The organism is Haemophilus sp. HMSC068C11 (assembly GCF_001815355.1).
Taxonomy (GTDB): Bacteria; Pseudomonadota; Gammaproteobacteria; order Enterobacterales; family Pasteurellaceae; genus Haemophilus_D.
In genome coordinates this window covers 1-57671 of sequence record NZ_KV820366.1, presented here as the reverse complement: position 1 = coordinate 57671, position 57671 = coordinate 1, and the positions used below count along the sequence as shown (strand labels likewise).

The following is a 57671-nucleotide window of genomic DNA, read 5'->3' as shown; positions in this document are numbered from 1 at the left end:
TAAAGACATCAAAGCAAATTCTTATACCATCAATAATTCCAATATCAAAATTGATCAAAATGGAATTAATGCAGGTAACAAAAAAGTTATCAACGTTGCAAATGGTGAAAATGATAACGATGCGGTTAATGTTTCACAATTAAATAAAGTGAAAAATGATGTGGCTAACAATACTAAAAATATTGCTACAAACACTCAAAACATCGCTAACAATACTAAAGCAATTAATACTTTAAATAAGAAAGTTAATGATGTTGACCGTAAATCTCGCGCAGGTATTGCTGGCGTTGCAGCAATTGCCTCAGCTCCATCTGCTCGTAAAGATGGTAAGAGCATGGTATCAACTGGGGTTGCTCACCACCGTGGTGAAAGTGCGATTGCAATCAAAGCGTCTCGCAACTCTGACAATGGTCATTGGTCATCGAACGTAAATGGTGCAGCAGATACTCGTGGTCAATGGACTGTAGGTGCTGGCGTAGGTTACGAATGGTAATCCGATTTAAATCTAAAAACAAAGAGCCACAAATTTGTGGCTCTTTTTATCTTCTCAAAACAATCAAAAATTTGACCGCACTTATTACAATAGATATCGCCAAACGAATGCGCTAACTAAAATAATCAGCATGATAATAATTTGTATTAAACGTTTTTTGGTTAATTTTTCTGCAGCCATATTGATTTGCTCTTTGATAACTTCTGAAATTGACTATTTAGTGGTAGAATAATTGCGTTAGATCAATTTTACACTATATTTATCGATTTGAGGAATAAATGAAGAATTTCGTTTCAGAAACCAAATCAGGACGCAGAGTTCAATCAGGTGGTTGTGCAATTCATTGTCAGGATTGCAGTATTAGTCAACTTTGTATCCCTTTCACATTGAACGAACATGAGCTCGATCAGCTTGATAATATCATCGAGCGTAAAAAACCCATCCAAAAATCTCAAGTCCTTTTTAAAGCTGGTGATACACTGAATTCCATTTATGCGATTCGCTCCGGTACCATTAAAACTTATACCATTAGCGAAGCCGGCGAAGAACAAATTACCTCTTTCCACTTGCCTGGTGATTTAGTGGGCTTTGATGCGATCACAAATATGCAACATCCAAGTTTTGCACAGGCTTTGGAAACCGCCATGGTATGTGAAATTCCATTTGATATCTTAGATGACTTATCTGGAAAAATGCCTAAACTTCGTCAACAAATTATGCGTTTAATGAGTAGTGAAATCAAAAGCGATCAAGAAATGATTTTATTACTGTCTAAAATGAATGCTGAAGAACGTTTAGCGGCATTTATCCATAATCTATCAAAACGTTATTCTGCTCGTGGTTTCTCAGCGAAAGAATTCCGCTTAACCATGACCCGTAGTGATATCGGTAACTATCTTGGTTTAACTGTTGAAACCATCAGTCGTTTACTTGGTCGTTTCCAAAAATTGGGTGTACTCTCTGTTCAAGGTAAATACATTACTATTAATGATATTAATGCATTGATTGATTTAACCGGTGTACATAAAACCAAAATCCAATTAGCAGAATAAATTAAAAGCGTGAGTTTTCACGCTTTTTTAACATTTGAAACAAAAAAACTTGCACGAGATCACTTTTTTGATAATCGGTTCTTGTCATCGTTTAAAATCTTTTCTATCCTATTGATATCTCATATCTTGGAGGTTTTATGAAATTTAATAATATTCTTGTTGTACTCAATCCTGATAACGAAAAACAATATGCTCTAGCTCGTGCCGTTCGTCTTGTTAAAGAACAGCAAAATGAAACAAAGGTAAAAATCACCACCCTTTTGAGTGTTTATGACTTATCGTATGAGATGTCAGCCCTTCTTTCTTCTGAAGAACGCAGCGAAATGCATAAAACAGCCGTTGAACAACAACGTCAAGCTGTGCAATTTTATTTAGATAAATATGCTGATCCGGAAATTGAATTTGAATCTCACATTGTATGGAGCAGCAATGAAGCGGATGCAATTCGTGAAGAAGTTGAAAAAAATCAATACGACCTCGTTGTGAAATACACTAAAGATGAAGAAAGTTTCACTTCATTAATTTTCACACCAGTAGATTGGCAATTGTTACGTAAATGTCCAATCCCAGTATTGATGGTACGTGATGGTGACTGGAAACATCAACGCCGTATTTTAGTTGCTGTTAATGTTTCAGGTGAACAAGAATATCAAGATGAATTCAATCAAGAATTAGTTTCAACAGGTATGAATTTAGCGGAAAACTTAAACCGTGGTAACGTACATTTAGTCGCAGCCTACCCTGTTGCACCAATTAATATGGCGATTGATTTACCTGAATTTAATACTTCAGGTTATGAAAATGGCATTCGTGGCCAACACCTCATCAATATGAAAGCCTTACGTCAAAAATTTGGTATTGATGAAGATCATACCCATGTACGCGAAGGTTTCCCTGAAGAGGTGATTCCTGAAGTGGCGAAAGAAATTGAAGCTGAATTAGTGATTTTAGGTACAGTGGGAAGAACGGGTTTATCTGCAGCGTTACTAGGTAATACAGCTGAACATGTGATTAGTAAATTAAGCTGCAATTTATTAGCCATTAAACCATCTAAAAAATAAGCCTATTTAGCTTTTTATTTAAAACAAGTGCGGTCAGAAAAACAATCGTTTTATTGACCGCACTTTTTTGTTAAAAAAATGTGAAGTTCCTCACAAAATCAACTTTTTTCATTCGTCTCATCATTTCTTTTTCGTTATACTCGTCCGCCCTATCGAAGACTTTCTATAAATTGATTTATTGATTAAAAAGGAAAGACAATGAAAAAAACATTAATTGCTGCACTACTTGGCTTCTCTGCGCTTGCGCAAGCACATGAAGTTTGGGTTGCAACACCAGCACAACTGGCTTCTAATAGCGTTTTAAAAGCTGATTTAGCTTATGGTGACTACCCCTACGTTGAAAAAATTCCTGAAAAACGTCTCGCAATTTTTCCACCGATGGAACTCATCAATCAAGATGGTGAAATGCAAACATTAGTACAAAAAGGTGAAAACTACCAATATCAATCAGAAAAACCGTTAAAAGACGGTTCATATTGGGTAACAGCTACTTATAAACCAACTTTCTGGTCACAAAATAATGAAGGTTGGAAAATGGATAACTTACAAGGCACACCAAATGCATTCTATTGCGAACAAACTCAAATGTTTGGTAAAGCCTTTACCGTAGTGGGCAAAAAACCATTAAATGCAGATATGGCAATGACACGCCTCGGCTTACCACTTGAAATCGTGCCACTTAAAGATCCGAAAACAATTAAAGCAGGTGAAGCTTTCCCTGTTCAGATTTTCTATAAAGACCAACCACTTGCAGGCGAAACGATTATCGCAACCTCTGATACATTTGTTGTGAAAGATATGGAAGCAGCGACATCTCACCGTGAGCCGCAAGCCTTTTCTGGTAAAACAGACAAAGAAGGTAAAGTTAACTTTATTCCATTAATTGAAGGTGTTTGGAAACTTAAAGTGATTCATAAAGAACCATTTGAAGATCAAAAAGTTTGTCAACATTCAGCGAATTATGCGACGTTAATTCTCCCTGTTGGTAAAGCTAGAGCTAAACTCCCACCAAAACCAGAACATCATCATTAATCATAAAAAAGTGCGGTCAAATTTAACCGCACTTTTTTAATATGTTCTTAACGCTGGAGGTTGGTAATGTTCAATAAAGGTTTCGATTTCTTGAAGATTATTCGAGAATAAAATCTTCTCAAAATCACCTTGAGTAAAGAAGCCTTCTTTCACCATATGGCTAAAAAAGGACTTTAGTGAATCAAAATACCCCTTTTCATTAAACAGAATACAAGGATTATTATTTTTTCCAATTCGCGCCCAAGAAATCACCTCTGCAATCTCTTCTAAAGTGCCAGGTCCGCCAGGCAAAGCAATATAAGCATCACCGAGCTCAATCATTTTATTTTTTCGCTCAGACATGCTTTCAACAATCACGGTCTTGGTCAAATTAGGATGTGCAACTTCTCTGTCTTGTAAAAATTGAGGAATAATGCCAATTACCTTGCCTTGATGAGCAAGTACAGTATCTGCAACCACGCCCATTAATCCCAATTTTCCGCCACCATAGACTAAAGTATGTTGACCATCAGCAATCCATTTTCCCAATTTTTTTGCGGCAGCCTGATAGATTGAATCATTGCCTAAACTTGCACCGCAATAAACCGTGATGTTCATCCTACTTTTTCCGTTCTACCCATTTTCCATCAATATAATCAACAATCCATTTTGTGGCTTTACCATTTTTTTCAGATGTCACATATTGATGTTTTTCTTTGCGGCTGAAACGGATAATGGCGTCATTGCCCTCAGGGTCTTTTTGTGGCGCATCGGCTAAATAACGTAATTTTTCCGGTAAACGATCACGATAAAGCGCTAATTCAGCCACTTTTGCTGGTCGTGTTTCACGTGATTTCGGGAAGTTATGTGCAGACATAAACACGCCACTGGCACCATCACGCAATACAAAATACGCATCAGATTTTTCACATTTCAGTTCAGGGAAATGAACCGGCTCTTCTTTTGGTGGTGCAACCTCGCCGTTTTTCAAAATCTTACGAGTATTATCACAGCTGGTACAGCCCATATATTTACCAAAACGACCGAGTTTTAAGTGCATATCTGAACCGCACTTATCACATTCTACAATCGGGCCGTCATAGCCTTTAATTTTGAATTGGCCTTGTTCAACCAAATAACCATCACAATTTGGATTATTACCACAAATATGTAATTTACGATGTGGGTCAATGATATAGCTATCCATCGCGGTACCGCATTTCGGACAACGTTTACGATCCATTAAGGCTTTGGTCTCAGAAGCCTCATCTAGCACATTTAATAATTCAGCTTCTGGAATAAGATTAATCGTTGTTTTACAACGCTCTTTTGGTGGTAATGCATAACCAGAACAACCAAGGAAGACACCTGTACTTGCTGTGCGAATCGCCATTTTTCGGCCACAAGTTGGACAATCAATATCGGTGAGCACAAGGCTATTAGGTTTCATTCCACCTTCTAACTCATCTAATTCAGCCGTAGAAAGTTGGGTAGAAAAATCTTTGAAGAATTGATTTAACTCAGCCTTCCAATTTTTCTCACCAGATGCAATTTGGTCTAGTACGTTTTCCATGTTGGCAGTGAAATCGTAGCTCATCAAATCAGTAAAAGATTGATTTAAGCGATCAGTAACGATTTCACCCATTTTCTCGGCATAGAAACGGCGATTTTCAATGCGTACATAACCACGTTCTTGAATAGTTGAAATAATCGCCGCATAAGTAGAAGGTCGACCAATACCACGTTTCTCCAATTCTTTAACCAATGCTGCTTCAGTAAAACGAGCGGGCGGTTTAGTGAAGTGTTGGCTTGGCGAAACTGTTTTTAGTGCTAATGTTTCGTTTAAACTCACAGCCGGTAAAATTTGGTCTTCTGGATTTTTACCTAATTGTGGCAAGACTTTTGTCCAACCATCAAAGCGTAAAATACGGCCTTTGGCTTTCAATTCATAATCACCAGCCATTACAGTGACGGTTGTGCTGTCATATTGTGCAGCCGGCATTTGGCAGGCTACAAATTGACGCCAGATTAAATCATACAAGCGCACAGCATCTTTATCCATACCACTTAAATGATCCGCGAGCATTTTCACATCAGAAGGACGAATCGCTTCGTGTGCTTCTTGTGCATTTTCTTTGCTCGAATAGAAATTCGGTTTAGCTGGCAAATAATCTTTGCCGAAATGGCTTTCGATATAAGAGCGTGCCATATTTAATGCATCTTGACTCAAGTTGGTAGAGTCAGTACGCATATAAGTGATGTAACCAGCTTCGTATAAACGTTGAGCCAACATCATAGTTTTCTTCACCCCAAAACCTAAACGCGTGCTTGCAGTTTGTTGTAAGGTTGAAGTGATAAATGGGGCTCTTGGTTTAGAACCTGTTGGTTTTGTTTCTAAATCTGTGACAACGTAATGTGATTTATTTAAGAAATCGACCGCACTTTGAGCTTCTTTTTCATTTTTCGGCTCAAATTTCTTGCCTTTATATTGCACCACATCCAAACGCAAGTCTTCTTTCTTGCTCGTTTGGGTTAGCGCTTCAATTTCCCAAAACTCTTCTGGTTGGAATGCTTTGATTTCACGTTCACGCTCTACCACCAATTTCACGGCAACAGATTGTACTCGCCCAGCAGATAAACCACGCGCCACTTTCTTCCATAATAATGGCGACACCATAAAGCCTACCACGCGGTCTAAGAAACGACGAGTCTGTTGGGCATTAACTTGGTCCATATTAATGTGAGCTGGATGCTGGAACGCTTTTTCGATTGCTTTCTTCGTAATTTCATTAAATACAACGCGGCTAAAACGACTATCATCGCCACCGATGACCTCACGTAAATGCCATGCGATAGCCTCCCCTTCTCTATCCAAGTCGGTTGCGAGATAAATATGATCGGATTTTTTAGCGAGGGATTTTAATTCGGCTACCACTTTTTCTTTGCCAGGTAGAATTTGGTAATTGGCTTTCCAATCATTATAAGGGTCAATTCCCATACGTTTCACTAAGGCTGCACGGTCTTTTTCTGCTTTAATTTTGTTTTTTTCTTCCGCACTTAATCCTTTAGTGGAAACGGGTTTAGCCTTCTCGCCTGTGCTACTCCCTGCAGTAGGCAAATCACAAATATGCCCTACGCTGGATTTCACCACATACTGGCTACCTAAATATTTATTGATGGTTTTCGCTTTGGCTGGCGACTCCACAATCACTAAAGATTTGCTCATTTGCTTACCTAAAATATAACTAGAATTCTGTAAAATTGGCGATATACTGCAAACTTACGCTGATAAAATCAAGCTTTTTTTCAAAAAGGATTTATAAATGGATAAACTCAATGCAATTTCGGTTTTCTGCAAAGTGATCGAAACGCAAAGTTTTACACAAGCCGCAAACCAACAGAATATTTCTGTGGCGATGGCGAGTAAACTAGTTTCACAATTAGAAGAACATTTAAAAACACGATTATTACAACGTACAACGCGAAAAATTGTACCAACTGAAGCCGGTATGCTTTATTACCAACGTTGCCAAGCCATTTTATTAGATTTAAGCGAGGCTGATTCTAGCATTAGTAATATGGCAACAAGCTTACAAGGTAATTTATTAATCTCTGTGCCGCGTGATTTTGGCTTGCTTTATATCTCACCTAACTTACCTAAATTTATTGAGCTTCATCCCAATTTACACGTAGAAATTGAATTTGAAGATAAACGTGTCGATCTTGTTGCTGAGGGCTATGACTTAGCATTACGGATTGGCTATATGCAAGATAGCTCACTTGTTGCACGTAAAATTAGTAGCTCCCTTATGCATTTTGTTGCCTCTCCAAGTTATTTAGAAGCACGAGGCACACCACTTACACCTGACGATTTAGAATATCACCAAGGTTTACTTTATAAATCATCGTTAAATCAAGTGCATTGGCAATCAACAAAAGCCAATCAAATTCAACGTTATAAAATTCAATCAAAAGTAGTTTCTAATAATGGTATGGCGTTATTAGAAATGACAAAAGCAGGATTGGGCATCAGTAATGCACCGGATTTCTTTGTAAAAGATGCGCTTGCTTCAGGTGAATTAGTTGAAATTTTGTCTGAATATAAACAAAAACCTTTAGATATTTATGTGGTTTATCCAAATCGTCGTCATTTACCGGCAAAAGTTCGCGCATTTATTGAATTTCTCGCGAGCCTCGGTTTATGTGAGAACAGTCAAATATAAAAAACAAGGGCGGATTTAACCGCCCTTTATTATTCAAATAATGTCCAAATCGGTTTTACCTCTTCAGGTAAAAATAAATTTTTTCCTAATTCAATCCACCCGCAAGGAAAATGAAAGTCTGACCCTAATGAGGCAGCTAAGTCATATTCATTGGCTAGGCGCGCAAGATATTGACGTTGATCTTTGGTCTGTCCACTATCTGCGACTTCCATGCCATCACCGCCCCATTGTTTAAAATCAACAATTAATCGACGAATCCATTTTCCTGTCATGTTATAACGCATAGGATGAGCAATGATAGCAACACCACCTGCCGCATGAATCGTATCAATCGCCGTTGGAATATCCACCCATTCAGCTTTGACAAAACACGATTTGCCACCGCCTAGATAACGCTTAAAGGCTTGCCCATCATTTGAAACCTTTCCGATTTGTACCAAATAGCGCGCATAATGCGCACGAGTTACTTCCCCATTGGCTAACGCTTTTGCGCCTTCATAGGCATTTGGAATGCCTGCTTTTTCTAATTTATGGCCAATTTCGACCGCTCTTTTTTCTCTCAGTGATTTTTGTTCAGCTAAAAGTGCGGTCATTTTTGGATGCGTTTTATCAAAATTTAATCCAACAATATGGATGCCACGACCTTCCCAATTCGTTGAAATTTCCACGCCATTAATCAGCTCAATATCTAGTTTATCTGCTTCAAGTTTGGCTTCATCAATGCCCATCACGGTGTCGTGATCACATAAAGCAAGCACATTGACACCTTGTTCATGAGCTCGTTGTACGAGTTCTGTAGGCGTTAAAACACCATCTGACGCTGTACTATGGCAATGTAAATCATATTTTTTTGTCATTTATTTAATCGCTTTTACTAATTCTTTAACTAATCTTGGACCGTGATAAATCAAACCAGAATAAACTTGTAACAATTCAGCACCTGCTTCAATCTTCTCTTGTGCATTTTGTACACCATCAATGCCACCACTCCCAATAATCGGAATTTGCCCTTTCAGCTCTTGATGCAATCTTCGAATAATTTCTGTACTTTTGTGCTGTAATGGTTTTCCACTTAAGCCGCCTTGTTGTTCCGCATTTTTTAAACTTGTGACGTTGTCACGTGAAATCGTCGTATTAGTCGCAATTACCCCGTCCATTTGATGACGAAGTAAGGTATCTGCAATTTGAACGAGCTCGCTCTCGGATAAATCAGGTGCGATTTTTACTGCAATCGGCACGTATTTGTTATATTGCTCAGCTAATACTTTTTGACGCTGTTTTATACTTTGCAATAAATCGTCAAAGTAATCACCATACTGTAATTGGCGTAAATCCGGAGTGTTCGGTGACGAAATATTTACCGTAATATAATCCGCATAGTTATAGGCTTTATTTAAGCAAAATAAGTAATCATCTTTACCCTTTTCAAGCGGTGTGACTTTATTTTTGCCAATATTAATCCCCATTACGCCATCAAATTTTGCCTTTTTAACATTCTCAATCGCATAATCAACGCCATAATTATTGAATCCATTACGGTTAATAATCCCTTCCGCTTCCACTAAACGGAATTGACGAGGCTTAGCATTTCCCTCTTGCGCCAAAGGCGTAACCGTCCCGACTTCAATAAAACCAAATCCCATCGCACCAAATCCATCAATAGCTTCGGCATTTTTATCAGCCCCCGCTGCTAACCCAATAGGATTTTTAAAGGTAATGCCCATCACTTGCTTAGGCGTACCTTGTGGACAAGCCAAAAGCTGCTTTAATAAAAATTGGCAAGGTGATTTACCTGCTAAATGCAATGATTTAATCACTAAATCATGAGCGGTTTCAGGATCAAGGGAAAAAATGGCTTTACGGATTAAAGAATACATACTCGTTTATCTCTCAGGATAGTTCACTGTAAATGGAAAGTGCGGTTGATTTTACCGCACTTTTGTTGAAAAGTTGTGTTGCATTTTAAAATGAAAGCAAAGTATATGCAACGAAAGGTACTTAGATAACTCTACTTGCGAATGTAAAGCTCCTTGGTATAAACATAATCCTGTGGATTATGCATTGGGAATCCACCTACTGCTGGATTAATTACTTTGATCAACGGTGAATAGAATATTGGGATTAGAGGCGCCTCTTCCGCAATAATCAGCTCTGCTTGACGATATAATTCAGCACGCATCTTATCATTTAAAGTACTTTGTGCTTCTTTCATGATTTGATCAAATTTCTCATTCTCCCACAGCCCCACATTTTCGGGAGATGTTGAAACTAATGAATTAAGAAATGCTGATGGCTCATTATATTCCGCATCAATTGACATACGAGACAATTGGAAATTTCCCATATTGCGTTCGCCTAAATAGGTTTTCCATTCCATCGTACGTAATTTAACATCTGCACCTAATTGTTTTTTCCATTCTGAAGCTAACGCTAACGCAACTTTTTCATGTGTCGCATACTTGTTATAAAAAATCTCAAACTGGATCGGATGTTTTTCATTATATCCTGCATCATTTAATAATTTTTTAGCTTGTTTAACCCTTTCCGTTAACGGTTGACTCAATTCAACAATATTCGGCGCATTAAAACCATCGACTTCAGGTGGGGTTAATGTCGCAGCAGGTTTACGCAAGCCAATAATATGTTCTGCTATTAATGGTCGGTCTAACGTAAGATATAGCGCTTTGCGTACCTTTTCGTTATCAAATGGTGGTTTCGCCACATTGAACGTGTAGAATTCAGTCGTTAGTCTCGGGACCACAAGTAACGCGCTTGGCGTATTTTTCTGAATGTGTGGTATTTGCTCCACTGGTATCCAGGTTAAATCCAATTCTTTAGCTTGGTAACGTTGATATGCCGAAGACAAACTTTCTTGAAATAGATATTCTGAAGTATTAATAAGCGTCTTTTTATCATTCCAATAGAATGGGTTACGTTTTGCCGTAATTTTCTCGTTAATTATCCATTGTTTTAATTTATAAGCACCATTACTCACGATATTTTGAGGGGTAGCCCATTTATCGCCAAATTGCGCTAATTTATGATGGGGAACAGGAAATGTTGTAGGATATGCGAGTAGCTGTAAGAAGTAAGGTGTAGCTTGGGTTAGTTTGATTTCAAGTTGTTTATCATTAATCGCCTTAATACCCAACGCACTTATAGGCTGTTTACCTTGCATCACATCTTCTGCATTTAAAATATGTGCTTTAGATAAATAACTGGCATTTGGACTACCAAACTTAGGATCAACTGCTCGTTGCCAACCTAGCACGAAATCTTGAGCTGTTACCGGTGTACCATCTGACCATTTTGTATCACGTAATGAAAAAGTATAAATTTTACCATCTTCAGAGACTGTCCATTTCTCTGCCTGCGCTGGCTGTACTTGTCCATTTTCATCTAACCAAATTAATCCTTCAAATAAATCAATCGCAATTTGTGCAGCTGTATTTTCTTGCACCAATTGAGGATCAAGTGACCCGGGATCACTATGTGTATTTTGACGAAAAACCTGAGTTTCAGAAAGTGTTGTACCAGCAGGCACAGTAGCTGAAAATGCTGTTGTTGAAAAAATGCCAAGCATCATACTGACCAGCACTGATGTTTTGTATGTTTTCATATAAAATCCTTATTAACTAATATGGCGAAATGCCATTAATCATTCTATCAAAGGCAATAAAAGAAAAGATTGATATAGTTAACAAATTTGAAAAAAATACGGAATGTCTTAGACATCCCGTATTGAATTTATGAGGTATCTGTTCAGAGATTATTGCAAGGCTTTTTCAATCTTCTCGAATAAATCTTTTGAGAGATCTTCAACAGCACTTAATCGTTCTAAGGCGCGTTTCATTAACGTTTGACGTTGTGCATCAAAACGTGAGAAACGAATTAATGGCTCAATTAAACGTGCAGCCACTTGTGGGTTCGTTTCATTTAAACGAATTAAGACATCCGTTAAGAAGCGATAGCCTGAACCACTGATATGATGAAACGCTTTTAAGTTGTGATTTGCAAAGCTTCCCACTAATGAACGTAAACGGTTTGGATTGTTGAAGTTAAAACTTGGGTGATCCATTAATACTTGTACAATTTCCAATACATTTTCATCAGGGCGGGTTGCTTGTAAAGCAAACCATTTATCCATGACTAAGCCATCATGTTGCCATTTTTGTTCGAAATCCGCTAACAAGGTATCACGGCAAGGTAATGCCGCTTTGGTTGCCATATTTAATGCAGCCAGCGTATCTGTCATATTATTGGCATTATTGTAATGTTTTTGAACGACATTATTACCAAGATTGGTGTAAGCCAAATAACTTAAACAAAGATTACGCATTGCTCGTAAGGCAATATCTTCTTGTGTTACTCGATAATCTTCAAGACGAATATGGGTGTAAATACGCAATAAATCTTCTTTCAAGTATTCTGCAATTTGCACCAACATAAATTCTCTTGCAGCTGCAATGCCATCTGGATCAATCGTTTTAAAGCTTTCTGCAAACTCAATGTCTTTTGGCAAGGTCAGAATTAATGTGGCTAATTCAATATCTTGTTCATAATTTTCCAATACATGCGCAAGTGCGGTCAAAACATCAGGTGAAATTTCAAAGGCTTCACCTTGTTGGAAATGAGCCACATTACGACGCAATTCTTGAGTAAACAGCATTTGTGCTGCATCCCAACGAGCAAATTGGTTATCTGCAAATTTAAGCAAACCTAATAACTGCTCTGTGGTGTAATCATAATCCAGTTTTACCGGTGCAGAAAAATCACATAATAACGCAGGAATTGGACGACCATAAATACCATGGAATTCAAATACTTGGTCTTTTTCCGTTACATTTAACACATCGCTTAACAACTCACCGTTATGCTGTAACATTTGTTTGGTGCCTTTGGCATCATAAAGCGCAATTTTCAATGGAATATGTAAATTTACTTTTTCCATTTGGTCTGCTGTTGGCGGTGTAGATTGTGAAACCGTTAAACGATAAGTATGGGTTTGTTCATCATAGGCATCACTAATCAATAATTCTGGCGTACCTGATTGACTATACCAACGACGGAATTGTGCTAAATCAACGTCATTTGCACGTTCCATTGCAGAAACAAAATCTTCACAGGTTGCCGCTTTACCATCGTTTTCAGCAATATAAAGTTGCATCCCTTTTTGGAAACCTTGTTCGCCTAATAAGGTATGCAACATACGAATCACTTCTGCCCCTTTTTCATATACAGTCACGGTATAGAAGTTATTCATTTCAATGACTTTTTCAGGGCGAATAGGGTGTGACATTGGGCTCGCATCTTCAGCAAATTGTACCGTACGTAAGAATTTCACGTTATTAATGCGATTAACAGCACGAGAACCCGTATCAGATGAAAACTCTTGATCACGGAAAACCGTTAAACCTTCTTTCAAACTTAATTGGAACCAATCACGGCAAGTCACACGGTTTCCTGTCCAGTTATGGAAGTATTCGTGCGCAATCACGCTTTCAATGGCGAGGTAATCATCATCGGTTGCCGTTTGTGGATTGGCCAACACAAATTTAGAGTTAAAGATATTCAACCCTTTATTTTCCATGGCGCCCATATTGAAGAAGTCCACAGCAACAATCATGTAAATATCTAAGTCGTACTCTAAATTGAAACGCTCTTCATCCCATTTCATCGCTTTTTTCAGACTTTCCATTGCCCACGAAGCGCGATCAAGATTGCCTCGGTCAACATAAAGCTCTAAAGCTACTTCACGACCACTTTTTGTGGTAAAGGTATCTTGTAATAAATCAAAATCACCTGCTACTAAAGCGAATAAATAGCTTGGTTTCGGGAATGGGTCATTCCATTCAACCCAATGACGACCATCCTCTAACTCGCCACTTGCAATACGGTTACCATTAGAAAGCAAGTAAGGATATTTAGTTTTATCTGCGGTAATTTTGGTTGTATAGCGAGCTAATACATCAGGACGATCAAGCATATAGGTAATTTGACGGAAACCTTCTGCTTCGCATTGAGTACAAATGCCTTCACCTGATTGATAAAGCCCTTGTAAAGAGGTGTTTTGTGCAGGCTCTAGATTCGTCACAATTTCAAGTTCAAAATTGGCCACACTTTGATTGGTTAAATCTAACGTTAAACTTTCGTGGTCTTGATGATAATGTTTGAAATCTTCGCCATTAAATTTGATGGAAGCAAATTGGAAACCATGACCATCTAATCGTAGGTGTGTTGCTTCGTCGTTTAAACGTTGGAAGGTTGTTTTTGCAGTGACAACGGTATGATTAGGATCTAATTGAAAATCAAGGAAAATATCCGTAACTGTAAAATCAGGTTGTTTGTAATCTTTTCTATATTTCGCCTTAGCTAACATAATCTGCTCTATTTCTAAGAAAAAAACTCCTATTAGGATAAAATTTTATGACAAAACTTGCAATGGAATTTTCAGTCTTTACCGCATAGCAAACGTTTGCTTAAAAGTGGGTAAATGTGCTATTCTACGCATCGTTTTTTATCAGATAATTTTTTAAAAATATGTCAAATACCGCACAAATTGCTATTGTTATGGGCTCTAAAAGCGATTGGGCCACCATGCAAGAAGCCACTCAAATTTTAGATGAACTCAATGTGGCATATCATGTTGAAGTCGTTTCCGCACATCGAACCCCCGACAAACTGTTTGAATTTGCCGAAAATGCACAAAAAAATGGTTACAAAGTGATTATCGCAGGTGCAGGTGGTGCAGCACACCTACCCGGTATGATTGCGGCCAAAACGCTTGTGCCTGTACTTGGGGTGCCTGTTAAAAGCTCTATGTTAAGCGGTGTTGATAGTCTCTATTCTATCGTACAAATGCCTAAAGGTATTCCTGTTGGTACGTTAGCAATTGGCCCTGCTGGTGCAGCGAATGCAGCATTACTCGCCGCACAAATTCTTGCTGGTTGGGATGATGCGTTATTTGCTCGCCTACAAGCATTCCGCGAAAATCAAACTAATGTAGTATTGGATAATCCTGATCCACGTAAATAAAACACCTTTCATTTTGACCGCACTTTTTAAAGTGCGGTTGTTTTTTTAGCTAGATTTAATGAGAAAATTTATGCAAAACTCTACCCTATATCCTACCGTTTATGTGCTTGGTAACGGTCAACTCGGCAGAATGTTACGTTATGCAGGTGCCCCATTAGATATTCATGTCCAGCCGCTTGAGTTTAATGCGCCCGTATTTGATTTACCCAAAGATGCCATCATCACCGCAGAAATTGAACGTTGGGAAAAAACACCGTTAACTGAATTATTAGGCCATCATAAAAATTTCGTTAATCAGAATGTTTTTGGCTTATTGGCTGATCGTTTTACCCAAAAATCTTTACTGGACGAACTCAATCTCTCTACCTCACCATGGTGTTTATTAAAAGATAAAACGCAATGGTCTGAAGTATTTAAAAACGTGGGTGAAAAAGTTGTTGTTAAACGTCGTACCGGTGGTTATGACGGCCGTGGTCAATGGATTATCACTGAAAATAATCAACGTGATATTACGGACGATTTATTCGGTGAAGTTATCGCAGAAAAATTTATTCCTTTTGATTATGAAGTGTCTATCGTAGGCGCAAGATTTAAAAATGGTGAAAAACGTTTCTATCCTGTGACGCATAACCTACAGCAAAATGGTATTTTACGTTACAGTGTGACAGATATTTCATTTCCTAAACAAAAAAACCAACAAATTCAGGCTGAATCTATGCTCGGAAAAATCATGGACAAGCTTGAATATGTGGGTGTAATGGCGATGGAATGCTTTGTGGTGGGCGATAAATTATTAATTAATGAGCTCGCCCCTCGTGTGCATAACAGTGGACATTGGACACAACTCGGCTGTGCCATTAGCCAATTTGAATTGCATCTACGAGCCTTGTTAGATTTACCTACACCGTCATTACAACCCATTGCACCAAGTGTCATGGTCAATTTGATTGGTACAGAGCATAATCCACAATGGTTGAACACGCCTTTCTCCCAGTTACATTGGTATGGTAAAGAAGTTCGTCCAGGTAGAAAATTAGGTCATATCAATATTACACATCCTGATAAAATGATCATTATTCAACAGCTTGAAAAACTTCGTCACGAACTCCCTGAAGACTATCAATCTGGTTTAAATTGGGCGATTGAGAAATTAAAATAATCGAAAAAAACAACCGCACTTTTTGATGAATATCTAAAAACATCAAAGTGCGGTTGATTTTTATTAGGTTCTTCTTGATAAAATCTATCGGCTGAAGTATAAATTTACTCATCCCACAACACATACATAAGGAAAAGCTATGTTTGAACATATCAAAGCGGCTCCGGCCGATCCTATCTTAGGCTTAGGCGAAGCATTCAAATCTGAAACGCGTGAAAATAAAATTAATTTAGGTATTGGCGTTTATAAAGATGCACAAGGTACAACGCCAATTATGCGTGCGGTAAAAGAAGCCGAAAAACGCTTATTTGATAACGAAAAAACGAAAAACTATCTGACTATCGATGGTATTGCCGATTATAACGAACGCACAAAAGAGCTCCTTTTCGGTAAAGATTCTGATGTAATTAAAGCAAACCGCGCAAGAACTGCGCAAAGTTTAGGTGGTACAGGTGCATTACGCATTGCTGCGGAATTCATTAAACGCCAAACCAAAGCACAAAATGTGTGGATTAGTACACCAACATGGCCTAACCACAATGCAATTTTCAATGCGGTAGGCATGACGATTCGTGAATATCGTTATTATGATGCTGAACGCAAAGCCCTTGACTGGGAACATTTACTTGAAGATTTAAGCCAAGCAAGCGAAGGCGATGTGGTGCTGTTACACGGTTGCTGCCACAACCCAACTGGTATTGACCCAACCCCTGAACAATGGCAAGAATTAGCTGCGCTTTCAGCAAAAAATGGCTGGTTACCACTCTTTGACTTTGCTTATCAAGGTTTAGCCAATGGCTTAGACCAAGATGCTTACGGTTTACGTGCTTTTGCAGCAAATCATAAAGAATTATTAGTGGCGAGCTCATTCTCTAAAAACTTTGGTTTATACAATGAGCGTGTAGGTGCTTTTACCCTTGTGGCTGAAAATGCAGAAATTGCTTCAACAGCATTAACACAGGTGAAATCAATTATTCGTACCCTCTACTCTAACCCAGCATCTCACGGTGGGGCGACCGTAGCAACGGTGTTAAATGATCCACAACTTCGTCAAGACTGGGAAAATGAATTAACTGAAATGCGTGAACGCATCAAAAAAATGCGCCACTTATTCGTTCAGTTATTAAAAGAATACGGTGCAGAACAAGATTTCAGCTTTATCATGGAACAAAACGGTATGTTCTCTTTCAGCGGCTTATCACCTGAACAAGTTGATCGCTTAAAAGAAGAATTTGCGATTTACGCTGTTCGTTCTGGTCGTATCAATGTGGCTGGGATCACTGAGGACAATATTCGTTATTTATGTGAAAGCATTGTAAAAGTGCTTTAATCAATAAAAACAAAAAGTGCGGTTAAATTTGACCGCACTTTTTTTCATCTCAATATAATAAAAAAAGGCAGATTTTACTCTGCCTTTTTATCAAATAATTACCATTGGTAACCGATGCTTCCGCCCCAGTTTACATCACTGCGGGAATTGATACTTGCACCAACTTTAATCGAAATTTTGTTGTTATCAGAATTTCGGCCATAACCAACTGCGATTGCATTTTCATTGCGATAACCACCAACACCAACAGAAACTAAGCTTTTACCCGCTTCATTTGGACGTTGTAAGAAAGAAATCGCTGTCGCACCTGCAATACCTGCTCGTAATTTACGATCAACGTGATCAATTTTGTTGTCTAAACGATTGATGTTGTTATTAATGTTTTTCACTGCATTATCAACATAGCGTTTATTTACTGCATCAGTTGGGTCTTTCGGATCAGCCACATTTACAATACGATTATTGTGCATATCTAATCCACCATGTGCATGGATAGTACCACCAACGTTAACGTCACCTGTTGTAGTTACATTTTTGAATGTCGGTGTATCAGACACAGCAACGCTTAACACTTTGCCTTTTTTGTGAGTTAATTTAATATTTTTACCCGCATCAAGTGTTAACTTATCCATTTTTGTTGCAGTAGATTGAACCGTTTCTTCTGTCACTTCATTTACAACAGTACCTTCAGATGCACTTGCAGTCACGTTAAATCCACGACCACCTGCATTTTTGATTTCATCTTTGGTTTTTTGTGAAAGATCCACTTTGTAATTGGTTACTGTGGTAACAGAAATACCATTTTTAACTTCTGTTTTTTCACCAACTGTTACTGTAACAGCATCAGAAGCAGCTTCAACTGATGCGGAAGTGTCTTTTGCATTAACGGTGTAAATCGTTTGATTATTCGCACCAGTTTCAGAAGTAACCTCTACATTTGTTCCAGCTTTTACTTCTGTTTTAGCTGCCGCTGCGGCTTTAGTAATATTGGTATTAAGCTCGTTCTTCGCTGCATATAATTGGCTACCATTCACAGCATCTTTACTATCTGCTGAAATTGTACCATTTGATACATGAGTGATTTTTTTATCACCTGCATTAATACCATCTTGATTAATCGTAACAGGTCCTACGGTGAGATTATTAGCTGTAACATTATTAACAGTAATATCATCTTTTAAATTCACTGTAATATTAGCAGCATTATCACCATCTTCAACAACCACTTTGGTATTCTTACCATTCACAAAATTTACTTTGCCATTGGTATTAATACGTGATGTGTCAGTATCATTGTTTTGAATATTAAAGCCTGCATTGTAATACGCTTGATACAACTGGCTACCATTTACTGCGTCGGTTGATTTATCAGTAATTCGACCTGCACCCACATTTTGGATCTGGCGAACAAGTTTTCCATCACCAACAGATACTGCACCTTTTTGAGTTGAAGAAGTACCATTGTAGTTAACTGTCACGCTGCTCTTATCACCAAAATAAGATAAAGCTTTTGCTGTCTTATCAAAATCATTGGCTGCACTACTTGAATAAGAACCCAATGTCACAGAGTTTTCATGCGTACCTTTAGCTTGAGTACCAATCACAACAGCACTAACCCCAGAGACGTTACTAGATGTACCAAGAGCAATAGCATTAACAGCAGAGGAATTACTATTTTTACCAACCGCAACGGCATTCATTGATGAAGCATTAGCATTAGAACCAGTTGCCAATGCATCCACTGCTGAAGCTTTAGATGCATAACCGAAAGCCATTGAACCTCTACCACTAGCATCTGCACCGTTACCTAATGCTGAAGCTCCTACTTCACTCGCTTTAGCCCCATTACCTACAGCAGTCGAAACGATTGCACTAGCGTTTGCACCTGTACCTAAAGCTGTTGCACTTTGAGCTCCAGCATAAGAGCGGCGACCTAACGCGGTGGATTCTTGCCCTTCTGTTACTGCTTGAGAACCAACTGCAATAGAATTATTCGCTCTAGCAGATGCGCCAACGCCTAATGCAGTTGCGCCCCATGCTGAAGCTGATGCACTATCTCCCAATGCTGATGCACTTTGTGCGAGAGCTTTCGAGTTTCGACCAACAGCGGTTGCTAGAGCGCCTGTTGCATTTGCTGTTGCACCAAAGGCTGAAGCCCCTTCACCATCAGCATAAGATGCCACCCCTACAGCAGTTTGGCTATTTCCACCCGCTTTCTCATTAGAAGTTTTAGCCATTAAGCCGATAGCAATTGCGTTTGTACCTTTACCACTATAGGCTCTATTACCAATCGTCACGCCATATTGAGAATTACCATCAGCTTTATCACCTAAAGTTACAGACCAACGTCCTGTATTTGTAGTATTACCACCAATTACTACGCTCTCAGTTGTTTCAGATTTAGCTTTATTACCTAAAACAACAGAATTCCCTGTTGTACCGGTTCCACCAAGGGCTCTCGCACCGATACCTCCAACAATATTTCCTTGATCATTTGATACCACATTGGTTTCAGCCATCGCGCTTGTAGTTGCACCTGCTAAAACTGCAGCGCCAATAATTACATTTAATGTTTTACGTTTATCAGTTTGAGATGATTTACCCACAGATTTGCTTAGTTCTGAAACAGCAATCCAGCATTGGTTTACTGTATTCCAAATAATTTTAAAAACATGATTCATATTAAAGTTTCCTATAATCTAAAAATAAGTAGTCAAGACAAACAAAATCTTGATTCCGAATAAGTATAATAGGAAACTCAGCAATTAACAGATAATTTACAAGATTTTACAAAAGCTGACAAAGAATAGTTTTTTTATGGAGAAGTTAAATGTAATGTAAAGATAAATTAAAGATAAATTAAAGATAAATTAACAACTTAAAGTATATGTATAATTATATACTTATTCTGCTAATAAAAGTAAAAATGGCCATAAAAATGACCATATTTTTTATATTGAATTACCACTTATTTAACGCTTCTTTATCGCTCTCTCTTGCTTCAATCCAACGCTCACCTTGATTGGTTTGTTCTTTTTTCCAGAACGGCGCTTTGGATTTTAAGAAGTCCATAATAAATTCATTGGCGTGGTAAGCATCACCTCGGTGAGCAGAACTGATGCCGACTAAAACAATTTCATCGCCGGTATGCAAAAGTCCTACTCGATGTATCACAGACACTCGCTGGATATCCCAACGGGCTTTAGCCTGTTCTACAATTTCACGTAAGGCTTTTTCCGTCATGGCGGGATAATGTTCTAAGTATAAGCTGGATACCTCATCACCTAAATTAAGATCGCGAACTTTACCCACAAAAATAACCGTTGCGCCAACCGAATGTTGCTCAGAAAGCCATCGGTAAACGGCATTTTGATCAAACGGTTGTTCTTGTACTGAAATTTGAATATCCGTCATTTAACCCCCTGTTACCGGTGGGAAAAATGCAATTTCATCCCCATTTTTGACCGCACTTTCTAATGGCATCAAGGTTTGATTGATAGCGACTAAAAGCTTCCCTTTTTCTAACGCTAACGCCCATCTGTCACCTTTTTGAGCGAGATGTTCACGTACCGCTTCCGCTGTCGCAAAATCGCCTTCAAGCTGAATAGAATCGACGCCAATTAATTCTCGAGTTTGAGCAAAAAATAAAACATTTAACATCTTATTTTTCCTCCGCAATAAAATGGCCGGATTTTCCACCGCTCTTTTCTAACAGACGAACGTGTTCAATCACCATGTCTTTTTGTACGGCTTTACACATATCGTAAATGGTTAAGGCTGCTACGCTTGCTGCCGTTAATGCTTCCATCTCTACGCCGGTTTTTCCAGTTAATTTACAAAGAGATTGAATATGAACTTGATTGGTTTCAAGTAACGGTTCTAAATTCACTTCTACTTTAGAAAGTAACAATGGATGGCAAAGCGGGATAAGTTCCCAAGTACGTTTTGCGGCTTGAATACCTGCAATACGTGCTGTAGCAAATACATCGCCTTTATGATGTTTGCCTTCCACGATCATAGCAAGGGTTTCTTTTGACATAGTCACGATGGCTTCGGCACGAGCTTCACGAACAGTCTCTGCTTTTACAGAAACATCCACCATATTGGCTTCGCCTTGAGAATTGATATGCGTAAATGTAGTCATAATAAAATAAAGTGCGGTTAAAATATTGAATGTTTTACATGTGTGACAAAAGCAAAATAAGTGAATAGCTAAATTCACCTATTTTCTTTTAGCCACCGATAGAGGCTAAATGATTTCTTACGCCACTATCACCGATATGCAAATAATGATGTTCACGTTTGCCTTGCAGTGCAGAAAAAATACGTGCTTGCAAAATATCTTGCTGTTCATGGGATTGCAATAAATCACGTAATTCAATGCCTTCTTCGCCGAATAAACAGAGATGAAGTTTGCCCTTCGCTGATACTCTGAGACGATTACAGCTTGCGCAGAAATTCTTCTCATAAGGCATGATTAAGCCAATTTCGCCTGCATAATCAGGATGCGTGAATACTTTAGCAGGACCATCAGTATGGGATTTGTGTTGTAATTGCCAACCGTTTTGCAGCAATTTATCCGCTAATACTTGTCCTGAAAGATGGAATTTATCAAAGAAACTATCCATTTCGCCCGTTTGCATGAGTTCGATAAAGCGCATTTGAATTGGGCGATCTTTCACCCAAACAAGGAATTGCTCAAACTCTTTGTCATTCAAATTTTTCATCAAAACTGAATTGACTTTGACTTTGTTGTAGCCCACTTCAAATGCACGATCGATACCGCGCATCACGTCATCAAATTTATTGATACCCGTAATTTGATGGAACATTTTCGGATCTAAGCTATCAACACTGACATTAATAGACGTAATCCCTGCTTTCTTCCAATCAGCCACATCTTTTGCCATGCGATAGCCATTTGTCGTGACGGCTAATTGACGGATTCCATCAATATTAGCAATGCTTTCAGCAATAGAAATAAAATCTTTGCGTAAAGTCGGTTCGCCACCCGTTAAACGGATTTTCTCTGTGCCCATTTCAGCAAACGCTTGAGCAAGATGGGTAATTTCTTTTAAGGTTAAGAAACTTGGTTTGTTAGCTTCGGGTTGATAACCATCAGGCAAACAATAGGTACAACGAAAATTACACTGATCGGTAATCGACAGTCGTAGATAGTAATATTGGCGTTGGAAAGGATCGACTAAGCGAGACTCTCCTACGTTCTTGATAGGAATGGATTGCATTTTACACCTTTCTAAATATGGAGAGGATAAACCGTTTCCAGCGTATCCCTGAATAACGTACCGCGTTATTGGCTTGCCGCCGTATTTCTTGTGAAACTTAGGCTAAACAAGCTCGGAGTTATGCGTTAAAAATAAATTGTGTTGGTATTGTAATAAAAGCAAGCGGTTAATAGCAATAATTTGGTAGAATAACCCGACTATATTAATAAAAATAACAGCATTAACTTATATAAAAAAATATATAACATTATTTTTTATAATTATTTATAGGTAAAAAAGGAAGAAAAATGTCCGATTTATCTCGTCACAGCCGTCATGAACATTTAGACGAAATCAAACATATTGTTGCCATTGGTGGTGGTCATGGATTAGGGCGTGTATTATCGGCGCTTAGTTTTATGAAAGAGCGTTTAACCGGTATTGTTACCACCACAGATAACGGCGGTTCAACGGGTCGTATTCGCCAAGAACAAGGTGGTATCGCATGGGGCGATCTACGTAATTGTTTAAACCAAATCATCATTGAGCCAAGCACGGCATCTGCATTATTTGAATACCGCTTTACTGGTGAAGGTGAACTTTCTGGGCATAATTTAGGCAATTTAATGCTCAAAGCCTTAGAAGATATGCATATTCGCCCTATTGAAGCCATTAACTTAATTCGTGAATTACTCAAAGTAAAATCTCACATTATTCCCATGTCAGAAGAACCTGTTCACCTTGCGGCGAGTTTAGGTTCAGGCTCCAGTATTGTCGGTGAAGTGAGCATTGATAATTTAACGGAATTACCTCAATCACTTTTCTTAGTGCCTATGGTTAAAGCCGCACAAGAAGCCATCCAAGCATTAGAGCAAGCGGAAGTCATTTTACTTGGTCCAGGAAGTTTCATGACGAGCATTATGCCACCATTATTATTACCTGAATTAGCGACTGCCCTGTGTAATAGCAAAGCAAAAGTGATTTTTATTGATAATTTAGGGACAGAAATTGGCGCGGCCTCTCAGCTTTCACTGACTGATCGTATTCAGAAAATTAATGAAATTGTCGGTGCCCCTATCATTAATGGCGCCATTACCCCTTATCGCGAACAACAAAGTGCGGTCGATTTGTCTGCCATTTCTTCCGTTAAAATCTTAGCTAAACGCTTGAATGCAGATGATATCAGCTATCGTCATGACAGAACATTACTTGCCAAAGCTATCGATGAATTAGTGGGTGAATTAGATTACGAATAAAAAAACCGCACGTTAAAGTGCGGTCATTTTTTGTTTATTTTTTCCCGAAAACTCTCACATTCGTGAAACCATTTTCTTTTAAATAAAGCGCTTGCAGTTTACTCATCACGCCTCGCTCACAATAAAGCACATAATTTTTACTTTGATCTAATGAACAGAATTGTGAAGATAATTTGTAAAACGGCAATTGCATCACTTGATGCTCGTCTGATTCAAATGGATTTTCATCTGTCTCTTCAGGACTACGAATATCTAAAATAATATCATTTTCACCAAGCACTGAAATGGTATCCACTTCCACCACTCCTTTCTTGGTTTCTTCTGCAATTTGACGGATATCTAAATATTGTGCATTTTCAACCGCACTTTCCAACACGCCAAAATCAAAGTGATTTTCTTCTTCAAGAATTTTTTCACGGACGGCTTTAATCGTTGGATTTTTAGAAATCACCCCACAGAATTCTGGCATTGATTTGGCAATATCATCTGTGCCGATCTCTTTCGCCATCGCAATAATTTGTTCTTTATCATGGGTAATAAGTGGACGTAATACTAACGCATCAGATGCTTCATCAATTAAACGTAAATTGGTCAAGGTTTGGCTCGAAACTTGTCCGAGTGCTTCGCCGGTAACGATAGCTTGAATATCAAAACGTTGTGCAACTTTACTTGCAGCTCGCACCATCATTCGTTTTAACACGACACCCATTTGGCCGTTATCAACTTTCTCTAAAATCTCGCCCACTACGCCTTCAAAAGGAATAGCAATAAAACGGACTTTATGAGATGAGCTATAGCGATTCCAAATATGGTAAGCCATTTGTTTCACGCCAATTTCGTGAGCAGCCCCACCTAAATTGAAGAAACAATAATGCACACGAGAACCACGACGAATAAGCATATAACTGGATACGCCAGAGTCAAAGCCACCTGAAATCAATGAAAGCACGTCTTCTTGTGTCCCAATTGGATAACCACCAAGACCAACATGACGACCTCTCACCAGCATCATTTTGTCATCTTCAATATCAATACGCACCGTCACATCAGGATTTTTTAAGCGTACTTTTGCACTTTCAATATGCTGATTTAAACCACCACCGATATAACGTTCTGCTTCAATGGAACTGAAATCATGTTTACCTTTCCGTTTTACACGTACGCAAAAGGTTTTGTTTTCAAGTTGAGCTGCAACATCCACTAAGGTCAACTCAAAGATATGATGTAAATCGGTAAACGGTTTTTCTTCTACTTCTAAAAAATGATGAATACCTGGAATACGTTGTAAAAGTGCAATCAACTCTTCACGATTGGCTTCATTTTTTGACCGCACTTCGATGTAATCCCAATGACGAACAACCGCTGTTTCTTCATCATATTTTTGTAAAATATTACGGATATTAGAGGTCAAAATTTTCGCGAAACGCTTACGCACGGTTTCGCTTTTAATCATAATTTCAGGAAAAAGTTTAACGATAAATTTCATAATAATCTGTGAATAATAAAAAATGGCCGTATTGTACGCTAAATTCCAGATCCCACAAAGTTCAAATTCTCACGAAAAACTGACCGCACTTTGAAATAAGTTTTTAACATCCCTATAAAAATCAAGTACAATACGGAGCAATTTATTCATCTGAAAAGGATAATTTAATGGCGCGTAAACCAGCAAATGCTGAACCTGATTTTGAAACAACACTTGCACAATTAGAAACCATTGTGACAAAACTTGAAAGCGGTGAATTACCATTAGAAGATGCGCTGAAAGAATTTGAAAACGGCATTAAATTGGCTCAACTTGGTCAAGAACGCTTGCAACAAGCAGAACAACGTATTCAAATTTTGTTACAAAAAAGCGAAACCGCCCCATTAAGTGATTATCAAGGGGACGAGTAATCCATGAGTTATCAATTCGGCACTGAACTCAAACAAGTTCAAGATCGTATTAATCAGTTTTTAACCAATCAATTTGAAGAAATTGACTCTTATAGCGCCCCTTTGCGTGATGCCATGAAATATGGATTATTGTTAGGTGGCAAACGCGTTCGCCCTTTCCTTGTCTATGCAACGGGTAAAATGCTGGGTGCAGAAACACCTGCTTTAGATTACGCGGCTGCAGCCATTGAAGCTATTCACGCTTATTCTTTAATCCATGATGATTTGCCTGCCATGGACAACGATGAACTTCGTCGTGGTCAACCAACTTGTCATATCGCTTTTGATGAAGCTACGGCTATTTTAGCTGGCGATGCATTACAAGCTTTTGCCTTTGAAATTCTTACTGAAGCCCCTTCTCTTTCTGCTGAACAAAAATTGCAATTAGTGAAAGTCTTAGCTCAAGCATCTGGCGTACAAGGCATGTGTTTAGGACAAAGTTTAGATTTAATTTCAGAGCACAAACAAGTTAATTTAGACGAATTAGAGCTTATTCATCGCAACAAAACTGGTGCATTGCTAACAGCCGCATTAAAATTGGGTTTTATCTGTTCGCCTCACTTTGAAAACAAAGAATTAGAACAACAACTAGAACGTTATTCACAAGCTATTGGTCTGGCTTTCCAAGTACAAGATGACATTTTAGATATTGAAGGCGACAGTGCGGAAATCGGCAAACCTGTGGGTTCTGATTTAGGTTTAGATAAAAGCACTTATCCAAAGCTGTTAGGGTTAGAGGGTGCGAAACAAAAAGCACAAGAACTCTATCAAACCGCCTTACATGAATTAGACAATTTACCTTTTGATACCACTGCATTGCGTGCATTAGCTCAATTTATTGTCAATCGTAAAAGTTAATGGTGACAGCACTGACTTTAATTTCTCAAAGTGCGGTCACTTTTTTCACATTTTAGGACTAACGAATATATGAACAACTATCCTCTTTTATCCTTAATTAATTCGCCGGAAGATTTGCGTCTGTTGAATAAAGAGCAGCTTCCGCAGCTTTGTCAGGAATTACGGAGTTATCTGTTGGAGTCCGTTAGTCAAACCAGTGGTCATTTGGCATCAGGTCTTGGTACTGTTGAATTGACTGTTGCACTACACTACATTTTCAAAACCCCTTTTGATCAATTAATTTGGGATGTGGGTCATCAAGCTTATCCACATAAAATTTTGACAGGTCGTCGTGATCAAATGTCTACTATTCGCCAAAAAGGCGGAATTCATCCCTTCCCTTGGCGTGAAGAAAGTGAATTTGATGTATTAAGTGTTGGCCACTCTTCTACTTCAATCAGTGCAGGACTGGGGATTGCTGTCGCGGCAGAACGTGAAAATGCAGGTCGCAAAACTGTTTGTGTTATTGGTGATGGTGCAATCACTGCGGGTATGGCATTTGAAGCCTTAAACCATGCTGGTTCTTTGCATACTGATATGTTGGTCATTTTAAATGACAATGAAATGTCTATTTCTGAAAATGTCGGTGCATTAAATAATCACCTTGCCCGTATTTTCTCTGGTTCATTATATTCAACCGTTCGTGACGGCAGTAAGAAAATCTTAGATAAGGTGCCGACCGTTAAAAACTTTATGAAGAAAACCGAAGAACATATGAAAGGTGTAATGTTCTCTCCAGAAAGTACGCTTTTTGAAGAGCTCGGTTTTAACTATATTGGACCAATTGACGGGCATAATATCGATGAATTAATTGCTACTTTAAGCAATATGCGCGATCTCAAAGGGCCGCAATTCTTACACATCAAAACTAAAAAAGGAAAAGGTTACGAGCCTGCAGAAAAAGATCCTATTGGTTTCCATGGTGTACCAAAATTTGACCCAACAAGCGGCCAACTTCCTAAATCAAATGCCAAACCAACCTATTCAAAAATCTTTGGTGATTGGTTATGCGAAATGGCGGAACAAGACGATAAATTAGTCGGTATTACCCCGGCAATGCGTGAAGGTTCTGGCATGGTAGAATTTTCAGAACGATTCCCACAACAATATTTTGATGTTGCCATCGCAGAGCAACATGCTGTTACCTTTGCAGCCGGTCTTGCAATTGGCGGTTATAAACCTGTTGTAGCAATTTATTCTACCTTCTTACAACGTGCTTATGATCAGCTTATTCACGATGTTGCTATTCAAAACTTACCTGTTCTCTTTGCCATCGATCGTGCCGGTATTGTAGGCGCTGATGGACAAACTCACCAAGGTGCATTTGATTTAAGTTTTATGCGCTGCATTCCGAATATGATCATCATGACACCAAGTGATGAAAATGAATGTCGCCAAATGCTTTATACTGGTTATAAATGTGGTAAACCTGCTGCGGTACGTTATCCGCGTGGAAATGCAATCGGCGTAGAATTAACCCCACTTGCTGAATTAGAAATTGGTCGTTCAAAAATGGTTCGTCAAGGTGAAAAAATCGCGATTCTGAATTTTGGCACACTCTTACCTGCTGCTTTATCTGTGGCAGAAAAACTCAATGCAACTGTTGTCGATATGCGCTTTGTGAAACCAATTGATGAATCTCGCATTCTAGAAATGGCGGATACCCACGACTTCATTGTGACATTGGAAGAAAATGCGATTCAAGGTGGTGCAGGCTCTGCTGTTTCAGAAGTGCTAAATTCTCATGGAAAAACAACCGCACTTTTACAGCTTGGTTTACCAGATATCTTTATTCCGCAAGGAACACAACAAGAAGCACTTGCTGAAATTAAATTAGATGAAAAAGGGATTGAAGAGCAAATCGTTGCCTTTATAAAGGGCTAAATTCGTTCATTTTCGTTTAATTTTGATATTTTTAAAAATTTTTTCAAAAATATCGAACTATTTCAAAAACACACAGTCTGATACATTGCTAGTGCACTGCATATTGCAGTTATCTTTTTGAAGTTTCTTATAAATTAAGACCTCCCCGCTATTCAAGTTTTGAGTAGCGGTTTTTTCTTTTTTGGAGGTCATAAAAAAGGACGCTTTTCAGCGTCCTAATTCTTGAATCTAAACTTTAAAAAATTAAAGTGCAGATTTTGCTTTTTCAACTAATGCAGCGAACGCTACTTTGTCGAATACAGCGATATCAGCAAGGATCTTACGGTCGATTTCAACAGACGCTTTTTTCAAGCCGTTGATGAATTTGCTGTAAGATAAACCATTTTGACGAGCCGCAGCGTTGATACGTGCAATCCATAATTGACGGAATTGACGTTTACGTTGACGACGGTCACGATATGCGTATTGACCAGCTTTGATCACCGCTTGGAAAGCAACGCGATACACGCGTGAACGTGCACCATAATAACCTTTAGCAGCCTTAAGAACTTTCTTATGGCGTGCTCTTGCAATAACACCACGTTTTACACGAGCCATTATTTAATCTCCTATGTAATATTTTAACTAATTTAACTAATCGTACGTTTTGCTTAAATAACGGCTTATGCGTATGGTAAGCAAGCTACTACTAAAACTTGGTCTGCTTTCGCAACCATTGATTTATGACGTAAATGACGTTTACGTTTAGTTGTCTTTTTAGTCAAAATATGACGTAAGTGAGATTGTTTACGTTTGAAACCGCCAGAAGCTGTTTTTTTGAAACGCTTAGCAGCACCACGTACTGTTTTAATTTTAGGCATTGTTAAAATAACTCCGCATTTTAAGTTAAACACATAATTAGGCGAATCCGAAGATTACTTGTAGGCACTAATTATTCCAATATGGCAAATTAAATTGCCCTTCTCCAAAAGCAATTAGGCTGCGTAGTTTGCCCAATGTGCAGTTGTATTCTCACCGAAGTGAAAATTCGATTATCTAGATTAAATCTAAATAAAAAATTATTTTTTCTTAGGTGCTAACACCATTACCGCTTGGCGACCTTCTAATTTACCTGGTGCAGATTCCACTACTGAAATGTGTGCTAAATCGTTTTTAACGCGTTCTAATACGTCTAAACCAATATCTTGGTGAGCCATTTCACGACCACGGAAACGTACGGTAATTTTCGCTTTATCGCCATCTTCTAAGAAACGGATTAAGCTACGTAATTTAACTTGGTAGTCACCTTCGTCAGTACCTGGACGGAATTTAATTTCCTTCACTTGTACGACTTTTTGTTTTTTCTTCTGTTCTTTTGCAGTTTTGCTCTTTTCATAGAGGAACTTGCCGTAGTTCATAATACGACAAACCGGTGGTTCGGCATTTGGACTGATCTCAACTAGATCAAGCGCTGCTTGTTCTGCCATATCTAAGGCCTGTTGAATTGATACAATCCCCGCTTGTTCACCATCTTGGTCAATCAAACGAACTTCTTTTACTCGAATTTCATCGTTAATGCGATTCGGGCGGTTAGCTGCCGGAGCTTTTTTTACGGTTTTGATAATGTTATTCCTTCTATTTATTTAAGATAAAACCCACTGCATTTAAAACAGAAGATTTCTTCAATCATTTGCTATAAAAACAAACAAAAAACGGGCAAAATTTTATAGTATTTGCCACGTTTATGCAACAAGGATTTCTATTCCTTTAAATATCAACTGGTAAAGCACTTATTTCAGCAGAAATACTTTCACCAAATTGAAGTAATTTCTCTAATCTCGCAGTTTCAATACACACCATATTTCGATATCCATCTGCTTTCATTGCACTTGGCGTTTTTTCCCAAGGATTCCATAGCACAATTGAATCGGCATGATGATGGGTAATTTGAATACGTCGATTAAATGCTTGATCCACCAAGAATGTTTTATCTTCCTCTAATGTATAAATACAATCGACGCCTTGTTCTATTCTTCGAGTTGAAGGAACATCAGTATGTTTACCTTGTAATGAGTCATAACAACGGCTTGGTAAATTTTGGACTTCAATTTGTGAAATATCACCAATATTAAAATAACTGTGTAATGCCGCTTGAGCAGGCTCCTGCCCTAAATGCGTTAAAGTCATTGTGCATTTATCGGTAAATTCCATTTTCATTTTGGTTTCAATCACACCATATTCAGAAAAGAGTGAAAATTCTAACCGCACTTTATTCGCTTGCAGATCATAATCACTTAATTGCCACAAACGTAAACGCGCTGTACCGTGTGAAGGCTGTTTAACACCACCAAACCAAGGGTAACAAAGTGGTACACCGCCACGAATTGCCACACCTTGTGTGAAAGGTTCAATCTCACTTAACCAAAAGACATCCTGCTCTGCCCCTTTAGGTTTCCAATTTAATAGCTGTGCCCCTTGTAGTGAAATTCGAGCGGAACCTACAGAGTGATTTAAAGTTAAAACAGGAATTTCATTGATACGTTCTAAAGTTAATTCTGGTGTTAATTGTTGAATTTGAGCTGTCATATTCGCCTCCTTGTGATAAGGCTATTATATAGAAGAAAGAGAGACTTGAGTTTATTTTTATACCGTGAATATAAAAAAACCGCACATCAAAGTGCGGTCATTTTTAATTAAGATTTTAAAGAATTAATTACTCTTCACCCAACAATTTCAACTCACGTTGTCTTACTTGAGATTTTAAGATTTCAGCAAATTCTTCAATCGTGAAAGTACCTAAATCTGCACCTTTACGTGTACGTACTGCCACTTTGCCTTCAGCGATTTCTTTATCACCGCAAACGAGCATATAAGGTACGCGACGTAAGGTGTGTTCACGGATCTTAAAGCCGACTTTCTCATTACGTAAATCAGCTTTAACGCGTAATCCGACATCAGAAAATTGTTTCACGACTTTTTGCACGTAATCAGCTTGGCTATCTGTAATATTCATCACAATCGCTTGAACTGGTGCTAACCATGCAGGGAAGAAACCGGCATACTCTTCAGTAATGATACCGATGAAACGTTCAATCGAACCTAAAATCGCACGGTGAATCATAACCGGAGTACGACGATCGTTATCTTCTGCCACATAAGACGCATTTAAACGACCAGGTAATGCAAAGTCTAATTGGATCGTACCGCATTGCCATTCACGATCTAAGCAGTCACGTAATGCAAACTCAATTTTCGGACCGTAGAATGCACCTTCACCTTCTTGAATTTCATATTCAAGACCGTTATGCGCTAATGCTGCTGCAAGACCTGCTTCTGCGCGATCCCACATATCATCTGCACCGATACGTTTTTCTGGACGAGTAGATAATTTCACCTGAATATTTTGGAAACCGAAAGTGCTGTAAATGTCGTAAACCATTTTAATACAGCTGGTTACTTCACTTTCAATTTGGTCTTCAGTACAGAAAATGTGTGCATCATCTTGAGTGAAACCACGTACACGCATTAAACCGTGTAAAGAACCCGATGGTTCATTACGGTGACAAGAACCAAATTCCGCCATACGGATTGGTAAATCACGGTAAGATTTTAAACCTTGGTTAAAGATTTGAACGTGTCCTGGGCAGTTCATTGGTTTAATCGCATATTCACGGTTTTCTGATTGTGTAGTAAACATCAAATCGCCGTAGTTTTGCCAGTGACCTGTTTTTTCCCATAACACACGGTCCATCATGAACGGACCTTTCACTTCTTGATAATCGTATTCTTTTAATTTAGTACGTACGAAGGTTTCCAATTCACGGAAAATTGTCCAACCATCGTTATGCCAGAACACCATACCCGGTGCTTCTTCTTGCATATGATATAAATCTAACGCTTTACCGATTTTACGGTGGTCACGTTTTGCCGCTTCTTCTAAGCGAGTTAAGTATTCCGCTAATTGTTTTTTATCTGCCCAAGCCGTACCGTAGATACGTTGTAACATTTTATTTTTGCTATCACCACGCCAGTAAGCACCTGCAACTTTCATTAATTTAAAGTTGTGGCAGAAACGCATATTTGGCACATGTGGTCCACGACACATATCAATGTATTCTTCGTGATGATAAAGCGCAGGGGTTGCGGTACGTTCGATATTTTCATCTAAGATAGCCATTTTGTATGGCTCACCGCGTTTTTCAAAAGTATCTCTTGCTTCTTGCCAGCTTACCGGAGTTTTGATGACGTCATAATTGGTTTTCGCCAATTCAAGCATACGTTTTTCGATAGCATCAATGTCTTCTTGCGTTAAAGAACGGTCTAAATCCACGTCATAATAGAAGCCATTTTCAATCGTTGGACCGATTGCCATTTTGACATCTGGGAATAATTGTTTGATAGCGTGACCAAGCAAGTGTGCGCAAGAGTGACGAATAATTTCTAAACCGTCTTCATCTTTTGCAGTAATAATTTCAAGGTTGGCATCTTCATTGATGATGTCACACGCATCACGACGTTCACCGTTTACACGGCCAGCGATGGTTGCTTTGGCAAGACCGGCTCCGATATCTTGAGCCACTTCTAACACAGAAACTGGACGATCAAATTCACGTTTAGAACCGTCCGGTAAAGTAATAATAGGCATAATTTTTCCTTATACAGTGGTCGCCCATACGAAAGGCAACATGCAAATAATGATTAAAAACAAACCGCACTTTCATTCACTCCCACTATCGAGCAAACCAAGTGCGGCGGAGAATTTTAGCACTTTCCACCACACTTGTTAATATCTCGCTGAATTCTTTCCAATGAGTAAACAATGATTTTCCTGATAGCTACTTTATCTATTCAAAATTTCCGATAAAATGACTGCACTTTTGATAAACACCAATTAAAGGAAACTCTATGAACGTATTAGTATTGAAATCAAGCATCCTTGCAGATAACTCTCAAAGTAATAAATTAGCCGATTACACCATTGAAAAATTAAAAGACCACAACATTGTGGTACGTGATTTAGCGGCGCAACAACTTCCCCATTTTGATGCAACGGCGGCAACTGCGGTACGTGGCGAACCTAAAACTGCAGAAGAAAATGCACTTTTAGCCTTATCTGATGAGTTAGTAGCTGAATTAAAAGCCGCTGATATTATTGTAATTGGTGCACCTATGTATAACTTAGGCATCCCAACACAACTTAAATCTTATTTTGATTTTATCTCTCGCCCTCGTGTGACTTTCCAATACACTGCAAATGGCCCTGAGGGTTTACTTCAAGGTAAAAAAGCGATTGTGTTAGCAAGCTTTGGTGGCATGTATGATGAAAACAATAACGTGACAAATTACTTAAAAGCCATTTTAGGTTTTGTTGGTATTACCGATGTTCAGTTTGCTTATGCAAAAGGTATCGGATTAGGTGCTGAAGCGATTGAAAAAGCACAACGTTCAGCAAGAAATAAAATCGATGAGATCGTTGCTTCTCTCTAATCTCTGAATCTATTCTCTCTATTAAGCCATTTTGAGATATGCCTCGAAATGGCTTTTTTTTTCTGTGAAAAGCGCTATTTCTAATCTTATTGGTTAAAAATTAAAAAAATATTGTAAAATTACGCCAATTTTTTGATTATTTTCTTGACTTACGCATCATGTACTAGTTTAATAGTGCAAAAGTTCAGAATAAAGGATTCATTATGAAAAACACCCCATTTATTGCGGTGACCTCTCAACCGGTTCCCTACCATGCCGACACCACCGCAATTTTTAATACACTATGCCAACAGAACTCAAATTCTCTTCTACTCGACTCTGCCGAAATTGGCAGTAAAAACAGCTTACAGAGCCTTATTCTGATTAATGCCGCCGTTAAAATTACTTGTTTAGGCAATCAGGTGACCTTTAGAGCACTAAATGCGAACGGAAAACAAGTATTAAACGAAATTCATCCTGTATTAAGCCAACTCGGTACCGTAAATGCGGTTAATTTTGAGAATGAATTTTCTGTACAATTCGCGCCGCTCGACAATCAATTAGATGAAGACAGTAAATTACAAGCTGCAACCATTTTTGATGGACTTCGTGTAATTTCTAACCATTATCAACATAGCAGCACACCTGTCTTTTTAGGTGGTTTATTTGCTTATGATTTGGTGGCAAATTTTATTCCAATGCAAGGTGTTGAATTAAAAGATGATGGCATTAACTGCCCGGATTACAGTTTTTATCTCGCAGAAAATTTAATTACCATCGATCACCAAAGCCAACAAGCCACATTAAAAAGCTTTTGTTTTAGTCAAGAAGAACAAGTGGAAGTCGCAAAAACGGCACTTTCTATTGCCCAAAAATTAAAAAATATTGATGGCGTATTTTCCATTAAAGCAGCAAGTGATGAGGTCAGCACCAACTTTGAAGATCCTGAATTCATCGGCATTGTCAAAGCATTAAAACATCATATTAATATTGGTGATGTGTTCCAAATCGTGCCATCTCGCCGTTTTTCATTAGCTTGCCCAAATACCCTTGCAAGTTATGCGCAATTAAAACATAACAATCCAAGCCCTTATATGTTCTACATGAACGATGAGGATTTCATTTTATTCGGTGCATCACCAGAAAGTGCGTTGAAATATGCACCGTATAATCGTCAATTAGAAATTTACCCAATTGCAGGTTCTCGCCCTCGTGGTTTTGATGCCCATGGCAATATTGACCCTGAATTGGATGCGCGTTTGGAATTAGAATTACGTCTTGATCATAAAGAGCAAGCTGAACATTTAATGTTGGTGGATTTAGCCCGTAATGATATTGCTCGCGTGTGCCAAAGCGGTACACGTAAAGTGGCAGAATTAATGCAAGTGGATCGCTATTCTCACATCATGCATTTGGTTTCTCGCGTAGTGGGTAAACTTCGTCCTGAACTTGATGCCTTACACGCTTATCAAGCTTGTATGAATATGGGGACGTTAACTGGTGCGCCTAAAATTAAAGCGATGCAGTTAATTTATCAATTTGAACAGCAAAAACGTCATAGCTACGGTGGTGCAGTCGGTTATCTTACATCTGACGGCCGTTTTGATACCTGTATCGTGATTCGTTCTGCTTTTGTACAAAATGGCATTGCCCATATTCAAGCAGGTTGTGGTGAAGTATTAGATTCTGATCCTCAAATGGAAGCGGATGAAACTCGCCATAAAGCAGCGGCGGTGCTTAAAGCAATCAAACAAATCAATACCCAAGCAAAATAAGGACGATAAATTATGGCTAATATTCTCTTTTTAGATAATTTCGATTCATTCACTTATAACTTAGTGGATCAATTCCGTGTGCTTGGGCATAACGTAAAAATTTATCGTAATGACACCAATTTAGAACAAGTGGTACAAGAGGCATTAAATACACCTGATACGATTCTTGCGCTCTCTCCGGGTCCTGGTACTCCGGCAGAAGCTGGGATCTTGCTTCCCCTCATTGAACGTTTAAAAAATGATGTGCCAATTATCGGGATTTGCTTGGGCCATCAAGCGCTTATTCAAGCCTTTGGTGGAGAGGTTGTACATGCAGGCGAAGTATTACATGGTAAAGTATCGCGCATTCAACACGATAACCAAGCCATGTTTAAAGATATTGCTAACCCAATGCCTGTGGCACGTTATCACTCTTTAATGGGCAAAAATCTGCCTGAAGAATTTATTGTGAATGCCGATTACAATGGTATTGTGATGGCGATTCGTCATAAAACCTTGCCAATTTGTGCTTTCCAATTCCATCCAGAAAGTATTCTCACTGTACAAGGTTCGAAATTATTACAACAATCTGTGGAATGGTTATTAAACAGAGATTAAGGAAGAAAAAATGATTACCGTATATGGATTAAAAGAAACCCTTACCCCACGCCGTAAAGCTATTGCCAAGGCTATTTATGACAGTCTTAATTTAGGCTTGGATATTCCGCATGGCAAGCATACCATTCGATTCGAGTGTTTGGATAAAGAAGATTTTTTCTATCCAGAAGATCGTAGCGAAAACTATATCGCAATCGAAATTAATCTTATGCAGGGACGTTTAGAAGGGACTAAAAAACGTTTGATCAAAATGCTATTTAGCGAATTAGAATACAAAATCGGTATTAAATCCTACGATGTGGAAATCACTATTAAGGAACAACCGGCTCATTGTTGGGGCTTCCGTGGTATGACAGGTGATGAAGCTCGAGACTTAGTCTATGATCTTAACGTATAAGGAAGATTGATTATGCAAACGGCTCAATTATTAGAACAACTTTACAACGGAAAAACACTTAACAAAGAAGAAAGTGCGGTCATTTTTAACGCTATTATGCAAGGCGAACTGAATAACGAACAAATTGCTGCCATGCTGATTGCGTTAAAAGTACGTGGTGCCACTATTGATGAATTAAGTGGTGCGGTATCGGCGTCTTTGCAAAATGCCAAATCATTCCCTCGTCCAGACTACCCTTTTGCGGATAGTGTGGGTACTGGCGGTGATGGTCAAAACACGATTAATATCTCTACTGCGAGTGCTATTGTTGCAGCGTCTATGGGAGCCAAAGTAGCCAAACATGGTAACCGCAGCGTATCAAGCAAATCCGGTGCCAGTGATGTATTAACCGCACTCGGTGTGAATGTCAACGTCACACCAGAACAAGCTCGCCAAGCACTTGACGATATTGGGGTATGTTTCTTATTTGCTCAACAATATCACAGTGGGTTTAAACATGTCGCCCCTGTTCGTGCAGCATTAAAAACGCGTACACTTTTTAATATTTTAGGTCCATTAATTAACCCAGCTCGCCCAACTTATCATTTGCTTGGCGTGTATGCCCCTGAATTAGTGAAAACCTATGCAGAAACTGCTGTTGCATTAGGTCATCAACATACTTTTGTTGTGCATGGTGCAGGTCTTGATGAAGTCGCTATACACGGCGAAACCCAAGTGGCAGAAATTAAAAACGGCAAAATTGACTACTTCACCTTAACACCTGAAGATTTTGGTTTAAAAACACAATCTTTAGAAAGTTTACGTGGTGGCGAACCGCAAGAAAATGCCCAATATCTGACCGCACTTTTACAAGGCAAAGGTAAGGCGGAACACGCTAATGCGGTAGCGGCGAATGTGGCATTATTGCTGAAGTTATTTGGTCATGATGACTTAAAACAAAATGTTCAAAATGTATTGGCTCATCTTGCATCAGGCAAAGCATTTGATACATTACAACATTTAACAAAATATTAAGATAAAGGCTGATTTGATAAGCCACAATAAGAAGAAAGATTATGATCACGCAAGATTTCACTAAACCAATTGACTCTGCAACGGTGCTGCAAAAAATCGTCTTAGACAAAGCACAATGGGTTAAGGCAAAGGAAGCTGAATTTCCGCTTTCACAATTTAAAGAAAACATTCAAAAATCTGACCGCTCTTTTTATGATGCGCTGGCTAAAGGCACACATCAAAAGCCTGCTTATATTTTGGAATGTAAGAAAGCGTCCCCTTCTAAAGGATTAATTCGTAATGAATTTAATTTAGATGAAATCGCCAATGTGTATAAACATTATGCATCAGCTGTTTCGGTGCTAACGGATGAGAAATATTTCCAAGGTAAATTTGACTATTTGCCGCAAGTACGTGACGTTGTCTCACAACCTGTATTGTGCAAAGATTTTATGATCAGCGAATATCAGGTTTATCTCGCGCGCTACTATCAAGCGGATGCTATTTTATTGATGCTTTCAGTGGTGAATGATGAAACCTATCGCGTACTAGCTGATCTGGCGCATTCTCTTGGCATGGGCGTATTGACGGAAACCAGCAATGAAGAAGAATTTGAGCGAGCCCTTGCTCTAGGTGCAAAAATTATCGGCGTTAATAATCGTAATCTTCACGATCTCACCGTTGATTTAAACCGCGTAGTAGAACTCACACAAAAATATGCCGATCGCATTCCTACTGATGCACGTATTATCAGCGAATCAGGGATTTATAATCACAGCCAAATTCGTGATTTGCAAAAAGTGGCACATGGCTTTTTAATCGGCAGTAGCCTAATGGGCAGTGCAGATTTAAATAATGCTGTGCGTGAAGTGATTTTTGGAGAAAATAAAGTATGCGGTTTAACTCGCACGCAAGATGTCAAAGAGGTTTACGCAAACGGAGCATTATACGGCGGCTTAATTTTCGCCGAACATTCAAAACGCTGTGTGAGCCTACGTCAAGCCCAAGAATTAGTGACAGCATCACCACTTCGTTTTGTGGGCGTATTTCAGAATCAAGAAATTGATTTTATTGTAAAAATCGCTAAACAATTGCAGCTTTATGTCGTTCAGCTACACGGTTCAGAAACCGCTGAATTTATTACCGCACTTCGTCACCAACTGCCTGAAGAAATACAAATTTGGAAAGCCATTTCGGTGAATACTGAAGCACAAAGTGCGGTTGATTTTACAGATGATTTAAATATCACTCGCTATATTTTCGATAGCCAATCTGCTAATCAACAAGGTGGCACAGGAAAAACCTTTAATTGGTCACTCATTCCTGAAAACTTGAAACACAAAATTATTTTGGCTGGTGGAATTTCACCTGACAATATTGAACAAGCCATTAAGCAAGGTTGCTTAGGGGTTGATCTCAATTCTGGTGTAGAAACTGCCGCTGGCGTGAAAGATAGCGAAAAAGTGCGGTCAGTTTTTAAGACGATTTTGTCAAATTAATCTGATTGCTAAGGGGAAGCATTATGCAAAGAACAGCGTTAGTAACCGGCGCAACTGCCGGATTTGGTACGGCAATTTGTCGCACACTCATTGAAAATGGCTATCGTGTAATTGGCACAGGACGCCGCGTAGCTCGTTTAGAACAATTACAGCAAGAATTAGGTGAAAACTTCCACTTTCTTGCCTTTGATATTTCAGATCGCCAAGCAACAGAAGATGCGTTCCATTCCCTTCCAGATAGTTGGCAATCCATTGATTTATTGGTGAATAATGCAGGCTTAGCATTAGGCTTAGAGAGTGCTGATAAAGCGAATTTAGACGATTGGATGCAAATGATCGATACCAATATTAAAGGTCTCGTCACCATCACTCGTCTTGTGTTACCACAAATGGTTGAACGTAATTCGGGCCATATTATTAATTTAGGATCAATTGCGGGGACTTATCCTTATCCAGGTGGCAATATATACGGTGGTACTAAAGCTTTTATCAAACAATTTAGTTTAAATCTTCGAGCCGATCTTGCTGGAACTCAAATTCGCGTGACCAATGTAGAGCCTGGTCTTTGTGGTGGAACAGAATTTTCTAATATCCGCTTTAAAGGTGATGATGCCCGAGCAAAAAAACTCTATGAAAATGTGGAATATGTCAGTCCACAAGACATTGCTAATATTGTTCTATGGCTTAATCAACAACCTAAACATGTCAATATTAATCGCATTGAAGTGATGCCTACTGCACAAACCTTTGCACCACTTAATGTCGCAAGAATTCAAAAATAACAAGGAAATATTATGTCAGAAACCCTTTTAAATCCTTATTTCGGTGAATTTGGCGGAATGTATGTACCGGAAATTCTCGTACCGGTACTACAACAGCTAGAAAAAGCCTTTGTTGAAGCAAAAGACGATCCTGAATTCCAACGTGAATTTCAAGATTTACTTAAAAATTATGCGGGCAGACCAACCGCACTTACCCTTTGCCGTAATTTAACTAAAGGCACAAAAGCAAAAATTTATTTAAAACGTGAAGATTTACTTCACGGTGGTGCCCATAAAACCAACCAAGTATTAGGTCAAATTTTATTGGCAAAACGCATGGGTAAAACACGCATTATCGCGGAAACCGGTGCGGGCCAACATGGTGTTGCGACAGCCCTTGCTTGTGCAATGTTAGATATGCCTTGCCGTGTTTATATGGGGGCAAAAGACGTAGAACGTCAATCACCAAACGTATTCCGTATGCGTTTAATGGGGGCTGAAGTGATTCCTGTACAAAAAGGTTCTTGCTCATTAAAAGATGCATGCTGTGAAGCGATGCGTGATTGGTCAGCCAATTATGAAAACACCCATTATTTATTGGGTACGGCGGCAGGTCCTCACCCATTCCCAACCATTGTGCGTGAATTCCAAAAAATGATTGGTGAAGAAACCAAACGTCAAATCTTAGAAAAAGAAGGTCGCTTACCGGATGCCGTTATTGCTGCAGTCGGTGGTGGTTCGAATGCGATTGGTATGTTTACTGATTTTATTGATGAAAAAGGTGTTCGCTTAATTGGTGTAGAACCTGCAGGTCATGGCATTGAAAGTGGTGAACATGGTGCACCATTAGGCCATGCCAAAGTCGGTATTTATTTCGGCATGAAATCACCTTTAATGCAAACTGAAGATGGTCAAGTAGAAGAATCCTACTCTATTTCTGCTGGATTAGACTTCCCTTCTGTAGGCCCACAACATGCTTACTTGCAAAGTATTGGTCGTGCAGAATACCCAAGTATTACAGATGATGAAGCATTAAATGCTTTCCAAGCGTTAGCAAAACATGAAGGGATTATTCCTGCATTGGAAAGTTCCCACGCATTAGCACATGCACTAAAAATGATTCATCAAGAACCGAATAAAGAACAAATTTTAGTGGTGAATCTCTCTGGTCGTGGTGATAAAGATATTTTCACCGTAGATAAAGTTTTAAAAGAAAAAGGAATGCAATAATGAGCCGTTTTGAAACTAAATTTGCAGAACTTGCAGCGAAAAAAGAAGGGGCTTTTGTACCTTTCGTGACATTATGCGATCCAACATTTGATCGCTCTTTTGAGATTATTTGCACGTTAGTCGAAAATGGCGCAGATGCGTTGGAATTAGGTTTTCCATTTTCAGATCCATTACTAGATGGTCCCGTTATTCAAGCAGCCAATAACCGAGCACTTAATGCCGGCCATAGCACTGAAGACAGCTTTAAATTACTCGCTAAAGTGCGGTCAAAATATCCGGATATTCCGATTAGCTTACTCCTTTGTGCGAATTTAATTTTTGCGAAAGGCTTAGATAATTTCTATCACCGTTGCGCAGAAGTCGGCGTGGATGCAGTTTTAGTGGCAGATATTCCACTATTGGCAAAAGAAGACTATGTTCAAGCTGCTAAAAAGCATGGCATTCAACCTGTCTTTATTTGCCCACCAAATGCTGATGCTAAAACGGTACAAGGCGTTGCTGAAAACAGCGAAGGCTATACCTATTTAGTTTCTCGTGCAGGTGTAACAAGTGCAGAGAATCAAGCTCATGCCGCAAACTTAGATACACTTGTAGAACAACTCAAAGCCCACAAGGCTCCACCAATTCTACAAGGTTTTGGTATTGCTCAGCCTTCTCAAGTGAAAGAAGCGCTTCAACTGGGTGCAGCCGGCGCAATTTCAGGTTCTGCAACTGTAAAAATTATTGAGCGAAACTTAGACAATCAGGCTCAATGCTTATCTGAGCTCGCCGAGTTTGTTCGCAATATGAAAGCAGCAACAAAATAATAAATAAAAAAGTGCGGTTAAAATTAACCGCACTTTTGTTTTTCTTTCATTAATCCACAATTCGTAAATGAGATGCTGATTTCTGTGGTTTCTTTTCAGCCTTAGGCTTATCTACCGCTTCTGCAAAACTTAATGGCTGTTCTGATGTCGGCTCATGATTTAATTCATCGTAAATTTCTTCTGGCTCAAACATCACGCCATCACCATTTTCACGTGCATAAATAGCTAAAGCTGCGCCCATAGGAATATATAATTCACGAGCCACACCTTGGAAACGTGCATTAAACTGAATAAAGTCATTTGTTAATTGCAAATTCCCTGTCGCCCCAGCAGAAAGATTTAAGACGATTTGCCCATCTTTCACGTATTCTACAGGCACATTGGTACCATAATAATTCGCATCTACCACTAAATATGGGGTGAAATCATTATCTACTAACCAATCATAATAGGCTCTTAGTAAATAAGGGCGTTTTGGAGAAGGTGTATGAGCCATTATTTATCATCCATTAAATTTTTAGGTGCAGCTTCACCTACAGATTGTAAGAATGAATCACGGCTAAATACGCGATCCATATAGCCTTTGATTGCTTTGCTTCCTGTACCGCTAAATTCAACACCCATATTGCGTAATTTCCATAATAATGGTGCAACGTAGCAATCGACTAAGCCAAACTCTTCACTCATAAAATAAGGGGTTTGTTGAAAGATAACCGATACCGCTAACAATTCTTCTTTTAGCTGTTTTAATGCTTCTTCACGTTCAACTTCCGTGCCTTTTTCAGCAATTTCTAATGTTGGATACCAATCTTGTTCGATACGTAACATTAAAAGACGACTTTTCGCGCGAGAAACCGGATAAACTGGCATAAGTGGAGGATGTGGAAAACGCTCATCAAGATATTCCATAATGATGCGTGAGCTGAATAACACTAAATCACGATCCACCAAGGTTGGTAATGTGCCGTAGGGATTTAATTCCATTAAATCTTCTGATAATGCTTGCAGATCAACTTCTTCGTTTTCGTAAGCAACACCTTTTTCAGCTAAAACAATTTTTACTTGATGGCAGTAAATGTCATTTTTATTTGAAAAAAGAGTCATTACTGAACGTTTACTTGATGCATTGGACATTTATTCCTCCGAAGATCCAAACTAACTTATATACTTCTACTAAAAACGGGCGATTATTTTAACATAACCGACAGGTAAATTGCTAACAATTTCTTATTTTTCCTTTAAAATCAATTAATTATAAGCAATCAATGAAAAATCAAAGAACGGTGATTTTTAAGTAATTTATTTTTTACAGACATAAAAAAAGCAGAGATTGCTCTCTGCTTTCTTGAAACGATAATAAAAAATTAACGTTTGGAGTATTGTGGACGACGACGTGCTTTGTGTAAACCAACTTTTTTACGTTCAACGCGACGTGCGTCACGAGTAACGAAGCCAGCTGCACGAAGAGCAGGACGTAAAGTCTCATCATATTCCATTAATGCACGAGTGATACCGTGACGGATTGCACCCGCTTGACCAGAAATACCACCACCTTTAACAGTGATGTATAGGTCTAATTTATCAGTTAATTCCACTAATTCTAACGGTTGACGTACGATCATACGAGCTGTTTCGCGACCGAAATATACGTCTAATTCACGTTGGTTGATAGTGATTTTACCACTGCCCGGTTTGATAAATACACGAGCTGAAGAGCTTTTGCGGCGACCAGTGCCGTAGTTTTGATTCTCTGCCATTTCCTAAACCTCGTGATTAAATGTCTAATACTTGTGGTTGTTGTGCTGCGTGTTGGTGTTCTGCACCTGCATACACTTTTAATTTACGGAACATTGCACGGCCTAATGGACCTTTTGGCAACATACCTTTAACCGCAATTTCAATCACCGCTTCAGGACGGCGAGCGATCATTTCTTTGAAAGTCGCTTGTTTGATACCACCTACATAGCCAGTGTGCCAGTAGTAAAGTTTATCTGTTTCTTTACGACCAGTTACTGCCACTTTGTCTGCGTTGATAACGATGATGTAATCACCAGTATCTACGTGTGGAGTGTACTCAGCCTTGTGTTTACCACGAAGACGGCGTGCTAATTCAGTAGCTAAACGACCTAAAGTTTTACCTGTCGCATCTACCACATACCAGTCACGTTTTACTGTTTCCGGTTTTGCTACAAAAGTTTTCATTAATTAATTACCAAAATATAAGTTTGATACCCAGTGTTTCATATCGAAACACAACCATTGATCTTAATCTACACCCCTTCGAGTGTGATCTCGATAAAATAATGCACGGTGGGAATCCGTGCATTTACAGGGTCGGCGTATTATACCTATTTTTAGAAAAAATGCTAACTTTTTGTGCAAATAAATTGATTTTCTTTTAAAATACAACGCACAATAAACAATCATTAATTTCATTCATTATTTTGATGAAATCATTGAAATTGACGCATATTAGTTCTTATCTTATGATAAGTGCATTCTAATAAAAAACGTAAGAAGGCATGCTATGAGCTACGCAAACGAAATTAACACATTAAATCAACATCTTGCTGATACTAACAAAAAAATTAATGTCTCCTTTGAATTCTTTCCGCCTAAAAATGAAAAAATGGAAAGCATGCTTTGGGATTCCATCCATCGCTTAAAAGTATTAAATCCTAAATTTGTTTCCGTCACCTATGGTGCGAACTCCGGCGAACGTGATCGTACGCATAGCATCGTGAAAGCCATTAAAGCAGAAACAGGCATAGAAGCTGCACCACATTTAACAGGTATTGATGCGACACCTGAAGAATTAAAAGAAATTGCAAAAGATTATTGGGATAGCGGAATTCGTCACATCGTCGCATTACGTGGTGATGAACCAAAAGGTTATGCGAAGAAACCATTCTATGCGGCTGACTTAGTTGAACTACTCCGCTCCGTGGCTGATTTTGATATTTCAGTTGCGGCATACCCTGAAGTTCACCCTGAAGCAAAATCAGCACAAGCAGATTTAATCAATTTGAAACGTAAAATTGATGCAGGTGCGAATCATGTCATTACTCAATTCTTCTTTGATATTGACAGTTATCTTCGCTTCCGTGATCGCTGTGCATCCATTGGTATTGAGGCGGAAATTGTTCCAGGTATTCTACCTGTCACTAACTTCAAACAACTTCAAAAAATGGCATCATTTACGAATGTAAAAATTCCAGCATGGTTGGCTAAAGCATATGAAGGATTAGATGATGATCCTACTACTCGCAATCTCGTCGCAGCGAGTGTGGCAATGGATATGGTAAAAATCCTTTCTCGTGAAGGCGTGAATGACTTCCACTTCTACACATTAAATCGTAGTGAACTCACTTATGCGATTTGCCATACATTAGGCATTCGCCCTACAACAAATCCATAAAGAAAAAGTGCGGTTAAAATTAACCGCACTTTTTTATTTCCACTATACTCGTCTAACTTGCCAAAAAGCTTTTTTCCAATAAGGGCTGTTCATCGAAGAATAAATCACACCGCCTTTGGTTGATGCGTGTAAAAATTTATCTTCTTTCACATAAATCCCTACATGATAGCCATTTGGTCCGCGTCCCGTTTTAAAGAAAACTAAATCGCCTGTTTGGATATCTTCTTTACGAACAAGTTTTCCGTAACCCGCTTGATCTTTCGTTGTTCGAGGAAGGTTGATATTAAAACGATCAATAAAGGTCTTTTGCACAAAACCCGAACAATCGATACCACCACGAGATTGCCCGCCTAAAACATATGGTGTACCTGCCCATTCATATTGTTGTTCACTTAACATAGCAATGGCCATAATTGGATCACCAATCTGACCTTTATAGTTCATCGCATACTCTTCACGAATACCACTTGAACAAGCAAAAAGCAAAAAACTTCCTGCGACTAAAAAAGCACATTTAATCTTATTCATGTTCAATCCTGACAAAAGTGCGGTCAAAAACGACCGCACTTTTCTTACTATTGTTTTGGCTTGGTGTTTTCCACACGAGCACGTAATTTTTGCCCTGGCTTGAATGCCACTACACGGCGAGCAGAAACAGGAATGCTTTCACCTGTTTTTGGATTACGCCCCGGACGGGAAGCTTTATTACGAAGTTCAAAATTACCAAAACCTGATAATTTTACTTCACCACCAGATTCTAACGATAAACGAATTTCCTCAAAAAAGTCTTCCACTAATGCTTTAGCTTCAGCTTTTTGTAATTGATACTTATCTAATAAGTATTCAGTAATATCAATTTTTGTAATCGTTGCCATGTTAGTCTCCTGTTTAGTCTCTAAGCTCCGCATTAAAGCGTTGTTTAACTTCGTTTAATACAGCAGAGATTACCGCATTAATCTCATCATCTTCAAGCGTTTTTTCATTATCTTGAATAGTTAAACTGATTGCTAAGCTCTTATGTCCGCTAGCAACGCCAATGCCTTGATATACATCGAATAAATTGACTTGTGTTAATTTTTCTCCGCCAGCTTGCTTACATGCTTCGATAATATCGCCTGCTGACACATTATCAGCAACGACTAAAGCTAAGTCACGACGGTTTGCTGGGAATTTTGAAATCTCTTTAGCTTGAACCACACGACGATTTGCAATGGCATCCCATAAAATTTCAAAAACAACTGCTTTGCCATTTAATCCTAGTTTTTGAGCGATAAGTGGATGAATAGTTCCAATAAAACCAATTTCTTTTCCATCTAATTCAATTGAAGCAGATTGTCCTGGGTGCAATGCACTGTGTGCTTTTGCCACAAACTTAACACGACTCCCCACTTCAGTGAGAGAAAGAATGCTTTCTAAATCACCTTTAAGATCAAAGAAATCAACATTTTCGGCCTTACCTGTCCAAGATTCAGATTTAGCGGTACCTGTAATTACACCAGCAAGAACAAACTCTTGGCGAATGCCAAATTCTGCATTAGCATCAGGAATAAAACGTAATCCCGTTTCAAATAAACGTACGCGGTTTTGTTGACGATTTTGGTTGTATAGTACTGCACCGAGTAATCCACTTAATAATGAAACACGCATTGCTGACATTTCAACTGAAATTGGGTTTGGCAATACAAGTGCATCAATTTCTGGATGAAGTAAGGTCTGTACTTTTGGATCAACGAAGCTATAAGTAATCGCTTCTTGATAATCTGCATCAACAAGTGCGGTCTTAATTCGGCTTAATTCTAAATCGGCTTCTTTATGCTCACGCATACGAAGATGTGCTAATGGCGCATTATTTGGAATGCTGTTATAACCATAAATACGCGCTACTTCTTCAATTAAATCTTCCTCGATTTCAATATCAAAACGCCAGCTTGCAGAAGTCACGGTCCAAACATCATTAGCATATTTCACAGCAAAACCTAAACGCTCAAAAATCTCGGTCACGGTTTCAGTTTCGATATGATGACCTAATAAGCTATCTAATTTTTCACGACGTAAAGTGACTTCATTGACTTTTGGTAAATATTGCTCGCTCACCACCTCGCAAATTTCGCCTGCTTCACCACCGCAAATGTCAAGTAACAATGCTGTTGCACGTTCCATTGCGTGACGTTGTAGCGTAAAATCAACACCACGTTCAAAGCGATGTGAAGAATCGGTGTGTAAACCATATTGTCTTGCACGTCCCGCAATCGCTAATGGTGCAAAGAATGCAGCCTCTAAAATCACATCTTTTGTTGTTTCAGCATCAACACCACTAGCTTGACCACCAAAGATACCTGCCATTGCTAATGGACCAGTTTGATCTGCAATCACTAAAGTATTCGGTTGTAATTTTGCGGTTGTACCATCTAATAAAACAAGCTCTTCCCCGTTATTGGCTAAACGCACTTGAACAGGTTGAGCTACTTTTGATGCATCAAAAGCATGCATTGGTTGACCTAATTCAAGTAAAACATAGTTAGTAATATCTACAATTGGGTCGATAGAACGAATACCGCAACGACGTAATTTTTCTTGTAACCAAATTGGTGATTGTGCTTTAACATTCACATTTTTCACCACGCGCAATAAATAACGCGGACATGCTTCTGGCGCATTTAATTCAATTTGAACTTTATCTGAAATTGTTGCCGGTACAGCATCAAAGTGCGGTTGATTAACAACTTGTTTATTAACCACGCCAACTTCACGTGCAACACCTGCAATGCTTAAACAATCTGCACGGTTTGGCGTTAAACTAATTTCAATGTCTTTATCATCTAAATCTAAATATTCACGTAGATTTTTGCCTACTGGAGCATCTAACGGTAATTCAATAATACCATCTGCATCTATATCAATGCCTAATTCTGAGAATGAGCAAAGCATCCCTTCTGAAGGTTGGCCACGTAATTTAGTCTTCTTAATCTTAAAATCACCGGGTAATACAGCGCCTTCAGTTGCACATGCTACTTTTAAACCTTGACGGCAATTTGGTGCACCACAAACGATATCTAATAAGCGCTCGCCACCAACATTTACTTTAGTGACACGTAATTTATCTGCATCTGGGTGTTGCGCACATTCAACAACTTCACCCACAACAACACCTGTAAAGTCGCCAGCTACTTTTTCAACACCATCAACTTCTAAACCAAGCATCGTGATTTGATCACATAACTGCTCTGTTGAAATTGATGGATTAACCCATTCTCTCACCCAATTTTCGCTAAATTTCATTATCTCTGTATCCTTTATTGATGAACGTGTTACGTTCTGAATTAATCATTATCGTCAATTTAACCCAACGGTTAATTACTTAAATTGTTTTAAAAAACGTAAGTCGTTTTCAAAGAATGAACGTAAATCTGTGACGTTGTAGCGTAACATAGTTAAACGCTCAACCCCCATGCCTACTGCAAAGCCAGAATATTTATTTGGATCAATACCTACGTTACGTAACACATTAGGATGCACCATACCACAACCTAATACTTCTAACCATTTACCGTTTTTACCCATTACATCGACTTCTGCAGAAGGTTCAGTAAATGGGAAATAGGAAGGACGGAAACGAACTTGCAAATCTTCTTCAAAAAATGCACGTAAGAAATCGTGTAATAAGCCTTTTAACTCGGTGAAGTTTGCTTTTTTATCTACATAAAGCAATTCAATTTGATGGAACATTGGTGTGTGTGTTTGATCGTAGTCATTACGATATACACGACCTGGCGCCATAATACGAATAGGCGGCTGCATTTTTTCCATGGTACGAATTTGCACACCTGAGGTTTGTGTACGAAGTAATAATTCAGGATTAAACCAGAATGTATCGTGATCAGCACGTGCGGGGTGATGTTTAGGGATATTTAATGCATCGAAATTGTAATAATCACTTTCAATTTCAGGACCAGTTTCCACAGAAAAACCTAACTCTGAAAAGAATTTTGTTACGCGATTGATAGTAATGGTAACAGGGTGTAAACCACCAGTTTCTGTTTTACGACCAGGAAGGCTTACATCAATACGTTCTTTTTCTAATTTCGCATTGAGTTCAGCTTGCTCCCATTCTGCTTTTTTAGCATTTAAAAAATCTAATGCCGCTTGTTTTGCTTCATTGATTTTAGCTCCCATTGCTGGACGCTCTTCTGCAGCAACATTACGTAATTCCTGCATAAGTTGGGTGAAATGCCCTTTTTTACCAAAATATTCCACACGAATTTCATCTAATGTGGCTAAACTTTTATTTTCGATTTGTTCAATCGCTGATTTTGCTTTCTCAACAAGATCTTTCAGATGTTGCATAGTTTCCCCTGATTATCTTTTCTAACTAAAAATACACTTAATGATAATACTAACTCATTAAAAAATCACGCGTTTATTAGTGAATTGATGTTTCAGATGAAAAATGACAAAGATTTTTGCTATTTTTTGAGATATATCACAGTAATTTTTAACATTTTGGATAGAATGAGGATGAATCGAGCATGTCTAGGAGGCGTATTATGTGGAAATCAATTTCTCAAGTCTTAGCTGATCAATTTGGTGCTTACTATAACATCAAAGAAAAAAACAAAGTACCGGGGGGCGAAGTGAATGAAACTTGGCTTATTACAGATGGAATCCAACCTGTCTTTGTTAAAGTGAATGAACGGTCTTATCGTTCAATGTTTCGTGCTGAGGCTGATCAATTAAACCTACTAGACAAAACCAATACAATCAGACTTCCACAAGTGTATGGCGTAGGCTGTTCTCAAAATCATAGTTTCTTATTGTTAGAAGCGCTTACTATTACTCAACAAACTGATGCCACAGCACATTTTGGTGAAGAATTAGCAAAACTTCATCAAGTATCCGGTACTAAAAACTATGGTTTAGATTTTGATACTTGGCTTGGTCCTGAGTATCAACCTAATAAATGGAATGGGAGCTGGGCGAAATTCTTTGCAGAACAACGCATTGGATGGCAATTACAGCTTTGCAAAGACAAAGGTTTAGATTTTGGCGATCTTGATTTAATAACTGAGAAAGTAAAACAAAAGCTTGCAAAACATAATCCGAAGCCCTCTTTGTTACATGGTAACTTATGGATTGAAAATACGGCTGTTGTAGGTAACCAAACCTTTACTTATGACCCTGCTTGCTACTGGGGGGATAGAGAATGTGATTTAGCATTCAGTGAACTATTCCAACCTTTCTCGCCTGAATTCTATGAAATTTATGACCGCACTTTCCCGCTTGATAAAGAAGGTTTTGAAGAAAGAAAACACCTTTACCAGCTCTATTATTTACTCAATTTCAGCCATCGTTTTAATGGAAGTTATATCAACTTAACCACTAAATTGATTGAAGAACTTTTACTTGAATAATTTCTTAACATAAAATAAAAAAGAGCGTAATTTTTATTACGCTCTTTTGTCTTCTCTATCTAATTATTTTTGATAAAGAGGTGCTGGACCTTGAGTTCCACCGTTAGTTTGACCACCTTCTTGTAATTTTAATACAGAACCAGAAGCAGTGATTTCTACACGACGGTTTGGACGTAAACAGTCTTTCTCAGCTTTACTTGCGTGTTTGTAACCATTACAAGCTTTAACTTGTGGCACTTTACCGTAACCAACAGCTGTAATTTCAGATGTTACACCATCTTCAACTAAACGAGCTTTAACACGGTTTGCACGACGTTGAGAAAGATCTAAGTTGTAAGCATCAGAACCTAAACGGTCAGTGTAACCTGCAACTTTAACTTCTTTAGCACCAGTTTCTTTTAATTGTGCTGCAACGTTATCAACAACTTCTTTACCACGTGGAGTTAAAGTATCTTTATCGAAGTCGAACAAGAAGTCACCACTTAAAGTAAATGCTGAGTTTCCGTTACAACCGTTTGGATACCAGAAGAAGCTTTGAGCATTGTGGTTTTTGTCAAATAATATTTTGTATTGACAAATTTTGTGAACACCATTCTCACGATAGTTGAACGCATAATCCCACTCTTCAACACCGTATAAACCTTCAGAGAAGTGTGGACGACCGATTAGGTTATATAATTGGTCTTTGTTCATACCACGTTCGATCATACGAACGTTGTCCCAGTTTGGCCATGAACCGAATTGGCTACCATCATGGTTGAAGCCTGCTTTATCAATTTTAGGCCATACAAGTTGTGGTACTTGTTGACCATCAACTTCTTTATATTCTGGTGTACCAGCTTCTGTAACTTTGCTCAAGTTACCACAAGCAGCAACTGTTGCTACTGCAACTGCAGATAATAAAATACGAGATAATTTCATTTCTTTACCTTTTTACTGTTAAGGTGCAATCCTTGCAAGAAGAACCTACACAACTAAACTTTATAAATTTTACAAATAAAACTATAAAAAGTTTCATTGCGTATGGTAGTCATAATTCTTTAACTTGTAAATAAAAAAACATTAAAAAATGATTTTTTATGGAACTTTTTTGTAAAGTTGTGTAAAGAGTTGTCAAATAAGTAAAAATTTTTCTTATTGAATAAAATCTTGCCCATTTTTTGTTAAATTTCGGTGGATAATTTCTTCAATACTCTCTTCTGCTTGTTTACCTATTTTTTGTAAAAGTGGCTTTTTCACTTTGTATTTCACTGAGAGTACTGACTTATCTTTCATTTTTTCAAGAATAATATCATCACTGGTTGCTAACTCATCGACTAACTGAAGCTCTAGAGCTTGCTGACCAAACCAATGTTCACCAGTTGCGACTTTATCCACATCTAATTGCGGTCGATTTTGGGCCACAAATTGTTTAAATAATTGATGGGTTTCTTCAAGTTCAGCTTGGAATTTCTGTTTTCCTTTTTCGGTATTCTCACCTAACACTGTGACTGTACGTTTAAACTCCCCGGCTGTCATTACATCAACATCGACATCATGTTTTTTTAATAAACGATGAATATTAGGGATTTGCGCAACCACACCAATAGAACCGATAATCGCAAAAGGCGCAGAAACAATTTTATCTGCCACACAAGCCATCATGTATCCACCACTTGCAGCGACCTTATCTACTGCAACCGTTAATTTAATCCCTTTTTGTTTTAAGCGAGCTAACTGTGAAGCAGCTAAGCCATAACCATGAACAACACCACCAGGGCTTTCTAAACGTAATAAGACTTCATCATCGGCTTTTGCCACATTAATAATCGCCGAAATTTCCTCACGAAGTGCAGTTGTTTCTGATGCAGAAATATCACCCTTAAAATCGAGCACGTAAACACAAGGTTTAGGTGCTGCTTTCTCACCGTTTTTTAATTTTGCTTTTAAAGCCTTTGCTTCTTGTTTTTTGGCTTTCTTCTCTGTTTTTTCCGCTTGTTTAAGCTCTTCTTCTGAAAGTTGGAAATCGCGTAAATGCTTAACTGTTTCCTTAAATTCTTCAGAAAGATCTGTCATAACTAATTCACCATGATGTGCAGCATTACGTTGCTTTGCAGAAATAATCATTGCCACGATAGCTGCGATTACAAGTAAAATCGTTAAAATCTCTAAAATAAAAATGCCATAGCCGGTCAAAATATCAGACCACATAGTTTTTCTCCTAAATAAAGTGAAGGAATTATTTTACTGTGCAAGCCCGATTTACACTAACTTTTTATGGAAAATTTTGCGATTTAAGGTAAACTAACACAGTTTTATTGCCTAATTTATAATGAATTACAGAGGTTTATATGTCTAAAGTTGCATCTATTGTTGATGTGTTACAAGGTAAAATCGCTATAGGCGAAAAAGTTACCATACGCGGATGGGTCCGTACCCGTCGTGACTCTAAAGCAGGTCTTTCTTTCCTTGCTGTTTATGACGGCTCTTGCTTTGACCCTATTCAAGCGATTGTTAATAACGATATTGAAAATTATGAGAGCGAAGTCTTACGCTTAACAACGGGTTGCTCTGTTATCGTAACCGGTACTATTGTTGAGTCACCTGCTGAAGGTCAAGCTGTTGAACTTCAAGCTGAAAAAGTAGAAGTGACAGGGTTTGTAGAAGATCCTGATACTTATCCAATGGCGGCAAAACGTCACTCAATTGAATACTTACGTGAAGTGGCACACTTACGTCCTCGTACCAATATTATTGGTGCAGTCGCACGCGTTCGTCACTGCTTAGCTCAAGCTATTCATCGCTTCTTCCATGAACAAGGTTTCTATTGGGTCGCTACCCCATTAATTACTGCATCAGATACTGAAGGTGCGGGTGAAATGTTCCGTGTCTCAACCCTTGATTTAGAAAATCTTCCTCGTGGTGAAGATGGTAAAGTCGATTTCAGTCAAGACTTCTTCGGCAAAGAATCATTTTTAACCGTTTCAGGCCAGTTAAATGGTGAGACTTACGCGTGTGCATTAAGCAAAATCTATACTTTCGGTCCAACATTCCGTGCTGAAAATTCAAATACAACTCGTCACCTTGCAGAATTCTGGATGGTTGAACCTGAAGTCGCTTTTGCAACACTTGCTGACAATGCTAAATTAGCAGAAGACATGTTGAAATACGTGTTCCATGCAGTACTTGCTGAGCGCAAAGATGACTTGAAATTCTTTGAAAAACATGTAGATAAAGATGTTATTACTCGTTTAGAAAACTTTGTAAACTCTGATTTTGCTCAAATCGACTATACCGATGCGATTGATGTATTATTAAGATCAGGTAAAAAATTCGAGTTCCCAGTATCTTGGGGGATCGATTTATCTTCTGAACATGAACGTTTCTTAGCAGAAGAATATTTCAAATCACCTGTTGTCGTGAAAAACTATCCGAAAGATATCAAAGCCTTCTATATGCGTTTAAATGACGATGGCAAAACTGTAGCTGCAATGGATGTTCTCGCACCTGGAATTGGTGAAATCATCGGTGGTTCACAACGTGAAGAACGTTTAGACGTATTAGATAAACGCATGGAAGAAATGGGCCTAAATCCTGAAGATTACTGGTGGTATCGCGATCTTCGTAAATATGGTACTGTGCCACATTCAGGCTTTGGTCTTGGTTTTGAACGCTTAATCGTTTATGTAACAGGCGTACAAAATATTCGCGATGTGATTCCATTCCCTCGCGCACCAAGAAATGCAAATTTCTAAAAATATTGTTTAAATTGACCGCACTTTCTTTAAAGTGCGGTCATCATTTTAGGCGATAAATTTTATCCCCTATTTCATTTATTGTGCTTAAAACAATCTTTCAGCGCATCGTATTAAGGAAAGTAAAAATGGACAAAATTAAACAACTCTTTGCTAACAACTACAGTTGGGCGCAAAGAATGAAAGAAGAAAACTCCACTTATTTTAAAGAACTTGCCGATCACCAAACACCTCATTATCTTTGGATTGGCTGCTCTGATAGCCGTGTTCCTGCTGAAAAACTCACAAATCTTGAACCGGGCGAATTATTTGTTCATCGTAATGTTGCTAACCAAGTTATTCATACAGATTTTAACTGCCTTTCAGTTGTACAATATGCCGTTGATGTACTCAAAATTGAACATATCATTATCTGTGGCCACACAAATTGCGGTGGTATTAAAGCTGCTATGCAAGATCACGATCTAGGGTTAATCAATAACTGGTTGCTCCATATTCGTGATATTTGGTTTAAACACGGCCATCTATTAGGCAATCTTTCAGCAGAAAAACGTTCAGATATGCTCACTAAATTAAATGTTGCAGAGCAAGTTTATAACCTAGGACGCACATCTATCGTAAAAAGCGCTTGGGAACGTGGACAAAAACTCTCCCTACATGGCTGGGTATATGATGTAAATGATGGATTCTTAGTTGATCAAGGTGTAATTGCAACAAGCCGAGAAACCCTTGAAATCTCTTATCGCAATGCCATTGCTCGTTTATCTAGCCTCGCGGAAGAAGATATCCTGAAAAAAGAACTTCCAGAAAACGAAGAATAAAAAAAGTGCGGTTAAATCTAATGAATATTAACCGCACTTTTTATTTCAAACTTACTATTTAACTAACTCTGTTTGCATATACATCAAACGATCAATATTCGTTAAATAATGTCCTAGCTCTTGGGATTCTGGTTTATGAATATAAGGAATTTTACCTAGCAAAGGCGCATCAATCTGAGCCTCTAAAATATCTACCACCTCTTTATAATGCCCTAAACAAGGATTAATTCGATTTGCAATCCAGCCTAATAAAGGAACGCCAAGCTGTTTAATCACTTGAGCTGTCAGCAATGCATGATTAATACAGCCTTCTTTAATACCTACAACCAACACAACTGGCATTTTATGCTCAACAACCCAATCAGCAAAACTCTTACCTTCTGCCATGGGGGTGAGTAAGCCAAATGAACCTTCCACGACAACAGATTGATATTTTTGAACTAATATCGTTAAGGCATGATTAATCTTACTTAATTTAATGCGTGATTTATCTCGAGTCAGCATCGGCAAGGAATGAGCAAAAGTATAGCTATTTACTTCTTGATAAGATACTGGCTCATTCGTTGCATCCATTAAAGCTAACACGTCTGAATTATTTTCAGCATCATAATCTGTTTGGGATTCATTAGACTGATTTTCGACAGGATAAATACCCTCTTCACAGCTACAAGCAATCGGCTTATAACCCACAATTCGCACGCCCTTTGCTTGTAATGCCTGAATAATGGCACGGCAGGCGGTGGTCTTGCCCACATCGGTATCTGTACCTGCCACAAAGAAACTACTCATTTTTATTCTCCTTTTAAAAGTGCGGTCAATTCTAAAGGAGTTTTTTGAAGAAAATATTGAGATAAAGCAAGATTTGGAGATTTTTAGGAAAAAATAAAAGGCTTATTTGATCTCACTCAAACTATTAAACAAGCCATCATCTTGTTTTGGCATTTGGAGATAAAATCCTTGCTGAGTAATTTTTTCCATTATCTCATTTTTATCTGCATGAACAAGCGGTTTGCTTCCCTTCAAATTAAATGGCATAAGAAACTGAGGCTTGCCAAAACTTTGCATTAATACGTCTGGTACAGCTGAAAAATCATCTCGTTTCGAAATATAGAGATAGCAGCCTGGTTTACGTAAACTTTTATAAATTGCACATAACATTTTATTGCTCCAAAAGAAAAAACCTACCAGATAATCTCTGATAGGTTTTTATTTTACAAAAGTTTAATTATTTAGTCACAGCATCTTTTGCTTTAGCCGCTTTATCAGCTGCCGCTTCTTTTAGTTCAGCAGCCATCTTTTCAACTGCATCATTTGCTTCAGACAATGCACGTTTTGCTTCAGAAACCGAACGTTTTGCTTCTGATACTTTATCTTCAACAGCATCTTTTAATTCAGCCATTTTATCTGCTGCTGCATCTTTCATTTCACCGCCTTTATCTACTACAGCATCTTTTGCTTCTGAAGCTGAGTTTTTTGCTGCTTCCATTTTAGAAGACATTGCATCTTTTGCTTCAGCCATTTTATCTGCTGCCGCATCTTTCATTTCAGAAGCTGAACCTTTTGCTGCTTCCATTTTAGAAGACATCGCATCTTTTACTTCAGCTGCTTTATCAGCTACTGCGTCTTTCACTTTAACAGCTTTATCAGCGACCGCATCTTTTACTTCAACAGCTTTATCTACTACTGCATCTTTAGCTTCGGCCATTTTATTTGATGTAGTATCTTTTGCGTCAGTTGTAACATTTTTAACATCAGCTGCAGCATCTTTTGCTGTATCTTTAACTTGTACTGCAACACTTGAGGTTGCATCTTTTGAAGGCTCAACTTTTTGTGTTGTTTCCTCTTTATCGAAACAACATGTTACGACCAAACCTACACCTAATACTAATGCTACTGCTAATACTGATTTTTTCATTATTATTCTCCAATTTATGGTTACTTTTTTACGGCTGCAGATTGATCTTTTGTTTTAGAATCTACATTTTTTACTTCCTCTGCTTTAGAGCACACAGCATCTTTTGCTTCGGTTATTTTATCTTCCGCAACATGTTTAACATAATTAGCAGCTGCAACCACTGCATCTTTAACTTGTACAGCCGCGCTTACTGTTGCATCTTTTGCTGCTTCAACTTTAGAAGACATTACATCTTTTGCTTCAGATACTGCATCTTTTAATTCAGATGCTTTGTCTTTGACTGCATCTTTTGCTTCAGATGACTTGTCTGC

At 38.4% G+C, this 57671-nt stretch carries 55 protein-coding genes, 1 pseudogene and 1 riboswitch (1 of these 57 running past the window's edge); of the genes and pseudogenes, 25 read left to right on the top strand and 31 right to left on the bottom strand.

All coding sequences use genetic code 11. The features are described 5' to 3' along the window. The 4 genes from HMPREF3020_RS05965 to HMPREF3020_RS05950 all read left to right on the top strand — a co-directional run. On the top strand, positions 1-493 hold the final stretch of the coding sequence (locus HMPREF3020_RS05965; protein ID WP_070775887.1) for a YadA family autotransporter adhesin. The gene continues 1646 nt to the left of window position 1, outside the view; 493 of the gene's 2139 nt are visible here — the last part of the coding sequence; its start codon lies beyond the left edge, outside the window; its stop codon occupies positions 491-493. Positions 494-771: 278 nt separating this feature from the next. Next, the gene (locus HMPREF3020_RS05960) at positions 772-1545 is read left to right on the top strand and encodes an FNR family transcription factor (RefSeq protein WP_014065394.1); all 774 of its coding nucleotides are present in this window, start codon (positions 772-774) and stop codon (positions 1543-1545) included. 137 nt (positions 1546-1682) lie between these two features. Further along, positions 1683-2606: a universal stress protein UspE gene (gene uspE, locus HMPREF3020_RS05955; RefSeq protein WP_070775884.1), complete on the top strand. Its 924-nt coding sequence runs from the start codon at positions 1683-1685 to the stop codon at positions 2604-2606. Positions 2607-2804: 198 nt separating this feature from the next. Beyond that, positions 2805-3638 (top strand): DUF4198 domain-containing protein, encoded by an 834-nt coding sequence (locus HMPREF3020_RS05950; protein ID WP_054419576.1) that lies wholly within the window; start codon positions 2805-2807, stop codon positions 3636-3638. 36 nt (positions 3639-3674) lie between these two features. On the opposite strand, the gene HMPREF3020_RS05945 is transcribed toward HMPREF3020_RS05950, so the two are convergent. After that, positions 3675-4235, bottom strand: a complete 561-nt coding sequence (locus HMPREF3020_RS05945; protein ID WP_070775882.1) for an LOG family protein — start codon at positions 4233-4235, stop codon at positions 3675-3677. A gap of 1 nt (position 4236) precedes the next feature. Next, a complete protein-coding gene (topA, locus tag HMPREF3020_RS05940) occupies positions 4237-6843 on the bottom strand; it encodes a type I DNA topoisomerase (protein WP_070775880.1) in 2607 nt (868 codons plus the stop codon). 97 nt (positions 6844-6940) lie between these two features. Here topA and HMPREF3020_RS05935 point away from each other — a divergent pair, with 97 nt between their 5' ends. Beyond that, positions 6941-7840, top strand: a complete 900-nt coding sequence (locus HMPREF3020_RS05935) for a LysR family transcriptional regulator (RefSeq protein ID WP_070775878.1) — start codon at positions 6941-6943, stop codon at positions 7838-7840. A 29-nt stretch (positions 7841-7869) separates the two neighbouring features. Here HMPREF3020_RS05935 and HMPREF3020_RS05930 read toward each other — a convergent pair whose 3' ends face one another. The 4 genes from HMPREF3020_RS05930 to pepN all read right to left on the bottom strand — a co-directional run bounded on the left by HMPREF3020_RS05930 (position 7870) and on the right by pepN (position 14219). Then, complete coding sequence (locus HMPREF3020_RS05930; RefSeq protein ID WP_070775876.1) at positions 7870-8697, bottom strand: RNase RNM; 828 nt, start codon at positions 8695-8697, stop codon at positions 7870-7872. Next, on the bottom strand, positions 8698-9717 hold the full coding sequence (gene pyrD / locus HMPREF3020_RS05925) for a quinone-dependent dihydroorotate dehydrogenase (protein WP_070775875.1): 1020 nt from the start codon (positions 9715-9717) through the stop codon (positions 8698-8700). It lies immediately after the preceding gene. Between the two features lie 131 nt (positions 9718-9848). Continuing rightward, entirely contained in the window at positions 9849-11459 is a 1611-nt protein-coding gene (locus HMPREF3020_RS05920; protein ID WP_070775873.1) for an ABC transporter substrate-binding protein, read from the bottom strand. 150 nt (positions 11460-11609) lie between these two features. Then, entirely contained in the window at positions 11610-14219 is a 2610-nt protein-coding gene (gene pepN / locus HMPREF3020_RS05915; protein ID WP_070775872.1) for an aminopeptidase N, read from the bottom strand. Between the two features lie 161 nt (positions 14220-14380). Between pepN and purE the strand changes: the two genes are divergently transcribed. The 3 genes from purE to HMPREF3020_RS05900 all read left to right on the top strand — a co-directional run bounded on the left by purE (position 14381) and on the right by HMPREF3020_RS05900 (position 17364). Next, entirely contained in the window at positions 14381-14875 is a 495-nt protein-coding gene (gene purE, locus HMPREF3020_RS05910; protein ID WP_070775870.1) for a 5-(carboxyamino)imidazole ribonucleotide mutase, read from the top strand. A 70-nt stretch (positions 14876-14945) separates the two neighbouring features. Next, positions 14946-16034, top strand: a complete 1089-nt coding sequence (purK, locus tag HMPREF3020_RS05905; protein ID WP_070775869.1) for a 5-(carboxyamino)imidazole ribonucleotide synthase — start codon at positions 14946-14948, stop codon at positions 16032-16034. Positions 16035-16173: 139 nt separating this feature from the next. Further along, complete coding sequence (locus HMPREF3020_RS05900; RefSeq protein ID WP_070775867.1) at positions 16174-17364, top strand: amino acid aminotransferase; 1191 nt, start codon at positions 16174-16176, stop codon at positions 17362-17364. A 98-nt stretch (positions 17365-17462) separates the two neighbouring features. Here HMPREF3020_RS05900 and HMPREF3020_RS05895 read toward each other — a convergent pair whose 3' ends face one another. From HMPREF3020_RS05895 to moaA, 5 genes are all read right to left on the bottom strand, one after another. Beyond that, entirely contained in the window at positions 17463-20045 is a 2583-nt protein-coding gene (locus HMPREF3020_RS05895) for a YadA-like family protein (protein WP_070775865.1), read from the bottom strand. A gap of 280 nt (positions 20046-20325) precedes the next feature. Beyond that, positions 20326-20778, bottom strand: coding sequence for a molybdopterin synthase catalytic subunit MoaE (gene moaE / locus HMPREF3020_RS05890; protein ID WP_070775864.1), 453 nt, complete (start codon positions 20776-20778; stop codon positions 20326-20328). Continuing rightward, positions 20779-21024 carry a molybdopterin synthase sulfur carrier subunit gene (moaD, locus tag HMPREF3020_RS05885; protein WP_009499890.1) on the bottom strand — a complete coding sequence of 82 codons (246 nt, stop codon included), beginning with the start codon at positions 21022-21024 and terminating at the stop codon, positions 20779-20781. Between the two features lies 1 nt (position 21025). Beyond that, positions 21026-21508, bottom strand: coding sequence for a cyclic pyranopterin monophosphate synthase MoaC (gene moaC, locus HMPREF3020_RS05880; protein ID WP_070775898.1), 483 nt, complete (start codon positions 21506-21508; stop codon positions 21026-21028). Between the two features lie 88 nt (positions 21509-21596). Then, complete coding sequence (gene moaA / locus HMPREF3020_RS05875) at positions 21597-22610, bottom strand: GTP 3',8-cyclase MoaA (RefSeq protein WP_049355725.1); 1014 nt, start codon at positions 22608-22610, stop codon at positions 21597-21599. Then, a riboswitch (molybdenum cofactor riboswitch) is annotated at positions 22599-22740 on the bottom strand. (Overlaps the previous gene by 12 nt.) Before the next feature lie 157 nt (positions 22741-22897). Here moaA and yvcK point away from each other — a divergent pair. Further along, on the top strand, positions 22898-23845 hold the full coding sequence (gene yvcK / locus HMPREF3020_RS05870; protein WP_070775862.1) for a gluconeogenesis factor YvcK family protein: 948 nt from the start codon (positions 22898-22900) through the stop codon (positions 23843-23845). A gap of 34 nt (positions 23846-23879) precedes the next feature. Here yvcK and thiI read toward each other — a convergent pair whose 3' ends face one another. After that, positions 23880-25331, bottom strand: a complete 1452-nt coding sequence (thiI, locus tag HMPREF3020_RS05865) for a tRNA uracil 4-sulfurtransferase ThiI (RefSeq protein WP_070775860.1) — start codon at positions 25329-25331, stop codon at positions 23880-23882. Between the two features lie 167 nt (positions 25332-25498). Here thiI and xseB point away from each other — a divergent pair, with 167 nt between their 5' ends. The 3 genes from xseB (at position 25499) to dxs (ending at position 28561) form a co-directional block, all read left to right on the top strand. Further along, positions 25499-25741, top strand: coding sequence for an exodeoxyribonuclease VII small subunit (gene xseB, locus HMPREF3020_RS05860; RefSeq protein ID WP_005696153.1), 243 nt, complete (start codon positions 25499-25501; stop codon positions 25739-25741). Positions 25742-25744: 3 nt separating this feature from the next. After that, positions 25745-26638, top strand: a complete 894-nt coding sequence (ispA, locus tag HMPREF3020_RS05855) for a (2E,6E)-farnesyl diphosphate synthase (RefSeq protein WP_070775858.1) — start codon at positions 25745-25747, stop codon at positions 26636-26638. Between the two features lie 69 nt (positions 26639-26707). Further along, positions 26708-28561: a 1-deoxy-D-xylulose-5-phosphate synthase gene (gene dxs, locus HMPREF3020_RS05850; RefSeq protein ID WP_070775857.1), complete on the top strand. Its 1854-nt coding sequence runs from the start codon at positions 26708-26710 to the stop codon at positions 28559-28561. Between the two features lie 243 nt (positions 28562-28804). On the opposite strand, the gene rplT is transcribed toward dxs, so the two are convergent. The 5 genes from rplT to thrS all read right to left on the bottom strand — a co-directional run bounded on the left by rplT (position 28805) and on the right by thrS (position 33185). Further along, positions 28805-29158: a 50S ribosomal protein L20 gene (gene rplT, locus HMPREF3020_RS05845; protein ID WP_005596075.1), complete on the bottom strand. Its 354-nt coding sequence runs from the start codon at positions 29156-29158 to the stop codon at positions 28805-28807. 65 nt (positions 29159-29223) lie between these two features. After that, positions 29224-29421, bottom strand: a complete 198-nt coding sequence (gene rpmI, locus HMPREF3020_RS05840; protein WP_005596065.1) for a 50S ribosomal protein L35 — start codon at positions 29419-29421, stop codon at positions 29224-29226. Positions 29422-29619: 198 nt separating this feature from the next. After that, complete coding sequence (gene infC, locus HMPREF3020_RS05835) at positions 29620-30162, bottom strand: translation initiation factor IF-3 (RefSeq protein ID WP_083315443.1); 543 nt, start codon at positions 30160-30162, stop codon at positions 29620-29622. A 145-nt stretch (positions 30163-30307) separates the two neighbouring features. Then, positions 30308-31126 carry a D-hexose-6-phosphate mutarotase gene (locus tag HMPREF3020_RS05830; RefSeq protein ID WP_070775854.1) on the bottom strand — a complete coding sequence of 273 codons (819 nt, stop codon included), beginning with the start codon at positions 31124-31126 and terminating at the stop codon, positions 30308-30310. Positions 31127-31253: 127 nt separating this feature from the next. Continuing rightward, entirely contained in the window at positions 31254-33185 is a 1932-nt protein-coding gene (gene thrS / locus HMPREF3020_RS05825) for a threonine--tRNA ligase (protein WP_070775853.1), read from the bottom strand. 260 nt (positions 33186-33445) lie between these two features. Here thrS and HMPREF3020_RS05820 point away from each other — a divergent pair, with 260 nt between their 5' ends. From HMPREF3020_RS05820 to trpA, 9 genes are all read left to right on the top strand, one after another. Next, positions 33446-34027 carry an FMN-dependent NADH-azoreductase gene (locus HMPREF3020_RS05820; protein WP_070775851.1) on the top strand — a complete coding sequence of 194 codons (582 nt, stop codon included), beginning with the start codon at positions 33446-33448 and terminating at the stop codon, positions 34025-34027. A 203-nt stretch (positions 34028-34230) separates the two neighbouring features. Beyond that, positions 34231-35781 (top strand): anthranilate synthase component I, encoded by a 1551-nt coding sequence (gene trpE / locus HMPREF3020_RS05815; protein WP_070775850.1) that lies wholly within the window; start codon positions 34231-34233, stop codon positions 35779-35781. 12 nt (positions 35782-35793) lie between these two features. Then, on the top strand, positions 35794-36378 hold the full coding sequence (locus tag HMPREF3020_RS05810) for an aminodeoxychorismate/anthranilate synthase component II (protein ID WP_070775849.1): 585 nt from the start codon (positions 35794-35796) through the stop codon (positions 36376-36378). A 10-nt stretch (positions 36379-36388) separates the two neighbouring features. Then, positions 36389-36775, top strand: coding sequence for a tautomerase family protein (locus tag HMPREF3020_RS05805; RefSeq protein WP_049380813.1), 387 nt, complete (start codon positions 36389-36391; stop codon positions 36773-36775). A gap of 12 nt (positions 36776-36787) precedes the next feature. Beyond that, the gene (gene trpD / locus HMPREF3020_RS05800; protein WP_070775848.1) at positions 36788-37789 is read left to right on the top strand and encodes an anthranilate phosphoribosyltransferase; all 1002 of its coding nucleotides are present in this window, start codon (positions 36788-36790) and stop codon (positions 37787-37789) included. Between the two features lie 41 nt (positions 37790-37830). Beyond that, positions 37831-39267 (top strand): bifunctional indole-3-glycerol-phosphate synthase TrpC/phosphoribosylanthranilate isomerase TrpF, encoded by a 1437-nt coding sequence (trpCF, locus tag HMPREF3020_RS05795; RefSeq protein WP_070775847.1) that lies wholly within the window; start codon positions 37831-37833, stop codon positions 39265-39267. 23 nt (positions 39268-39290) lie between these two features. After that, a complete protein-coding gene (locus HMPREF3020_RS05790; protein WP_070775845.1) occupies positions 39291-40049 on the top strand; it encodes an SDR family oxidoreductase in 759 nt (252 codons plus the stop codon). Positions 40050-40061: 12 nt separating this feature from the next. Further along, entirely contained in the window at positions 40062-41258 is a 1197-nt protein-coding gene (trpB, locus tag HMPREF3020_RS05785) for a tryptophan synthase subunit beta (RefSeq protein WP_049355740.1), read from the top strand. Beyond that, positions 41258-42064 carry a tryptophan synthase subunit alpha gene (trpA, locus tag HMPREF3020_RS05780; RefSeq protein ID WP_070775843.1) on the top strand — a complete coding sequence of 269 codons (807 nt, stop codon included), beginning with the start codon at positions 41258-41260 and terminating at the stop codon, positions 42062-42064. The genes trpB and trpA overlap by 1 nt, the downstream gene beginning before the upstream one ends. A gap of 49 nt (positions 42065-42113) precedes the next feature. Here the strand turns inward: trpA and HMPREF3020_RS05775 are convergent, their stop codons facing one another. From HMPREF3020_RS05775 to rplM, 4 genes are all read right to left on the bottom strand, one after another. Then, a complete protein-coding gene (locus HMPREF3020_RS05775) occupies positions 42114-42560 on the bottom strand; it encodes a ClpXP protease specificity-enhancing factor (RefSeq protein ID WP_070775841.1) in 447 nt (148 codons plus the stop codon). Then, positions 42560-43198 carry a stringent starvation protein SspA gene (sspA, locus tag HMPREF3020_RS05770; RefSeq protein ID WP_005696172.1) on the bottom strand — a complete coding sequence of 213 codons (639 nt, stop codon included), beginning with the start codon at positions 43196-43198 and terminating at the stop codon, positions 42560-42562. The genes HMPREF3020_RS05775 and sspA overlap by 1 nt, the downstream gene beginning before the upstream one ends. 230 nt (positions 43199-43428) lie before the next feature. Further along, on the bottom strand, positions 43429-43821 hold the full coding sequence (gene rpsI / locus HMPREF3020_RS05765; protein WP_005696173.1) for a 30S ribosomal protein S9: 393 nt from the start codon (positions 43819-43821) through the stop codon (positions 43429-43431). A 16-nt stretch (positions 43822-43837) separates the two neighbouring features. After that, entirely contained in the window at positions 43838-44266 is a 429-nt protein-coding gene (gene rplM, locus HMPREF3020_RS05760) for a 50S ribosomal protein L13 (RefSeq protein ID WP_005628896.1), read from the bottom strand. Positions 44267-44591: 325 nt separating this feature from the next. Between rplM and metF the strand changes: the two genes are divergently transcribed. Next, positions 44592-45482, top strand: coding sequence for a methylenetetrahydrofolate reductase (gene metF / locus HMPREF3020_RS05755; RefSeq protein WP_070775840.1), 891 nt, complete (start codon positions 44592-44594; stop codon positions 45480-45482). 42 nt (positions 45483-45524) lie between these two features. Here metF and HMPREF3020_RS05750 read toward each other — a convergent pair whose 3' ends face one another. The 4 genes from HMPREF3020_RS05750 to pheS form a co-directional block, all read right to left on the bottom strand. Beyond that, positions 45525-46010, bottom strand: a complete 486-nt coding sequence (locus tag HMPREF3020_RS05750) for a C40 family peptidase (protein WP_070775839.1) — start codon at positions 46008-46010, stop codon at positions 45525-45527. A gap of 47 nt (positions 46011-46057) precedes the next feature. Next, positions 46058-46357 carry an integration host factor subunit alpha gene (locus HMPREF3020_RS05745; protein WP_005697518.1) on the bottom strand — a complete coding sequence of 100 codons (300 nt, stop codon included), beginning with the start codon at positions 46355-46357 and terminating at the stop codon, positions 46058-46060. 13 nt (positions 46358-46370) lie between these two features. Then, positions 46371-48761, bottom strand: coding sequence for a phenylalanine--tRNA ligase subunit beta (pheT, locus tag HMPREF3020_RS05740; protein ID WP_070775838.1), 2391 nt, complete (start codon positions 48759-48761; stop codon positions 46371-46373). A 75-nt stretch (positions 48762-48836) separates the two neighbouring features. After that, the gene (gene pheS, locus HMPREF3020_RS05735; RefSeq protein ID WP_070775837.1) at positions 48837-49826 is read right to left on the bottom strand and encodes a phenylalanine--tRNA ligase subunit alpha; all 990 of its coding nucleotides are present in this window, start codon (positions 49824-49826) and stop codon (positions 48837-48839) included. A 200-nt stretch (positions 49827-50026) separates the two neighbouring features. On the opposite strand from pheS, the gene HMPREF3020_RS05730 reads away from it, so the two are divergent. Further along, positions 50027-50890 (top strand): fructosamine kinase family protein, encoded by an 864-nt coding sequence (locus HMPREF3020_RS05730; protein ID WP_014065432.1) that lies wholly within the window; start codon positions 50027-50029, stop codon positions 50888-50890. A 63-nt stretch (positions 50891-50953) separates the two neighbouring features. Here HMPREF3020_RS05730 and HMPREF3020_RS05725 read toward each other — a convergent pair whose 3' ends face one another. Together HMPREF3020_RS05725 and sohB are read right to left on the bottom strand one after the other, a co-directional pair. Next, entirely contained in the window at positions 50954-51811 is an 858-nt protein-coding gene (locus HMPREF3020_RS05725) for an OmpA family protein (protein ID WP_054420409.1), read from the bottom strand. Positions 51812-52024: 213 nt separating this feature from the next. Beyond that, complete coding sequence (gene sohB / locus HMPREF3020_RS05720; protein WP_070775836.1) at positions 52025-53080, bottom strand: protease SohB; 1056 nt, start codon at positions 53078-53080, stop codon at positions 52025-52027. A 140-nt stretch (positions 53081-53220) separates the two neighbouring features. Here sohB and asnS point away from each other — a divergent pair, with 140 nt between their 5' ends. Next, positions 53221-54624, top strand: a complete 1404-nt coding sequence (gene asnS / locus HMPREF3020_RS05715; protein ID WP_070775835.1) for an asparagine--tRNA ligase — start codon at positions 53221-53223, stop codon at positions 54622-54624. Between the two features lie 128 nt (positions 54625-54752). Then, a complete protein-coding gene (gene can, locus HMPREF3020_RS05710; RefSeq protein WP_049366615.1) occupies positions 54753-55445 on the top strand; it encodes a carbonate dehydratase in 693 nt (230 codons plus the stop codon). 54 nt (positions 55446-55499) lie between these two features. On the opposite strand, the gene bioD is transcribed toward can, so the two are convergent. The 4 genes and pseudogenes from bioD to HMPREF3020_RS09475 form a co-directional block, all read right to left on the bottom strand. Continuing rightward, positions 55500-56234, bottom strand: coding sequence for a dethiobiotin synthase (bioD, locus tag HMPREF3020_RS05705; protein WP_070775834.1), 735 nt, complete (start codon positions 56232-56234; stop codon positions 55500-55502). 102 nt (positions 56235-56336) lie between these two features. Then, on the bottom strand, positions 56337-56603 hold the full coding sequence (locus HMPREF3020_RS05700; protein ID WP_070591993.1) for a YcgL domain-containing protein: 267 nt from the start codon (positions 56601-56603) through the stop codon (positions 56337-56339). A 67-nt stretch (positions 56604-56670) separates the two neighbouring features. Next, positions 56671-57360 (bottom strand): hypothetical protein, encoded by a 690-nt coding sequence (locus tag HMPREF3020_RS05695; RefSeq protein ID WP_070775833.1) that lies wholly within the window; start codon positions 57358-57360, stop codon positions 56671-56673. Between the two features lie 20 nt (positions 57361-57380). Further along, a pseudogene (locus HMPREF3020_RS09475) lies at positions 57381-57671 on the bottom strand (histone); the annotation flags it as partial.

Bases quoted from the DNA above. Each gene is read 5' to 3' on its own strand.
- HMPREF3020_RS05960 (WP_014065394.1), top strand. From the start codon at position 772: ATGAAGAATTTCGTTTCAGAAACCAAATCAGGACGCAGAGTTCAATCA.
- uspE (WP_070775884.1), top strand. From the start codon at position 1,683: ATGAAATTTAATAATATTCTTGTTGTACTCAATCCTGATAACGAAAAA.
- HMPREF3020_RS05950 (WP_054419576.1), top strand. From the start codon at position 2,805: ATGAAAAAAACATTAATTGCTGCACTACTTGGCTTCTCTGCGCTTGCG.
- HMPREF3020_RS05945 (WP_070775882.1), bottom strand. From the start codon at position 4,235: ATGAACATCACGGTTTATTGCGGTGCAAGTTTAGGCAATGATTCAATC.
- topA (WP_070775880.1), bottom strand. From the start codon at position 6,843: ATGAGCAAATCTTTAGTGATTGTGGAGTCGCCAGCCAAAGCGAAAACC.
- HMPREF3020_RS05935 (WP_070775878.1), top strand. From the start codon at position 6,941: ATGGATAAACTCAATGCAATTTCGGTTTTCTGCAAAGTGATCGAAACG.
- HMPREF3020_RS05930 (WP_070775876.1), bottom strand. From the start codon at position 8,697: ATGACAAAAAAATATGATTTACATTGCCATAGTACAGCGTCAGATGGT.
- pyrD (WP_070775875.1), bottom strand. From the start codon at position 9,717: ATGTATTCTTTAATCCGTAAAGCCATTTTTTCCCTTGATCCTGAAACC.
- HMPREF3020_RS05920 (WP_070775873.1), bottom strand. From the start codon at position 11,459: ATGAAAACATACAAAACATCAGTGCTGGTCAGTATGATGCTTGGCATT.
- pepN (WP_070775872.1), bottom strand. From the start codon at position 14,219: ATGTTAGCTAAGGCGAAATATAGAAAAGATTACAAACAACCTGATTTT.
- purE (WP_070775870.1), top strand. From the start codon at position 14,381: ATGTCAAATACCGCACAAATTGCTATTGTTATGGGCTCTAAAAGCGAT.
- purK (WP_070775869.1), top strand. From the start codon at position 14,946: ATGCAAAACTCTACCCTATATCCTACCGTTTATGTGCTTGGTAACGGT.
- HMPREF3020_RS05900 (WP_070775867.1), top strand. From the start codon at position 16,174: ATGTTTGAACATATCAAAGCGGCTCCGGCCGATCCTATCTTAGGCTTA.
- HMPREF3020_RS05895 (WP_070775865.1), bottom strand. From the start codon at position 20,045: ATGAATCATGTTTTTAAAATTATTTGGAATACAGTAAACCAATGCTGG.
- moaE (WP_070775864.1), bottom strand. From the start codon at position 20,778: ATGACGGATATTCAAATTTCAGTACAAGAACAACCGTTTGATCAAAAT.
- moaD (WP_009499890.1), bottom strand. From the start codon at position 21,024: ATGTTAAATGTTTTATTTTTTGCTCAAACTCGAGAATTAATTGGCGTC.
- moaC (WP_070775898.1), bottom strand. From the start codon at position 21,508: ATGACTACATTTACGCATATCAATTCTCAAGGCGAAGCCAATATGGTG.
- moaA (WP_049355725.1), bottom strand. From the start codon at position 22,610: ATGCAATCCATTCCTATCAAGAACGTAGGAGAGTCTCGCTTAGTCGAT.
- yvcK (WP_070775862.1), top strand. From the start codon at position 22,898: ATGTCCGATTTATCTCGTCACAGCCGTCATGAACATTTAGACGAAATC.
- thiI (WP_070775860.1), bottom strand. From the start codon at position 25,331: ATGAAATTTATCGTTAAACTTTTTCCTGAAATTATGATTAAAAGCGAA.
- xseB (WP_005696153.1), top strand. From the start codon at position 25,499: ATGGCGCGTAAACCAGCAAATGCTGAACCTGATTTTGAAACAACACTT.
- ispA (WP_070775858.1), top strand. From the start codon at position 25,745: ATGAGTTATCAATTCGGCACTGAACTCAAACAAGTTCAAGATCGTATT.
- dxs (WP_070775857.1), top strand. From the start codon at position 26,708: ATGAACAACTATCCTCTTTTATCCTTAATTAATTCGCCGGAAGATTTG.
- rplT (WP_005596075.1), bottom strand. From the start codon at position 29,158: ATGGCTCGTGTAAAACGTGGTGTTATTGCAAGAGCACGCCATAAGAAA.
- rpmI (WP_005596065.1), bottom strand. From the start codon at position 29,421: ATGCCTAAAATTAAAACAGTACGTGGTGCTGCTAAGCGTTTCAAAAAA.
- HMPREF3020_RS05830 (WP_070775854.1), bottom strand. From the start codon at position 31,126: ATGACAGCTCAAATTCAACAATTAACACCAGAATTAACTTTAGAACGT.
- thrS (WP_070775853.1), bottom strand. From the start codon at position 33,185: ATGCCTATTATTACTTTACCGGACGGTTCTAAACGTGAATTTGATCGT.
- HMPREF3020_RS05820 (WP_070775851.1), top strand. From the start codon at position 33,446: ATGAACGTATTAGTATTGAAATCAAGCATCCTTGCAGATAACTCTCAA.
- trpE (WP_070775850.1), top strand. From the start codon at position 34,231: ATGAAAAACACCCCATTTATTGCGGTGACCTCTCAACCGGTTCCCTAC.
- HMPREF3020_RS05810 (WP_070775849.1), top strand. From the start codon at position 35,794: ATGGCTAATATTCTCTTTTTAGATAATTTCGATTCATTCACTTATAAC.
- HMPREF3020_RS05805 (WP_049380813.1), top strand. From the start codon at position 36,389: ATGATTACCGTATATGGATTAAAAGAAACCCTTACCCCACGCCGTAAA.
- trpD (WP_070775848.1), top strand. From the start codon at position 36,788: ATGCAAACGGCTCAATTATTAGAACAACTTTACAACGGAAAAACACTT.
- trpCF (WP_070775847.1), top strand. From the start codon at position 37,831: ATGATCACGCAAGATTTCACTAAACCAATTGACTCTGCAACGGTGCTG.
- HMPREF3020_RS05790 (WP_070775845.1), top strand. From the start codon at position 39,291: ATGCAAAGAACAGCGTTAGTAACCGGCGCAACTGCCGGATTTGGTACG.
- trpB (WP_049355740.1), top strand. From the start codon at position 40,062: ATGTCAGAAACCCTTTTAAATCCTTATTTCGGTGAATTTGGCGGAATG.
- trpA (WP_070775843.1), top strand. From the start codon at position 41,258: ATGAGCCGTTTTGAAACTAAATTTGCAGAACTTGCAGCGAAAAAAGAA.
- HMPREF3020_RS05775 (WP_070775841.1), bottom strand. From the start codon at position 42,560: ATGGCTCATACACCTTCTCCAAAACGCCCTTATTTACTAAGAGCCTAT.
- sspA (WP_005696172.1), bottom strand. From the start codon at position 43,198: ATGTCCAATGCATCAAGTAAACGTTCAGTAATGACTCTTTTTTCAAAT.
- rpsI (WP_005696173.1), bottom strand. From the start codon at position 43,821: ATGGCAGAGAATCAAAACTACGGCACTGGTCGCCGCAAAAGCTCTTCA.
- rplM (WP_005628896.1), bottom strand. From the start codon at position 44,266: ATGAAAACTTTTGTAGCAAAACCGGAAACAGTAAAACGTGACTGGTAT.
- metF (WP_070775840.1), top strand. From the start codon at position 44,592: ATGAGCTACGCAAACGAAATTAACACATTAAATCAACATCTTGCTGAT.
- HMPREF3020_RS05750 (WP_070775839.1), bottom strand. From the start codon at position 46,010: ATGAATAAGATTAAATGTGCTTTTTTAGTCGCAGGAAGTTTTTTGCTT.
- HMPREF3020_RS05745 (WP_005697518.1), bottom strand. From the start codon at position 46,357: ATGGCAACGATTACAAAAATTGATATTACTGAATACTTATTAGATAAG.
- pheT (WP_070775838.1), bottom strand. From the start codon at position 48,761: ATGAAATTTAGCGAAAATTGGGTGAGAGAATGGGTTAATCCATCAATT.
- pheS (WP_070775837.1), bottom strand. From the start codon at position 49,826: ATGCAACATCTGAAAGATCTTGTTGAGAAAGCAAAATCAGCGATTGAA.
- HMPREF3020_RS05730 (WP_014065432.1), top strand. From the start codon at position 50,027: ATGTGGAAATCAATTTCTCAAGTCTTAGCTGATCAATTTGGTGCTTAC.
- HMPREF3020_RS05725 (WP_054420409.1), bottom strand. From the start codon at position 51,811: ATGAAATTATCTCGTATTTTATTATCTGCAGTTGCAGTAGCAACAGTT.
- sohB (WP_070775836.1), bottom strand. From the start codon at position 53,080: ATGTGGTCTGATATTTTGACCGGCTATGGCATTTTTATTTTAGAGATT.
- asnS (WP_070775835.1), top strand. From the start codon at position 53,221: ATGTCTAAAGTTGCATCTATTGTTGATGTGTTACAAGGTAAAATCGCT.
- can (WP_049366615.1), top strand. From the start codon at position 54,753: ATGGACAAAATTAAACAACTCTTTGCTAACAACTACAGTTGGGCGCAA.
- bioD (WP_070775834.1), bottom strand. From the start codon at position 56,234: ATGAGTAGTTTCTTTGTGGCAGGTACAGATACCGATGTGGGCAAGACC.
- HMPREF3020_RS05700 (WP_070591993.1), bottom strand. From the start codon at position 56,603: ATGTTATGTGCAATTTATAAAAGTTTACGTAAACCAGGCTGCTATCTC.
- HMPREF3020_RS05695 (WP_070775833.1), bottom strand. From the start codon at position 57,360: ATGAAAAAATCAGTATTAGCAGTAGCATTAGTATTAGGTGTAGGTTTG.